46 protein-coding genes, 1 pseudogene and 1 riboswitch (2 of these 48 running past the window's edge) are annotated in these 57,671 nt (G+C 71.4%); of the genes and pseudogenes, 25 read left to right on the forward strand and 22 right to left on the reverse strand.

The genetic code is table 11. From position 1 onward, the window contains the following. The 3 genes in view from Drose_RS02140 to Drose_RS02150 are tightly spaced (at most 40 nt apart) and all read left to right on the forward strand, a layout consistent with a single transcriptional unit that may run on beyond the window. A protein-coding gene (locus Drose_RS02140; RefSeq protein WP_313899991.1) for a nucleotide sugar dehydrogenase crosses the window boundary here: on the forward strand, positions 1-262 show its 3' end. It extends 1,001 nt beyond the left edge of the window; the window shows 262 of its 1,263 coding nt (coding positions 1,002-1,263); its start codon lies beyond the left edge, outside the window; the stop codon is at positions 260-262. A gap of 40 nt (positions 263-302) precedes the next feature. Next, the gene (locus Drose_RS02145) at positions 303-722 is read left to right on the forward strand and encodes a hypothetical protein (protein ID WP_260726495.1); all 420 of its coding nucleotides are present in this window, start codon (positions 303-305) and stop codon (positions 720-722) included. Next, the gene (locus Drose_RS02150; protein ID WP_260726496.1) at positions 719-2,584 is read left to right on the forward strand and encodes a hypothetical protein; all 1,866 of its coding nucleotides are present in this window, start codon (positions 719-721) and stop codon (positions 2,582-2,584) included. The genes Drose_RS02145 and Drose_RS02150 overlap by 4 nt, the downstream gene beginning before the upstream one ends. 130 nt (positions 2,585-2,714) lie before the next feature. On the opposite strand, the gene Drose_RS02155 is transcribed toward Drose_RS02150, so the two are convergent. From Drose_RS02155 to Drose_RS02165, 3 genes are all read right to left on the reverse strand, one after another. Next, positions 2,715-4,172 carry a hypothetical protein gene (locus Drose_RS02155; protein ID WP_260726497.1) on the reverse strand — a complete coding sequence of 486 codons (1,458 nt, stop codon included), beginning with the start codon at positions 4,170-4,172 and terminating at the stop codon, positions 2,715-2,717. Then, positions 4,169-5,059: a glycosyltransferase family 2 protein gene (locus Drose_RS02160; RefSeq protein ID WP_260726498.1), complete on the reverse strand. Its 891-nt coding sequence runs from the start codon at positions 5,057-5,059 to the stop codon at positions 4,169-4,171. Before Drose_RS02160 ends, Drose_RS02155 begins: the two co-directional genes overlap by 4 nt. A 165-nt stretch (positions 5,060-5,224) precedes the next feature. Then, the gene (locus Drose_RS02165) at positions 5,225-7,219 is read right to left on the reverse strand and encodes a hypothetical protein (protein ID WP_260726499.1); all 1,995 of its coding nucleotides are present in this window, start codon (positions 7,217-7,219) and stop codon (positions 5,225-5,227) included. Between the two features lie 156 nt (positions 7,220-7,375). Here Drose_RS02165 and Drose_RS02170 point away from each other — a divergent pair, with 156 nt between their 5' ends. Further along, positions 7,376-8,536 (forward strand): LCP family protein, encoded by a 1,161-nt coding sequence (locus tag Drose_RS02170; protein WP_260726500.1) that lies wholly within the window; start codon positions 7,376-7,378, stop codon positions 8,534-8,536. 63 nt (positions 8,537-8,599) lie between these two features. On the opposite strand, the gene Drose_RS02175 is transcribed toward Drose_RS02170, so the two are convergent. Then, the gene (locus Drose_RS02175; protein ID WP_260726501.1) at positions 8,600-9,457 is read right to left on the reverse strand and encodes a SigB/SigF/SigG family RNA polymerase sigma factor; all 858 of its coding nucleotides are present in this window, start codon (positions 9,455-9,457) and stop codon (positions 8,600-8,602) included. 539 nt (positions 9,458-9,996) lie between these two features. Between Drose_RS02175 and Drose_RS02180 the strand changes: the two genes are divergently transcribed. Beyond that, positions 9,997-10,200 carry a cold-shock protein gene (locus tag Drose_RS02180; protein ID WP_190251213.1) on the forward strand — a complete coding sequence of 68 codons (204 nt, stop codon included), beginning with the start codon at positions 9,997-9,999 and terminating at the stop codon, positions 10,198-10,200. A gap of 102 nt (positions 10,201-10,302) precedes the next feature. On the opposite strand, the gene Drose_RS02185 is transcribed toward Drose_RS02180, so the two are convergent. From Drose_RS02185 to Drose_RS02200, 4 genes are all read right to left on the reverse strand, one after another. Next, positions 10,303-10,581 carry a hypothetical protein gene (locus tag Drose_RS02185; protein WP_260726502.1) on the reverse strand — a complete coding sequence of 93 codons (279 nt, stop codon included), beginning with the start codon at positions 10,579-10,581 and terminating at the stop codon, positions 10,303-10,305. A gap of 66 nt (positions 10,582-10,647) precedes the next feature. Then, positions 10,648-10,980: an STAS domain-containing protein gene (locus tag Drose_RS02190; protein ID WP_260726503.1), complete on the reverse strand. Its 333-nt coding sequence runs from the start codon at positions 10,978-10,980 to the stop codon at positions 10,648-10,650. Positions 10,981-11,041: 61 nt separating this feature from the next. Continuing rightward, the gene (locus Drose_RS02195) at positions 11,042-11,410 is read right to left on the reverse strand and encodes an ATP-binding protein (protein WP_260726504.1); all 369 of its coding nucleotides are present in this window, start codon (positions 11,408-11,410) and stop codon (positions 11,042-11,044) included. 37 nt (positions 11,411-11,447) lie between these two features. Further along, positions 11,448-11,711: a hypothetical protein gene (locus Drose_RS02200; protein WP_260726505.1), complete on the reverse strand. Its 264-nt coding sequence runs from the start codon at positions 11,709-11,711 to the stop codon at positions 11,448-11,450. Between the two features lie 391 nt (positions 11,712-12,102). Here Drose_RS02200 and rho point away from each other — a divergent pair. Beyond that, positions 12,103-13,266 (forward strand): annotated as a pseudogene (gene rho / locus Drose_RS02205) (transcription termination factor Rho); the annotation flags it as partial. Here the strand turns inward: rho and Drose_RS02210 are convergent. After that, positions 13,257-14,138, reverse strand: a complete 882-nt coding sequence (locus tag Drose_RS02210) for a DUF2207 domain-containing protein (RefSeq protein WP_260726506.1) — start codon at positions 14,136-14,138, stop codon at positions 13,257-13,259. The pseudogene rho and the gene Drose_RS02210 sit on opposite strands and share 10 nt — an antisense overlap. A gap of 245 nt (positions 14,139-14,383) precedes the next feature. On the opposite strand from Drose_RS02210, the gene Drose_RS02215 reads away from it, so the two are divergent. After that, the gene (locus Drose_RS02215) at positions 14,384-15,004 is read left to right on the forward strand and encodes a class I SAM-dependent methyltransferase (RefSeq protein WP_390891307.1); all 621 of its coding nucleotides are present in this window, start codon (positions 14,384-14,386) and stop codon (positions 15,002-15,004) included. Between the two features lie 105 nt (positions 15,005-15,109). Here Drose_RS02215 and Drose_RS02220 read toward each other — a convergent pair whose 3' ends face one another. Next, the gene (locus Drose_RS02220; RefSeq protein WP_260726508.1) at positions 15,110-17,455 is read right to left on the reverse strand and encodes a Tex family protein; all 2,346 of its coding nucleotides are present in this window, start codon (positions 17,453-17,455) and stop codon (positions 15,110-15,112) included. Between the two features lie 106 nt (positions 17,456-17,561). Here Drose_RS02220 and Drose_RS02225 point away from each other — a divergent pair, with 106 nt between their 5' ends. Together Drose_RS02225 and Drose_RS02230 are read left to right on the forward strand one after the other, a co-directional pair. Next, positions 17,562-18,491, forward strand: a complete 930-nt coding sequence (locus Drose_RS02225) for a hypothetical protein (RefSeq protein WP_260726509.1) — start codon at positions 17,562-17,564, stop codon at positions 18,489-18,491. Next, entirely contained in the window at positions 18,488-20,188 is a 1,701-nt protein-coding gene (locus Drose_RS02230; RefSeq protein WP_260726510.1) for a M16 family metallopeptidase, read from the forward strand. Before Drose_RS02225 ends, Drose_RS02230 begins: the two co-directional genes overlap by 4 nt. Before the next feature lie 22 nt (positions 20,189-20,210). Here Drose_RS02230 and Drose_RS02235 read toward each other — a convergent pair whose 3' ends face one another. Further along, the gene (locus Drose_RS02235) at positions 20,211-21,422 is read right to left on the reverse strand and encodes an MFS transporter (protein WP_260726511.1); all 1,212 of its coding nucleotides are present in this window, start codon (positions 21,420-21,422) and stop codon (positions 20,211-20,213) included. An 84-nt stretch (positions 21,423-21,506) separates the two neighbouring features. On the opposite strand from Drose_RS02235, the gene Drose_RS02240 reads away from it, so the two are divergent. After that, positions 21,507-22,445: a TIGR03557 family F420-dependent LLM class oxidoreductase gene (locus Drose_RS02240; RefSeq protein WP_260726512.1), complete on the forward strand. Its 939-nt coding sequence runs from the start codon at positions 21,507-21,509 to the stop codon at positions 22,443-22,445. Between the two features lie 105 nt (positions 22,446-22,550). On the opposite strand, the gene Drose_RS02245 is transcribed toward Drose_RS02240, so the two are convergent. Continuing rightward, entirely contained in the window at positions 22,551-26,426 is a 3,876-nt protein-coding gene (locus tag Drose_RS02245; RefSeq protein WP_260726513.1) for a wHTH domain-containing protein, read from the reverse strand. A 185-nt stretch (positions 26,427-26,611) separates the two neighbouring features. Here Drose_RS02245 and Drose_RS02250 point away from each other — a divergent pair, with 185 nt between their 5' ends. Then, a complete protein-coding gene (locus tag Drose_RS02250; RefSeq protein ID WP_260726514.1) occupies positions 26,612-28,099 on the forward strand; it encodes an RICIN domain-containing protein in 1,488 nt (495 codons plus the stop codon). A gap of 193 nt (positions 28,100-28,292) precedes the next feature. Here Drose_RS02250 and Drose_RS02255 read toward each other — a convergent pair whose 3' ends face one another. Next, positions 28,293-29,315, reverse strand: a complete 1,023-nt coding sequence (locus Drose_RS02255; protein ID WP_260726515.1) for a DMT family transporter — start codon at positions 29,313-29,315, stop codon at positions 28,293-28,295. Positions 29,316-29,719: 404 nt separating this feature from the next. On the opposite strand from Drose_RS02255, the gene Drose_RS02260 reads away from it, so the two are divergent. Then, entirely contained in the window at positions 29,720-30,637 is a 918-nt protein-coding gene (locus Drose_RS02260; protein WP_260726516.1) for a hypothetical protein, read from the forward strand. Between the two features lie 2 nt (positions 30,638-30,639). On the opposite strand, the gene Drose_RS02265 is transcribed toward Drose_RS02260, so the two are convergent. Beyond that, the gene (locus Drose_RS02265) at positions 30,640-30,876 is read right to left on the reverse strand and encodes a hypothetical protein (protein ID WP_260726517.1); all 237 of its coding nucleotides are present in this window, start codon (positions 30,874-30,876) and stop codon (positions 30,640-30,642) included. Between the two features lie 83 nt (positions 30,877-30,959). Beyond that, complete coding sequence (locus tag Drose_RS02270; RefSeq protein ID WP_260726518.1) at positions 30,960-31,913, reverse strand: lactonase family protein; 954 nt, start codon at positions 31,911-31,913, stop codon at positions 30,960-30,962. 161 nt (positions 31,914-32,074) lie between these two features. On the opposite strand from Drose_RS02270, the gene Drose_RS02275 reads away from it, so the two are divergent. After that, the gene (locus Drose_RS02275; protein ID WP_425545084.1) at positions 32,075-33,091 is read left to right on the forward strand and encodes a fatty acid desaturase family protein; all 1,017 of its coding nucleotides are present in this window, start codon (positions 32,075-32,077) and stop codon (positions 33,089-33,091) included. Positions 33,092-33,203: 112 nt separating this feature from the next. Here Drose_RS02275 and Drose_RS02280 read toward each other — a convergent pair whose 3' ends face one another. Next, positions 33,204-34,193, reverse strand: a complete 990-nt coding sequence (locus Drose_RS02280; RefSeq protein ID WP_260726520.1) for a hypothetical protein — start codon at positions 34,191-34,193, stop codon at positions 33,204-33,206. Between the two features lie 93 nt (positions 34,194-34,286). On the opposite strand from Drose_RS02280, the gene Drose_RS02285 reads away from it, so the two are divergent. From Drose_RS02285 to Drose_RS02295, 3 genes are all read left to right on the forward strand, one after another. Then, complete coding sequence (locus Drose_RS02285; RefSeq protein WP_260726521.1) at positions 34,287-36,119, forward strand: NAD-binding protein; 1,833 nt, start codon at positions 34,287-34,289, stop codon at positions 36,117-36,119. A gap of 119 nt (positions 36,120-36,238) precedes the next feature. Then, entirely contained in the window at positions 36,239-37,480 is a 1,242-nt protein-coding gene (locus Drose_RS02290; protein WP_260726522.1) for a trypsin-like serine peptidase, read from the forward strand. A 66-nt stretch (positions 37,481-37,546) separates the two neighbouring features. Then, positions 37,547-38,263, forward strand: a complete 717-nt coding sequence (locus tag Drose_RS02295; RefSeq protein WP_260726523.1) for a phosphatase PAP2 family protein — start codon at positions 37,547-37,549, stop codon at positions 38,261-38,263. A gap of 103 nt (positions 38,264-38,366) precedes the next feature. Here Drose_RS02295 and nagA read toward each other — a convergent pair whose 3' ends face one another. Further along, the gene (gene nagA, locus Drose_RS02300) at positions 38,367-39,479 is read right to left on the reverse strand and encodes an N-acetylglucosamine-6-phosphate deacetylase (protein WP_260726524.1); all 1,113 of its coding nucleotides are present in this window, start codon (positions 39,477-39,479) and stop codon (positions 38,367-38,369) included. Continuing rightward, positions 39,476-40,417 (reverse strand): ROK family protein, encoded by a 942-nt coding sequence (locus Drose_RS02305; RefSeq protein ID WP_260726525.1) that lies wholly within the window; start codon positions 40,415-40,417, stop codon positions 39,476-39,478. The genes nagA and Drose_RS02305 overlap by 4 nt, the downstream gene beginning before the upstream one ends. Positions 40,418-40,604: 187 nt before the next feature. Between Drose_RS02305 and Drose_RS02310 the strand changes: the two genes are divergently transcribed. Together Drose_RS02310 and Drose_RS38960 are read left to right on the forward strand one after the other, a co-directional pair. Then, complete coding sequence (locus Drose_RS02310; protein WP_260726526.1) at positions 40,605-41,390, forward strand: DeoR/GlpR family DNA-binding transcription regulator; 786 nt, start codon at positions 40,605-40,607, stop codon at positions 41,388-41,390. Positions 41,391-41,532: 142 nt separating this feature from the next. Then, entirely contained in the window at positions 41,533-41,859 is a 327-nt protein-coding gene (locus tag Drose_RS38960) for a DUF3263 domain-containing protein (RefSeq protein WP_390891308.1), read from the forward strand. Between the two features lie 13 nt (positions 41,860-41,872). Here the strand turns inward: Drose_RS38960 and Drose_RS02320 are convergent, their stop codons facing one another. Further along, positions 41,873-44,116, reverse strand: a complete 2,244-nt coding sequence (locus Drose_RS02320; protein ID WP_260726527.1) for an AAA family ATPase — start codon at positions 44,114-44,116, stop codon at positions 41,873-41,875. A gap of 76 nt (positions 44,117-44,192) precedes the next feature. On the opposite strand from Drose_RS02320, the gene Drose_RS02325 reads away from it, so the two are divergent. Further along, entirely contained in the window at positions 44,193-46,892 is a 2,700-nt protein-coding gene (locus Drose_RS02325; protein ID WP_260726528.1) for an alpha/beta fold hydrolase, read from the forward strand. Continuing rightward, the gene (locus Drose_RS02330) at positions 46,892-47,764 is read left to right on the forward strand and encodes an ABC transporter permease (protein ID WP_260726529.1); all 873 of its coding nucleotides are present in this window, start codon (positions 46,892-46,894) and stop codon (positions 47,762-47,764) included. Before Drose_RS02325 ends, Drose_RS02330 begins: the two co-directional genes overlap by 1 nt. Before the next feature lie 36 nt (positions 47,765-47,800). On the opposite strand, the gene Drose_RS02335 is transcribed toward Drose_RS02330, so the two are convergent. Next, entirely contained in the window at positions 47,801-48,742 is a 942-nt protein-coding gene (locus Drose_RS02335) for a glucosyl-3-phosphoglycerate synthase (RefSeq protein WP_260726530.1), read from the reverse strand. Positions 48,743-48,836: 94 nt separating this feature from the next. Continuing rightward, positions 48,837-48,969, forward strand: a riboswitch (SAM riboswitch). Between the two features lie 12 nt (positions 48,970-48,981). Here Drose_RS02335 and thrC point away from each other — a divergent pair. Then, positions 48,982-50,250: a threonine synthase gene (thrC, locus tag Drose_RS02340; RefSeq protein ID WP_260726531.1), complete on the forward strand. Its 1,269-nt coding sequence runs from the start codon at positions 48,982-48,984 to the stop codon at positions 50,248-50,250. Positions 50,251-50,608: 358 nt separating this feature from the next. After that, positions 50,609-51,616, forward strand: coding sequence for a GNAT family N-acetyltransferase (locus Drose_RS02345; protein ID WP_260726532.1), 1,008 nt, complete (start codon positions 50,609-50,611; stop codon positions 51,614-51,616). Here Drose_RS02345 and Drose_RS02350 read toward each other — a convergent pair. Next, the gene (locus Drose_RS02350; protein ID WP_260726533.1) at positions 51,605-52,114 is read right to left on the reverse strand and encodes a winged helix-turn-helix domain-containing protein; all 510 of its coding nucleotides are present in this window, start codon (positions 52,112-52,114) and stop codon (positions 51,605-51,607) included. The two genes, Drose_RS02345 and Drose_RS02350, sit on opposite strands and share 12 nt — an antisense overlap. Positions 52,115-52,299: 185 nt before the next feature. On the opposite strand from Drose_RS02350, the gene paaN reads away from it, so the two are divergent. From paaN to groL, 3 genes are all read left to right on the forward strand, one after another. Then, positions 52,300-53,970 (forward strand): phenylacetic acid degradation protein PaaN, encoded by a 1,671-nt coding sequence (paaN, locus tag Drose_RS02355; protein WP_260726534.1) that lies wholly within the window; start codon positions 52,300-52,302, stop codon positions 53,968-53,970. A gap of 360 nt (positions 53,971-54,330) precedes the next feature. Beyond that, complete coding sequence (locus tag Drose_RS02360; protein WP_260726535.1) at positions 54,331-54,534, forward strand: cold-shock protein; 204 nt, start codon at positions 54,331-54,333, stop codon at positions 54,532-54,534. A 510-nt stretch (positions 54,535-55,044) separates the two neighbouring features. Continuing rightward, positions 55,045-56,667: a chaperonin GroEL gene (gene groL, locus Drose_RS02365; RefSeq protein WP_260726536.1), complete on the forward strand. Its 1,623-nt coding sequence runs from the start codon at positions 55,045-55,047 to the stop codon at positions 56,665-56,667. A gap of 202 nt (positions 56,668-56,869) precedes the next feature. Here groL and Drose_RS02370 read toward each other — a convergent pair whose 3' ends face one another. Continuing rightward, positions 56,870-57,671, reverse strand: the 3' portion of a protein-coding gene (locus Drose_RS02370; protein WP_260726537.1) for a dipeptidase. Its footprint extends 284 nt past the window's final position; 802 of the gene's 1,086 nt are visible here — the last part of the coding sequence; its start codon lies off the right edge, out of view — the gene reads right to left on this strand; its stop codon occupies positions 56,870-56,872.

Below are 57,671 nucleotides of genomic sequence, written 5' to 3' on the forward strand. Positions count from 1 at the left end.
GCCGGCCCGCGCCGTCGCCGAGCTGCTCACCGACCTCGGCGCCGACGTCCGCGCGGTCGAGCCGCACGCCGCGCCGCGGGACATCGGCACGCTGGGCGGCGTGACCCTGGTCGACCTGACCGCCGCAGAGGTGATGGCCGCCGACGCGGTGGTCGTGCTCACCGATCACGACGACTTCGACTACGCCTTGATCGAGGAGCACGCCCAGTACGTCTTCGACACCCGCAACCGCTGCCGCGGCCGGGCCGTCGAGCGCCTGTAGCGGTTTGTAGCTTTTCGCCCTGGGCCTTACCGTTGCCCAGGTGCGGAACTGGTTTCCCATCGGCCTCACGGTCCTGCTCGTCGCGGGCATCGCCGGGCTGCTGACGGTCGCCGTGCGTGGGGCGCTGCACGACCGCGACCAGGTCCGGGGCACCGTGACCGTGACCGGTTGCACCTTCGAGGCATACGGCCGCCACGGCGACACCTACCTGTGCCGGGGTCGCTTCTCCGGCCCCTTCGACGTCCCCGAGGTCATGTTCCCCAACCTGGGGGAGCTCACCGCCGGCACGACCGTCGCGGCGGCGGTCTCCGGGCCCGGAGACACCACCGCCGACCTGGTCAGCGAGGGTTATTGGCGGTTGGTGGTCACGATCGGCGGTTCGATCGCCCTTCTGGTCATCCTCGTGCTGGTATGGCGAACCCGTCGGCACTCAGCCCGGTCGGGTAGCTTGGCGCGGTGATCGTCGCACCGGCCCGCTCCGCGTTGATCCGCGCCGGCATCGTGATCGGCGGGGTGGCGGTGCTGCTGGCCGAGCTTCTGTCGGCGCTCGGCGCGCTGCACCGCCTCTGGATCGTGCTGGCCTGGCTGCTCGTCGCGTCCGGCGGCGCGCTGCTCCTGCATCGTCGCCGCGCCGTCCCGCCGATCCCGCGGTCGTGGTCCTCGTGGGCCTCGTGGGCGCGGAAGTACTGGGAGTCGGCCCCGCTCGCCGAGCGGCTGGCGGCGGGCGCCCTCGGCGTGCTCTTCCTCGCCGACCTGCTGGTCGCCCTGGTCGCGCCGCCGAACAACTTCGACTCGCAGACCTACCACCTGCCGAAGATCGAGCACTGGGTGGCGCGGGGCGACGTCGGCTTCTACCCGACGGTCATCGACCGGCAGCTCGCCATGGCGCCCGGCGCCGAGTACCTCCTGCTGCACCTGCGGCTGCTCACCGGCGGGGACGGGCTCTACAACCTGGTCCAGTTCGCCGCGGCGGTGGGCGGCGCGCTGATCGCCTCCCGGATCACCGCTCAGCTCGGCGGCGACCGGCGCGCGCAGCTCCTGGCGGCCCTCGTCTTCGGCACCACACCGATGGTCCTGCTCGAGGCCACCAGCACGCAGACCGACCTCGTCGTCGCCCTCTGGGTCGGCAGCGTCGCCACGCTCGTTCTCGACGAGCTGCGCCGGCCGACCTCCTGGCTCTCGATGCTGATGCTCGGCACGGCCGCCGGACTGACTCTACTGACCAAGGCGACCGGCCTGCTCGCGGTCGGCCCTCTGCTGGTCGTCTGGTTCTTCGCCCAGCTCCGGCTGGGCCGGTGGCGCGCCGTCGGGCGACCGCTGCTCGGCACCCTGGTCATCGTCTTCTGCATGGCGGCGCTCGCCGGGCCGTACCTCGCACGCGTCCAGACCGCCTACGACCACCCGCTCGGCCCCGACCACCTGCGCGAGTCGATCTCGATGCAGCGCCACGACCCGGCATCAGTGCTGATCAACGCGCTGCGCATCACCGAGACCGCGCTCCAGACGCCGCTCGGGCCGGTCGGGTCGGGCGCCGTCAAGAGCCTCGCCTCGTTACTCGGGGTCGACCCGTCGGCGCGGGACATCACGTACTGGAACTCGACCTATCCGTACACGTCCTGGCCGCCCGACGAGGACCGGGTGTCCTTCCCGGTGCAGGGGGCGCTCGTGCTGATCGGCGCGCTGGCGCTGCTCATGCGCCGTTCTCCGGCAGTGGTACGGCTCTACGCCGCCCTCTTCTGGCTCGCCGTCCTCGCCTACGTCGTCATGGTGAAATGGCAGCCCTGGGGCAACCGGTTGATCATGTTCCTGCTCCTGCTGGGCACCCCCTTGGCCGCGCTGTGGGTGAACGGCGTCCTGCGCTGGTCCGCCGACCGTCGGCGGGCGGTGAGCTGGTTGACGGCGGCCGTCCTCGCGGCCGGCACCCTGGCCGGCGGCTTTGCGGTCGCCTACGGTTGGCCGCGCCGCCTGGTCGGCCACGGCTCGGTCTTCACGTCGAGCGAGCTGGACCAGCGGTTCATCCGCCGCCCGGAGTGGCAGGCGGACTATGTTTGGGCGGCTGACGCGGTGAAGGCGGCGGGCGCCCGGCGGGTGGGCCTGCTACAGGGCTACAACACGTGGGAATATCCGTGGTGGGTCCTGCTTTCCGGCCGGACGATCGTGTCTTTGCAGTCGCTGCAACCGGACCTGCCGGCGGCCGCGCTGGACGACGTCGACGCCGTGCTGTGCGTGTCCCCGCCGAAGCCGTGCGAGATCTACATCCCGCCGACCTGGTTCCCGAAGCGCCAGGGCGAGGTCGTCTACGCCCTGCGCCCCTCCCCGTGACACCCCGGTCCGGCGCCCCCACCCTTGTCGATCTTGCAGTAGTGGTGCCGAGACACTCCCCGAATGCCCGGTTCGGCAGGCACCACAACTGCAAGATCGATGCGCGACAGCGAGGGAGGGGTGTCGAAGGTCAGGAGACGGCGGGCTCGACGGGGGCCGGGGTCTCGGTCACGGCCGGGGGCTCGGACCGCAGCACCGCGCGGGCCTCGCCGGCCAGCAGCAGCAGCCAGATCGCGCCGTTGGTGCCGCCGATCAGCCAGTCCTCCGTCGCGATCGTCGGGACTATCGCGGCGGCGCCGACCGTGAACCATGCCGCCGGCATCGTGCCGTCCGGGCGGCGGCGGGCCGCGTGCCACAGCAACAGTGCCAGGCCCACGCCGAACGCCGCGGCGCCGAGAACGCCGCCCCGGCGGAACGCGCCGACCGCCGCGTTGTCGGTGTTGAGCTGGCGGCGCGGGCCCTCCGGCGGGGCGCCGTCGTCGAGGCGCTTGACCACGGCGCGGGAGGTGCGGGCGTCGCCGAACGCCTTCTCGGCCCAGCCGGCGGCGCGCCAGTCCACCCAGACCTGCCGCCACGTGTCGGTGCGGCCGCTGGTGACGTCGCCGCCACCGTCGTTGAACCGGTCGCGGAAGATGAACTGGCTGCCGCCACCGACCGTGAACACGATCGCCAGCACGACGAACGGGGTGGCCATCGCGATCCACGCGGTGCGGCCGCGAGCGTCGATGTCGGTGTGCCGGCGCCAGAGCGTGACCGCGGCGAAGACCACGGCGGCGGCCGTGGCGAAGACGAAGCCGGTCCGCGAGTCGCTGATCGACAGCACCAGCGCGACGACCGCGGCCACGCCGAAGCGCTGCCAGGCGGCGATCGCCCGGTCGAAGCCGATCCGGATGCCGGCGGCGACCACGAGGCCGGCCAAGGAGTTCGGGTGGTAGAACAGCCCGGGGCCGCCCCAGAAGCGGTTCCACATGACCTTCGCCGACGGGCTGTCCGGGACGGCGTGCCGCACGTCGAAGAGGCTGCCCGAGCCGACCAGCAGCAGGGCCGCGATGCCCAGCAGGATCGCGGCCGCCATGCCGATGCTCAGGTCCTTGCGCTGCCGGGAGGCGACGGCGACGACGGCCAGCACCGCCAGCGTGAAGACCGCGGCGTAGGCCACCCGCTGCCCGGCCACCTTCAAGTGGACCACCAGCAGGGCGCCGAGAACGCCGAAGAACCAGTAGGTCAGGCCCAGCCAGGCGGCGCCGAGGCGGGGCAGCGAGCGGCTGTTGGCCAGCCAGGGCCAGCCCCACACGGCGAAGACGACCACCTCGACGGCGAGCACCGCCCAGATGACGATCGGACGGTCGGTCGAGGTCCAGGTGAGCATGCCGGCGAGGACGAACAGTCCGCCGATCACGCCGCCGCGCAGCGACAGGCCCGGCAGGCTCAGCGCCAGTCCCGCGACCGCCAGGGCGATCAGCGCCGCGGCGAACGCGGCCGCGGACTGGCCGAAGGAGTCGGTGCGGCTGTACTCCAGGCCGGCGGCCCCGAACGCGACGAGCACGGCCGCGATCAGCAGCAGCGGCAGGTGGCGGGATCGGATCATTGCGCCTGGGCCTGCGTCTTGTTCCGCTGGCGGCTCAGGAAGAAGTCCCGGACGACCCGCCGGGGCCCGGCCGGCACGAGCCACACCTGTAGGAACGTCACATAGTCGGTGAAGCCGGGCTTGCCGTGCTTGCGGGCCTCGCGCAACAGGTCGAAGAAGACCCGCGGGCTGCGGCTGGCCGCCGCCATCGCGCCGACGACGCTCATCGCGAGCGCCGCGTATGCGCGGGGTGTCACCCGGGGACGAGTCTGGTGCAGCCATTCCAGCGACTGCTTCCACGGCGCGTCGAAGCTGATCCGCGGGCGGTTCTCGTCGGCGTACCAGATCACCAGCGGCTCTTCGGCGTAAATCAGGTCCACGCCCTCCTCCTGGAGGCTCCGCAGGGTCCAGTCGAGCTCCTGGAGGCGCCGCAGGCCGTCGGCGAAGGGCACCTTCCGCAGCAGGGCGGTCGGCGCCATGATCGTCGAGGTCTGGATGAACCCGTCGCCGTGGAAGAACCCGTGCCGCACGGCGAGATACTCACTGATCGGCTCGCCCGGTGCCGGGATGCGGCGCGGCATGATCAGCTCGGCCCGCGGGGTCCGCATGAAGAGGCGGCTGCCGACGATCGGCAGCGGTATCCCGGACGCCTTCGCACGGGCGAGCTGGGTGGCGAGCTTCTCCGGCAGCCATTCGTCGTCGTCGTCGAGGAACGCGACCCAATCGGCGTGGGCGGCGGCGACCCCATGGTTGCGGGCCGCCGGCGCGCCGCCGGACACCTCCAGCTCGATCGAGCGGACCCGCTCGTCACCGACCGCGCGGAGCGCCTCTGCCGTGGCCGGGTCAGGACCGTCGATGACGACGATGACCTCGATGTCCCTCAGGCTCTGGGCCAGTGCACTGCGCACCGCGCGCACCACCAGCTCGGGCCGGTTGCGGGTGGGAATGACGACGCTGACCTGTGGGTCACGCGCCGAAGGCGTCGACCGGAGCGGGGAAGGTTCGGGTCTTTGCACGATGACCAATCCGTCTCGGTTTCAGTGCTCTAGAGCCGGTGACGTGACACCGAGTACTTATGGGTTTGCTGGCGTAGCGTACACGACCTGCACTTTCGTCGGATATTTCGCAGCTAGCAGGCGCGCGGCCTCGATGTTCGACGGCGCGAGTGGATCACCGAACGCCACCGGCAACGGCTGCCCGGGTCGCACGTTGGGGCGGTTCGGGTGCTCTACGTCGACAACGAGCATGCTCGCCCGCCGGTCGTGGACGAAGAACCGCACAGTCACCGGACTGTTGACCACCAACCGCTCCATGTCGGCGTACGTGCCGCCCTTGCCGGCCGGGTACAGCAGGTCCCGCCAGCCGGGGAAGTGCCGGTACTGACCCTGCAGCGCCGCGGCACCGAGTGTCGCCGACCAGTTACGCCACGGGCTCCCCATGAGATCGACGTTCACCGCGTTGCCCCCGTCCGGGAACATGCGGGCCATCAATAGCGCGTCGCGGGCCGCCTCCGGTGAGCCGCGGTCCTTGCCCAGTGCGAGCTGCACACCCGGCGCCACCGGTGTCGTGTGCCATTTGCCGCCGGCGACCGCCATGGCGAGCGCGACGGGGAGCGCGATCACCGCCTGCGCCCGCACCGGCACGCGGGCCAGGCCGCCGAGAGCGCACAGGGCGACCACGATCAGCAGGTGGAGCAGCTTGTCGAAGTAGTAGACCGGCCGGCCGATGGTGGCGATCTGATACAGGCCGATGCCGGCCGCGCAGGCGGACGCGACACCGACGGCGAACAGCGCGGTCCGGCGGCTCGGCGCGCGCAGGCCGTTGCGGACGGTGAGCGTGAGCACCGCCAGTCCCACCAGGACCGCGGTGGCGGGGCGGTCGACGACTCTGGCCGTACCGTTGAGGAGGAGCTGCTCACCGCTGGAGGCGGCCATGGCGGTCAGCGGGCCGATCGCGGCCACCACCGCCGTGAGCACCGCCGCGACCCAGCCCCACCAGCGGCGCCACAGCCGGGCGCGCCGCATCCACCAGAGCGCGGCCACACCGGCGTAGGGCAGGAAGAGCGGGTAGCTGAACGACACTCCCACCAGCAGCAGCGCCACCGTGACGGTCTGCTCGCCGAGCCGCGTGAGCGGGCGGGCGACGATCGCGGTCAGGACCGCCGCGCAGGCGAGGCCGGCCAGCTCGTTCGGGTAGCCGCGGGCCAGTACCGTCACCGGGTCGCCCAGGACCAGCCAGGCGGCGACGAGCAGTAGCACCGGCAGTGTGCGGGCCGGGCTCGCGCCGGGGCCGGCGATGCGCCGCGCCGCCCAGAGCACCGCCAGCGCGAGCAGCAGAAACGTGCCGATGAGCAGCCAGACGAAGACGTCGGCGGCGGTGCCGGGCGCGCCGCTGCCGCCCGACGAGCGCACGAAGCGGTCCAGCACCGCGTAGGCGAAGTGCAGCCCCTGCGGGTAGTTGGCTATGCCTCGCCATTCTCCGTCCGGTACGAACGGAAGCAGCGCATCCGGACGCATGAACAGATAGCCGCCGGTGCGGCCGATCACGTCGTACATCAGGTAGTGGCGTGCGATGTCCTCGCCGGCCAGGGGTAGTCCCAGGCGTCCGCCGAGGTCCCTGACCACATACGGCACCAGGGAGATCAGCGACACCCCGGCGGCGGCCAGCGCGAGGAGCCAGTCGACGCGGAGCCCGTGCTTCGGCCCGGCCCTCCGCGGGGTCCTGTTCAGGCGGCCGGTCGCGGCGGCGACCAGCACCAGGACGGTCAGCGACACACCGGCGATCAGCGTCGGGTGCAGGTGACCGGGCCACAGCGTGATGGCCAGGCCGAAGAGGCAGGCCGCGCCGAAGAGCTGCGCACACGCCAGCACCAGCCGGTCGAGCAGGCCGACGCTGCCCCGCTGGATCGCCGCCGTCCCGGCCAGCACCACGAGCGGTAGCAGCACGTCGAGCTCGATCGGGTGGGTCGCCAACGGCAGGAGCCAGGCCAGTGCGAGCCCTGCCGCGATCTTCGGCACTGATCGCCCAGTCGCCGCGCCTTCGCTGGTCTCCTTCGGGATCACCGTCACCACAAGTACTCTCCGTATCGACCGGGGCACTCGGCATCGTGGTGCTCCACCGGGACGTGACGATATCGCGTCGTCCAGGTACCGTGCAGAAGACTTCCGGGGGCCGACCTTCATGACTGAAGGTGACTGCCGAAAGACTACTGAGGAGTGGAGGCGTTGGCGAAGGGCGGCGTGGCGCAGCGGAAAGGCCGTGGCCGGCGGGACCCTCTGTGGGCTCGCATTCTTGTCGCGGTCGGCGCGCTGCTCATGATCAGCGCCGGCACCACGTTCGTGCTGAAGGACGTCGTGTTCGGCTACGCGACACGCAGTGTCAAGAAAGAAGACCTGCTGCCTGCCGGGCAAGGCAAGCACGCGAGCGTCAGCGGCGCCAAGAATCTCCTGCTCATCGGCATCGACCCGCGCCCGAACCAGAACCCGAACGACGCCATCCGGTCGGACTCGATTCTCATTCTGCACATTCCGGCATCGCACGACATGGCGTTCCTGATCTCGATTCCCCGTGACACGTGGGTCTCGGTCCCGAAGTACAACAACGGGAAGCACGCGTTCAACGGTGGCAAGGACAAGATCAACGGAGCTTTCGCCGAGGGCGGCCTCGGGCTGACCGGCAAGGATCAGCGCAAGCACGGCACGACGCTGCTGGCCGAGACCATCAAGCAGAACTGGGGCATCACCTTCGACGCGGCCGCCATCGTCGACTTCGTCGGGTTCCAGGAAGTGGTGAACGTCGTCGGCGGCGTCGACATGTACGTCGACCAGCGCACCGTCTCGGTCCACAACGGCACCGACGCGCATGGAAACCACAAGGTGCCGTTCGACCAGCGGGACAACGGCCGCGGGGGCACCGACCTGATCCCGATCAGGGGCGTGACCCCGAAGGTCTACGAGGTCGGCTACCAGCACCTGGCGGCCTGGGAGGCGCTCGACTACGTTCGCCAGCGGGAGACGCTGCCCAACAGTGACTACGACCGGCAGCGTCACCAGCAGCAGTTCATCAAGGCGCTGCTGAAGAAGATCGCCAGCAAGGAGGTGCTCGGCAATCCGAGCATGCTCAACAACGTGCTGGACGTCGTCGGCCGGGCCGTGACGATCGACACGGGCAGCATCGGCCTCGATGACTGGATCTTCGCGATGCGCAACATCGACGGCGACCGGATGCTCACGCTGAAGACCAACAACGGCGGCTTCCACCAGTCGACGGAAAACCCGGGCGCCGAGGCGCTGGACGAGATGACGCTCGACCTGCTGGCCGCCGTGCGAGCGAAAAACGTCCCCGCGTTCGTCTCGAACAACCCGTCCCTCGTCAGCGCCAGCTAGCGTCGCGTGCGAGCCGAGGCGACCAAGGCCGACTCGGCTCGCACGCGACGGACACCAAAGGGGTCAGTCGGTCACGGCGGTCAGCTCCGAGCGCAGGGTGCGCAGGGCGCCGGCCAGGAGGCGGGAGACGTGCATCTGTGAGATGCCGAGCTCGGCCGCGATCTGGGACTGGGTCAGGTTGCCGTGGAAGCGCATCGCGATGATCTTCTGCTCGCGCTCGGGGAGCTTGGCCAGCAGCGGCCGCAGCGCCTCGCGGTTCTCGACGTTGCGCATGTCGGGGTCCTCGCCGCCGAGCAGGTCGCCGAGGCCGGCCGCGCCGGCGTCACCGGCGTCGCCGACCGGCGCGTCGAGCGACAGCGCCCGGTACGCCTGGCCGCAGTCCAGGCCCTCGATGATCTCCTCTTCGCTCACGTTCAGGCGGGTGGCGAGGTCGGTGACGGTCGGGGAGCGGCCGAGGTCCTGGGCGAGGTCGCCGGAGACCTTGCTGATCTCCAGGCGCAGTTCCTGGAGGCGGCGGGGGACGCGGACGTCCCAGCCCTTGTCGCGGAAGTGTCGTTTGAGCTCGCCGACGATCATCGGGATCGCGTAGCTGGTGAACGCGGCGCCGCGCGTCGGGTCGTAGCCGTCGACGGACTTGATCAGGCCGAGGTTGGCGACCTGGACGAGGTCGTCGAACTGTTCGCCGCGGTTGCGGAAGCGCCGGGCGAGGTATTCGGCCAGCGGGATGTACAGCTCGATCAGCCGGGCCCGGACGCGGTCGCGGTCGGGCCCGCCGGGAAGGTCGGCCATCAAGGACAGCAGCGCCTTGGCCTGCGCGTCGGTGGCGCGCGTGGGGTTCGAGGCCGTGCCGTTCTCGGCGGCGCCGGTGGGCGCGGCGGAGGCGAGAGCGCGGTCGATGGCGTGGTCGACGGAGATGGTCACAGGAACAGACCCCTTCTGGTGCGGGTGACCGGACGCGGTGACGGCGCAGACGTCCGCTGCGCGGGGATGGGAAGACGTCACCGGCCAGCTCTCGGGAGCCGCTGGAGGGCCCACTGGGCTGGCGCCGGTCGGGAATCGCTCTCGGCGCCCGTTTCTTGAGCGCCGGCGCAAGACCTGCGAGGCTCACCGGGGCGATCCGCCGCTGCTGGACGGGACCCCAGGTCCGTGGGCCGCTGATTTAGGCCGTTCGGACGAGGTGAACGGAGCCGAGCGTACTAGACATCTCGCCAGAACGCGAGGCGAGCGCTCCCATTGGGTTTGAAGCCGGTCGTTATATCACTGACTGTTCAGTACGGCAATACGCTGAGTGTTCACAAGGCTTGCTTATGCATTTCAGTTTGGTAGTCGATCAGGTCCGTATCCCGATACCGGGGCTGCGTTTTCGCAGTGCGCAGGCTACCGTCTCCACCGTGGCGTGCGCCTGTTTCAACATTGACTCGTGAGGTGCGGGTCGGGGCGTCGTCGCTAAGGAGTTACACGTGGCATCAGGCACGGTGAAGTGGTTCAACTCGGAGAAGGGCTACGGCTTCATCTCTCAGGACAACGGCGGCCCCGACGTGTTCGCGCACTACTCGGCGATCCAGGCCACCGGCTACCGTGAGCTGACCGAGGGTCAGAAGGTCGAGTTCGAGATCACGCAGGGCCAGAAGGGGCCGCAGGCCGACAATATCCGCGCGGTCTGACACACCCCTGAGTCGTAGGCCGAGACCCGCTTCACGGCCGAAGGAGTAGCAAGCCCCCGCACGAGGCGTCTCGCGCGGGGGCTTTGCAGTGTTCGGGCAGGCTCAGGTGAGGGCAGCCCGCGATTCGACGAAAACCTCCGGGGTGCACGACTCGGCGTACGCATGACGGATCATGCGCAGCGCCCAGCCCATACGGGTGGTCGCCGTCTCCGGATGATCGCCGAACTCGGTGGCCATGCGGGCCGTGCAGCCCTGCACGCCGATCATGCGGAGCGTACAGGTGACAGCCGCGCGGACGTCCGCGTCAGCCGGGTTCTGGGACATCTGCAACGTGGAGGCGAAGAGCGCTTCGGCGCGAACCGCTGCAAACGTTGACTCCATCGTGTACCTCCTGCTTGCAACTCCCTGCTTGGGGCACGGTGGCGCCGGATCCGGGCGCCGAAGTGATCACTGCTCGACTGCCAGTTGCCGGTCGGGCAGCCCGAACACCTCCAGCAATCCGGTCAGTTGGAGGAGCCGGTGTACCGCAGGGCTGGTCCCGGTGATGCGCAGTCCTCCCTCGACGTCGGAGTTCGCGGCGACGAGCACCTGGATGCCCGTCGAATCCATGAAGGGGACCCCGGACAAGTCGAGATCCACCCGTGGGGGTGCGTACCGGCGGATGGCGTCGCGCAGGACCTTGATCAGCTCGGGGGCGCTGGTCACGTCCAACTCGCCGGTGGCGGTCACGGTGAGCGTGCCGTCCGCGGCGGGCGTGGCGAGTGCGGCGAAGGCGGTCATGGCCGCTCCCCACGCCGGGATGTCGCGGCGGTTCGGGCGCCGCGGTGCCGATTCGCGCTCTTCATAGCTTCTTCGTCACCTTTACGAGCAGGTCGTCGTGGTCGACGTCCACCGAGTCCGCCAACGTTTTGACGATCCGGAGGGAATGCCCGGAGGAGGTCAAGGCGTTGACTACATCGGAGGCTTGGTCGCCGGGGTTCGTGACCTCAATCACACACTGTGTTTCATTCACTGTGGCCCGCACCTGAAACGCGACGCCGACGCGTACGTGAGCGATCACGTTGGCCCACGTCTCGCTGATGATCAGGCCGATGTCCGCTCTGGGCTGTTCGGCGACGCCGAGACCCGCGAGGGCACCATCCAGCACATGCCGGAGCGTGCTCATACGATCGAGGTCACGCGGCAGGTCGACGGTCAGGCGAAGGTCCACACCTGATCTGTTACCGCAGCGGCCGAACGGGAAACACTCAGCCGGCGTATGCGAACTCACGGGAGGCGAGATCCTGGTAGGCGGAGCGCACCATGCCGAGCGCCCAGGCCATGCGGTTGGCGGCCGTCTCCGGGTGCTCACCGAACTCGCCGGCGACCCGGGCGGCACAGCCGTTCACACCGAAACGGCGCAGCGTCGCGGTCACCGCGGCGCGCACCTCCAACGGCGAAGGCTCCTGCGAGCCCTGGAGCGGGGAGGCGAACAGCGCCTCGGCCCGGATTACGTCGAACGTGGTGCCCATGTCAACCCCCCGGTTGGTGTGCTCCTTGACACCCACAAGAAAACCGGTGGCGCGGTGCGGCCCGGGACTCCGGACGGTTGCCGGACGGTAGCGCCCGACCGCCGCGCCGCGCGCGACACGGAGGTGGTAGGACTTGCCCCCGACCTCGGCACGGGTTACCGTCGAGCCAGTCCCGCGGATGTCGGCAATCTCGCCGCCCGGGGACGGCCTTCGTCACCGCGTGTCACGCTCTCGCACGAAGCCAGCGGCCACCGCACATGCAGCGCCCACTGTCCGCCCGGTCACACGCGGATCCGATCCACAGTTTCTTCCGGCCGCACAGTCCCTTAGGAGGACGCCCATGGCCCCAACCGACGTGTTGGAACGCAATACCCCCAAACAAACCCCACCCGGCAAGACCCGCCGGACGCGGTCGGCACAACGCAGCCGCGACCGCAGCCGCCCGGGCAACCAGCCTCAGCCGCCCACCTCGGGCGAGGCGCGTGACGTCGCCGGCATCGTCGACGTCGTCCGCGACAAGTTGGTGCTCCGGGTCGAGAGCTACCTTCCCGGGCCAGACGACGTCTCGATCCCGGCCGCCATGGTCCGCAAGTATGGGCTGCGGCACGGCGACGCCGTCACCGGCAGTGCCAACGGCGCCACGCTCACCAGGCTCGACACCGTCCACGGCGGTGACCCGGAGTGGGCCCGCAACCGGCCGGAGTTCAGCAAGCTGACCGCGCTGTTCCCGCAGGAGCGCCTGCGCCTGGAAACCGGGCCGCGGCAGCTCACCACCCGCCTCATCGACCTGGTCATGCCGATCGGCAAGGGCCAGCGGGCACTCATCGTGTCGCCGCCGAAGGCGGGCAAGACCATGGTGCTCCAGGCGGTCGCCAACGCCATCGCCACCAACAACCCGGAATGCCACCTCATGGTGCTGCTCGTCGACGAGCGACCCGAGGAGGTCACCGAGATGCAGCGGTCGGTGCAGGGTGAGGTCATCGCCTCGACCTTCGACCGGCCGGCCAACGAGCACACCGGCGTCGCGGAGCTCGCCGTCGAGCGGGCCAAGCGCCTTGTGGAGTTGGGCCACGACGTGGTCCTGCTGCTCGACTCGATCACCCGGCTCGGCCGGGCGTACAACAACTCGGCGCCCGCCTCCGGCCGCATCCTGACCGGCGGTATCGACGCCAACGCGCTCTACCCGCCCAAGCGCCTGCTCGGCGCGGCACGCAACATCGAGAACGGCGGCTCGCTGACGATCATCGCCTCCGCGCTCGTGGAGACCGGCTCGACCGGTGACACCGTGATCTTCGAGGAGTTCAAGGGCACCGGCAACGCCGAGCTCAAGCTCGACCGCAAGCTCGCCGACAAGCGGGTCTTCCCCGCCATCGACATCGACGGCTCCAGCACCCGCCGTGACGACGTCATCCTCCACCCGGACGAGCTGCTGGCAGTACAGCGCCTGCGGAAGGCCCTCAACGGTCAGGCGTCGACCGAGCAACTCCTCGACCGGCTGGCCAAGACCCAGTCGAACGCGGAATTTCTCACCCTGCTGCTGCGCGGTCAGGCCTGACGGCCCCGGAGGCGGGCCTGCGGCGTGAGACGGACCAGCGCTTCGTCCGTCGACAGCACACCGAGCGCCGACGCGAACGCCATGTCGCGACCCCACGACGCGACGTCGGCCGGCGCCAGGTCGGCCACACCGTCGACCGCCACCAGGTGTGCGCGATAGGCCAGCCAGCCCTCCGTCGCGGCCAGCCCCGCCGGTGTCGTCTGGTCGCTCCAGCCGAAGTCGACCACGAGGTACAGCAGGATGAAGACCCCGATGGCGGCGAGCGTGGCGCCGCTGATCTGGTCGGCCAGGTTGGCGCCGAGCTCCGCGGCCACCCAGAACCAGGTGACCCACATGAGCACGGCCGGCACGACGGCACCCAGCAGCAAGGAGCGCGAGGTCTTCCGCGACAGCCGGCGCACGGACAGGCCGCGGTTGCGGGCCTCCTCGATGACGGTGCGGTAGAAGGCACCGCGCCACCGGCGAGCCTCCGACCAGCTACCGAACGCCAGGCTGCGCAACGACGCCTCGCCGTTGGTGGACAGCCGGTGCACACGGTCGAGGATCTGCTGCTCATACAGCGTGAGGCTGCGCCCGTCCCCCTTGCGCAGCCGCACGGCCGTCTCGGCGGGGTCCTCACCCGGCTGGCGCAGCTCGAGGAACCCCCGGGCGGCCAGGTCGAGCAGCGTGCTGTCGATGGCGTCCTCGTCGGCGCGCCAGCGGTTCACCATCAGGCTGACCACCGCCGGCGGCTCGTCGCCCGGCGGCTCGGCGCGGGTCGCGCCCGGCTCGGGCAGCCGGGAACGGGAGCGCCACAGGGCGACAACCGCGAACACGACCCACACGACCAGCGTCAAGGGCACGCTGAACTGGAGCAACGGAGGCCAGTCCACGGGGCGGTCCTTCCCAGGGGGCTTCGGAAAGTTCGGCAACCACCCTACTGGCCCGAGCTCAGAAACCGGCGACCGCCACTTTGTCCGTCAGGTGCCCATCTTGCACCATTCCGTGGGCTTGACGCAGGTGCTCGGTGTCGATCGGTCCCAGCCGGGTCGTCGTCGTGGGCTCCGCGTGAAGGTCGCGCGGCCGGAGCGCGGCGGAGGTCGCGTGGCCGGTCGGGAGCGGAGCGGAGGGGCCGGACATGGTGGGTTCAGTGCGGAGGTCGCGTGGCCGGAGCGGAGGTCACGTGACCGTGCCGTTGCTGCCGGAGCTCACCCTGGAGCTTGCGGCCGAGGATGTGGGCCTGTTCGACGCGACCGGTGGGTACCGCAGCGACACCCCGCCGCCGTTCTGGACCTTCGCCTGGCCGGGCGGGGTGGCGCTGGCGCGGTTCCTGCTCGACCATCCGGCGCACGTCGCCGGCCGCTCGGTCGCCGACCTGGGCGCCGGCTCGGGGCTCGTGGCGATCGCGGCGGCGCGGGCCGGTGCGGCGTCGGTGACCGCCGTGGACACCGATCCGGCCGCCCTGGCGGCGGTGTGGCGCAACGCCGCGCTGAACGGCGTGACGGTCGTGACGTCGCCGACCCCCGTGCCGGCCGACGTGCTGCTGGCCGGCGACGTGTTCTACAGCGGCGAGGTGGCCCGCCGCCTGCTGCCGCTGCTGCGCGCCCACAGCGGGACGGTGCTGGTCGGCGATCCCGGCCGCGGCTACTTCCCGGAGCGCCTGTTCGAGGAGTTGGCCGCCTACACCGTGCCGGTGCGCCGCACCCTGGAGGACACCGAGACGATGCGGGTCCGGATCTGGCGCCTCAAGCCGCGTTGATCATGCAGTTGTGGTGCCTGACAAACCCGGACATCCTGGGAGTGTCGCGGCACCACAACTGCATGATCAACGCGGAGAAAGAGGGGGAGGGGGAGGGGGAGGGGGTTACTTCAGGCCGTCCAGGCCCTTGTCCAGGCCGGCCCGGCGTAGCGCGTCGGCCAGTGCGCCGCCCTGGAACGAGTCCCGCTGCGGGCGGCCGCCCCGGCCGCCGCCCCGCGAGCTGCTCTGGGCGCGGGGCGAGCCGCCCTTGCCGCGGGGGCCGGGCTCGCGCTGGGCCGGGGTCGCCTCGTCCTCCAGGCGCAGGGTCAGCGAGATGCGCTTGCGCGGGATGTCGACGTCGAGGACCTTCACCCGCACGATGTCACCCGGCTTCACGACCTCGCGCGGGTCCTTGACGAACGTGCGGGACAGCGCCGAGACGTGGACCAGGCCGTCCTGGTGGACGCCGACGTCGACGAACGCGCCAAAGGCGGCCACGTTGGTCACCACGCCCTCCAGGAGCATGCCCGGCTGGAGGTCGGAGATCTTCTCGACGCCGTCGGCGAAGGCCGCGGTCTTGAACGCCGGGCGCGGGTCGCGGCCCGGCTTCTCCAGCTCCTTGAGGATGTCGGTCACCGTCGGCAGGCCGAACGTGTCGTCGACGAAGTCGGCCGGCTTCAGCTTGGCCAGCACCCGGTTGTTGCCGATCAGCGACTTCACGTCGCTGTCGGTCGCGGCCAGGATGCGGCGGACGACCGGATAGGACTCGGGGTGGACCGAGGACGCGTCGAGCGGGTCGTCGCCGTCGGGGATGCGCAGGAAGCCCGCGCACTGCTCGAACGCTTTCGGGCCGAGCCGCGCCACGTCCTTGAGTGCCTTGCGGTTGCGGAACGGGCCGTGCGCGTCGCGGTGCGCCACGATCGCGTCGGCGAGGCTGCCGCCGATGCCCGACACCCGGGTCAACAGCGGCGCGGAGGCGGTGTTGACGTCGACGCCGACGCCGTTGACACAGTCCTCGACGACGGCGTCGAGCGAGCGGCTGAGCTTCGACTCCGACAGGTCGTGCTGGTACTGCCCGACACCGATGGACTTCGGGTCGATCTTGACCAGCTCGGCGAGCGGGTCCTGGAGGCGGCGGGCGATCGACACCGCGCCCCGCAGCGACACGTCGAGGCCCGGCAGTTCCTGCGAGGCGTAGGCGGAGGCGGAGTACACCGACGCGCCGGCCTCCGACACCATCACCTTGGTCACCTTGAGCTGCGGGAACTGCTTGAGCAGGTCGCCGGCGAGCTTGTCGGTCTCGCGGGAGGCGGTGCCGTTGCCGATGGCGATCAGCTCGACGTCGTGCTTCTGGCACAGGGCGGCGAGGATCGCGACCGACTCGTTCCACTTGTTCTGCGGCACGTGCGGATAGATCGTGTGCGTGTCGACGACCTTGCCGGTGGCGTCGACGACCGCGACCTTGACCCCGGTGCGGAAGCCCGGGTCCAGCCCCATCGTGGCGCGGGTGCCGGCCGGCGCGGCCAGCAGCAGGTCACGCAGGTTGGCGGCGAACACCCGTACCGCCTCCTCCTCGGCCGCCTGCCAGAGCCGCATCCGCAGGTCGATGCCCAGGTGGACCAGGATGCGGGTGCGCCAGGCCCAGCGGACGGTGTCGTTCAGCCACTTGTCGGCGGGGCGCCCCTCGTCGCGGATGCCGTAGCGGGCGGCGATCGTCGGCTCGAAGAGCGAGACGTCCTCGTCGGCGGCCAGTGGGTCGAGCACCAGGTCGAGCATCTCCTCCTTCTCCCCGCGGAACATCGCGAGGATCCGGTGCGAGGGCAGCTTGGTGAACGGTTCACTGAAGTCGAAGTAGTCGGAGAACTTGGCGCCGTCGGCCTCCTTGCCGTTACGGACCTTCGACACCAGGCGGCCCTGCGCCCACATCTTCTCCCGCAGTTCGCCGATCAGGTCCGCGTCCTCGGCGAAGCGCTCGACCAGGATCGCCCGGGCGCCGTCGAGCGCGGCGGCGGCGTCGGCCACTCCCTTGTCCGGATCGACGAACACGGCCGCGGCGGCCTGCGGGTCGGCGCCCGGGTCGGCGAGCAGCCCGTCGGCGAGCGGCTCCAGCCCCGCCTCCCGGGCGATCTGCGCCTTGGTGCGCCGCTTGGGCTTGTACGGCAGGTAGATGTCCTCCAGCCGGGCCTTCGAGTCGGCCGCCATGATCTGTGCCTCGAGCGCCTCGTCGAGCTTGCCCTGGCCACGGATCGACTCGAGGATCGCGGCCCGGCGCTCTTCCATCTCCCGCAGGTACCGCAGCCGCTCCTCCAGCGTGCGGAGCTGGGCGTCGTCGAGCATTTCGGTCGCCTCTTTGCGGTACCGCGCGATGAAGGGCACCGTCGCGCCGCCGTCGAGCAGGTCGACCGCCGCGGCCACCTGCCGCTCCTTGACGCCGAGCTCTTCTGCGATCCGCTGGTGAATGGAGGTCGTCACGAGAAGGCATTCTGCCCCACCAGGTGCCGTACACCTCACGTGCCACAGGTCAGCTACCGAAAACGGGGACACCGAGCCGATGCCGTTTCGCCTATGCTCTCGCGTCGTGATCGACTTCGACCCCGCTGCGCCCTTCCCGGAACTGCGGCAGTTGTGGCAGGCGGTCCAGGAGCGGAACTGGCCGGCAGTGGCGGCGTTCTTCGATGGCCTGACTGATCCCGACGACCAGACCTACGCCACCACGCTCATCGCCGAAATCGCCGGAAGCGAGCATTTTTTGTGGTCGGTCGTCGAATCCGGCGGCGGCACGCTGGCGCGGACCCTGCTCGCCGCGCGGCTCATCGTGGCCGGCTGGGAGATCCGCACCGCGGCCCGGGCCCAGCACGTCAGCCGTGAGCAGTTCGCCGCCTTCCACGACCACCTGCGCCGGGCCGAGCGGATCCTGATCGACGTCACCGCGCTCGAGCCGGCGAACGTGCCGGCCTGGGTCGCCAGGCTGAAGACCAACCGGGGCCTCCAGTTGGGCCTGGCAGAGGCGCGCCGCCGCTACGACCGGCTCAGCCGTCACGTGCCACACGTCTACGCCGCACAGGGCTCGCTCGTGCAGCAGTTCTGTCAGAAGTGGGGCGGGTCGGACGAGCAGGCACACCGGTTCGGCGTGGAGTGCATGCGCGGCGGCCCGGAGGGGTCGCTCGCGTCGCTGGCGCTCGTCGAGGCGCACATCGAAATCGGCATGGACTGGGACGACGACCGGAAGCTCGTCGCTCACCTGCGGCAGGCCGACGTGCGCGCGGAGCTGCACGAGGCGGCCGATCGGTCGGTCCGGCACCCGGCGTTTCGCCGCGGCGGCTATCACGCGATCACCGCGCACAACCTGTTCGCGCTGGTGTTCAGCAAGATGGGCGACTTCCGGGCGGCCGCCGACCACTTTCAGTTCGTCGGCGACCACGGCACCGGCTTCTGGGGCTACTTCGGCGACGAAAAGGTCGTGTTCTCGGCCATGCGGTCCAAGACGTTGAAGGCGGTACGGGCGTGACCCTGCGGCAACTGGAGGTCGACGGCGTCCCGGCGCTGCTCGTCCCGCACGACGGCCCGATGATCGCGGGGCTGACGTTCCGGGTCGGCCAGGTCGACGAGACGCTGTCATCCCGCGGCATCACCCACCTGCTCGAACACCTGGTCCTGCACGGCCGTGGGCTCACCGACTACCACTACAACGGTTCCACCGGCGCGATCGCCACCAGCTTCACGACGCAGGGCGGCGAGGACGACATCGTCGCCTTCCTCGACGGCGTCTGTGCGGCACTGCATGACCCGCCGCTCGACCGGCTGGAGACCGAACGGTCGATCTTGCGGGCGGAGGCGAACGGCCGCAGTTCCGGCGTCAACGAGATGCTACCCCTGTGGCGCTACGGCGCACGCGACTACGGCCTGGTCAGCTACGGCGAGCTGGGCCTGCCCCGGCTCACGCCCGACGACGTGCGCCGGTGGGCCGAGACCTGGTTCACCCGGCAGAACGCCGTGCTGTGGGTGGCCGGCAACCGGCTTCCCGAAGGGCTGCGGCTGCCGTTGCGCAACGGCGTGCGCCGGCCGGTGCCCGCACCGTCCTCAGCGCTGCCGGCCACGCCCGCGTACTTCCTGGGCGACGAGGGGGCGGTCGTCTTCGACGGCATCATGCGCCGCAGCGTGACCGGCGGTGTGCTGGCCGGGATCGTGGAGCGCGAGCTGTTCCGCAGCCTACGCCAGGAGGACGGCAACTCGTACACGGCCAGCGCCTTCTACGACTCGCGTGGCGACGGGTTCGCCACGGTGACGGCGTTCGCCGATGTCGCGCCGGGCAAGCCGGACGCCGTGCTCGGCGGCTTCATCGACGTGCTGGCCAGGCTCAAGGTCGGCCGCATCGAGCAGGCGGATCTCGACGCCGTACGGGCCAAGGGGGAGGACGCGCTCGACGGCGTGACCGTCGCGGTCGGCATGCTGCCCGGCCACGCGCTCAACCTGCTCACCGGCCAGCCGGTGCTCAGCGCCGAGGAGATCCGGACCGAGCTGCGCGCGGTGACCCTCGCGGACGTGCACGCCGCGTTCCTGGAGGTGTACGGCACCGGCCTGCTCCAGGTGCCGGACGGGCACAGCGCCGACTGGGCCGGATACGTCGCCGCGCCGACCACGTCGGAGCGGGCCGTGGACGGCCGCAGGTTCGGCGATCTCGTCGTCGGCCCCGAAGGGGTCAGCCTGCGACACGGGGAGCGGTCGGCGACCGTGGTGTTCAAGGAGTGCGCGATCTGCCTCGCGTTCCCGGACGGCGGCCGCCAGCTCATCGGTCACGACAGCATCACCGTCCGCATCGAGCCGACGCTGCAATCCGTGCCGCCGGACGCCCTCCGGCAGATCGACGCGGCCCTGGCGCCGGTCACGGTGTGGCTGCCAGCCCGCGATCCGTCGGCGATTCCGCAGGCGGCCTCGCCGGCCGGCGCGTCGTCGGGCCAGGACAAGCCCACCACCGGCCGGGTCGTCGGGGCCACGGTCGCCTTCGTCCTGGCCGTGGTGGTGCTCTGCTGCGGCGGCGTGTGGACGTGGGTCGTCGCCGACAACAGCGACCCCGCGAACGACGTCGCGTTCGACGCCGTCAGCGGCACCATCAACGCCGTCCTCTACGCCGCCGGTCTGGTACTGCTCGGAGTCGGCGCCTGGTTGTTGCGAGGCCGTAGCCGAAAGGAGGTTTCCAGAACCTGATCATCGACCTCAGATGTCGCTCCTATCGCAACATGTTCGACGACGTCGCCTGAAGGCGGGGGAGCACCCGGCTGCGCAGGCGCACGACCAGCGCCACCCCGCCGACCGCCGCCGTCGCCAGGCCGCACACGACGACGGTCGCCGAAGCCCCGACGGCCTGCACGAGCGGCGCGCCGAGCAGCGTGCCCAGCGGGGTGGAGACCACCAGCACCGCACCGCGCGCGGCGAGCACCGGCGGCAGCCGCTCGGGCGGCACCGTGCGCTGGAACAGCGACATGCTCGTCGTGGGGTACGGCGCCCAGGCGAGGCCGGCGAGGGCGAGTGTCAGCATGTCCGCCCACGGCGGCAGCCCCAGCCCCAGCGGCGTGAGCAGCAGCCCGAAGCAGATCACCGCGCCGATCGTGGTCGGCCACAGCGGCAGCCGGCGCCGGTGCCCGGTCACGACCGCCCCGACGACCGCGCCGACACCGAACGATGTGTACAGCAGGCCGACCTCCTGCGCCGATCCGGCCAGCAGTGGTACCGCCACCGGGATCGGCCCGAAGAGCAGGAAGAACCAGAAGGACAGCACCAGCAGGCCGAGCAGTTGCCGGTCGCCCCGGATCACGGCGAAGCCCCCGCGGTCGATCGGCACGCTCGCCGGACGCGCCGCTGGCATCCGCAGGAACGCCACCGCCAGCACGGCGAACGTGATCGCGTCGAAGGCCAGGACCGCCGGCGCGTGGGCGAGCATGACCAGCAGGCCGGCCAACGCCGGCCCGGCCACGGTGGACGCCTCTTTGATCGCGGTGAGCAGCGCGGTCGCCGGCAGGTGCAGCTCACTCGGCAGCACCTGCGCCACGACCGTGTACCTCCCCGCTGTGCCCCACGTGCTGAGCAGCGCCGACAGCGCCAGCAGGGCCACGTATCCGCCGATCGACAGCATCCCGAACGCGGCGAGGACGGGGACCGCGCCGAGGAACGCGGCCCGCAGCAGCCCGTCGAGCGCGACCAGGTCGGCGCCGCGCCGTCCGTGCAGCAGCGGCGCGAGGACGACCGCGCCGACGGCGCCGGGCAGCGTGTAGGCGGCGATCGCGAGGCCCACCCACAGGGCGCGTGCGTGCGGCGGTGCGAGCTGCAACGCGAGCCACCCGACGGCGACCGCGCTCATGCCGTCGCCGAGCGCGGAGAGCGCCAGGCCGGGCAGCACCCGTCCGAAGACCGGGTGCCGAATCACCGTCCAATAGGGGGACATCGATTGATTCTCCCCTATGTGCTGGGCCTTCTCCAAGGACGCCTTACTCGGCGTAACCGGCGCCGCACGGGGTATCCGCAGGGCATGGTGAACTTCGGCTACACACTCATGTGCGAACAGAGCGGGCCCACCGAACTCGTCGACGACGCCGTCCGTGCGGAGGAGGCCGGTTACGACTTCGCGGCGATCTCCGATCACTTCTCTCCGTGGCTGGCCGAGCAGGGGCACTCACCGTTCGCCTGGTCGGTGCTCGGCGCCGCCGCCTACGCGACGCAGCATCTCGAACTGATGACGATGGTCACCTGCCCCACGCGGCGGTACCACCCGGCCGTCGTCGCGCAGCAGGCCGCGACGATCGGGGTCATGTCGCAGGGCCGGTTCACGCTCGGTGTCGGCGCGGGGGAGAACCTCAACGAGCACGTCGCGGGCGCCTGGCCGCACCGCACCCAGCGGCACGAGATGCTCGCCGAAGCGCTGGAGATCATCAACCCGCTGCTCGACGGCGAGACGGTCCGCCACTCCGGCACGTACTACGAGGTGCCCGAGGCGAAGCTCTGGGACCGGCCTGAGGAGGGGGTTCCGGTGGTCATGGCGGTGTCGGGTCACGACTCGCTCGAGGTGGCCGCGTCCCTGTCCGACGGCGTCGTGGCCGTCCAGCCGGACCGGTCGCTGCGCATCCCGGACAAGCCGTTCTACGGCCAGGTCGCGATGTGCTACGGCCCGGACGAGTCGGAGTGCCGCAAGCGCGCGCTCGACCAGTTCCGCTGGTTCGGCCTCCAGTGGCCGGTCATGGCGGAGCTGCCGGACCCGCGAGCCTTCGACGCCGCGTCGTCCTTCGTCACCGAGGACGACGTGGCGTCGGCGATCTCCTGCGGCCCGGACCTCGACCGGCACCTGCAAGCGATCCGCTCCTACGTCGACGCGGGATGCACCCACATCGCGCTGGTCCAGATCGGCGGCGACTTCCAGCACGACTTCCTGGACTGGTCCGAGTCAACGCTCCTCCCGGCCCTGCGCTCCTGACCCCGCACCCTCCTTCCGCGTTGATCTTGCAGTTGTGGTGCCTGACAAACCCGGGCATCGCGGGAGTGTCGCGGCACCACAACTGCAAGATCAACGCGAAAAGGGCTATACGCCGCCGGGGCGGAGGCGGGGGAGGCGGGAGTCGACGTCCGGCACCGAGTAGCCCAGCGCGCGCAGGCGGGCGCTGACGTCCTCGATCGGCTTGCGGGTCTTCTGGGCCGCGGCCAGCAGGTGGTTGAGCGGCACCGGTTGCGCCGCGTCCAGCCAGGGGCGCGAACCGTCCAGATCGGTGCTCGCCAGCAGCAGGTCGTTGGGCTTCACCGCGTCGACCGCGATGCTGCTCAGGTCGACGTCGACGTGGTAGCCGAGGGTTTCCAGCCGGGCCGCGATCTCATGCACCGGGCGGCGGACCCGCCGCGCCGCCTGGAGCAGGTGCGGCAGCGGCACCTGCTCGTCGAGGTCCAGCCACGGCTGCGAGCCGTCGAGGTCGCGGCTGGTGATCAGCAGATCGTCCGGCTCCACCTGGTCCAGCGACGGGCCGGCGCCGTGCAGGCTCACCGCATAGCCGAGGAACGTCAGCCGGGCCGCGATGTCGTGCACGCTGCGCCGGGTCCGTTGCGCCGCGCGCAGGATGCGGATCGTCGGCACCGGCTTCATCGGGTCGAGCCACGGGTCGGAGCCGTCGAGGTCCTCGCTGGTGATGGTGAGGTCGTCCGGCTCGAGATGGTCGATGAGGATGGCGTCGGGGTCGACGTCCACGCGGTAGCCGCAGGCCGCCAGCCGCGCCGCCACGTCGCCGACCTCCCGGCCGGTCGACTCGGCCGCGCGTAGCAGGTGGATCAGCGGCACCGGCCGGGACGAGTCGAGCCACGGCTGTGAGCCGTCGAGGTCGCGGCTGGCCAACTGGAGGTCCTCCGGCTCCAGCTTCACGACCTCGATCGCGTCGAGGTCGCCGCCGAGCGTGAACCCGAACGAGCGCAGCCGCGCCGCCACCTCCTGCACCGGACGTGCGACCCGCTCGGCCGCGCGCAGCACGTGCACCGGCGCGACCTCCTCGGACGGGTCCAGCCAGGGCGAGGCGCCGTCGAGGTCCCGCGAGATGAGCACGAGGTCGTCCGGCTCGGTGACCAGCGACTCCCAGCCGGCCTCCAGCGCGTATCCGAGCAGCGCCAGCCGCGCCGCGCTCTCCTGCGCCGGCAGGTTCACCTTGTGCGCCGCGCGGATGAGGTGCAGCCGCGTCACCGGCTCCCGCGGGTCGAGCCACGGGTGCGAGCCGTCGAGGTCGCGGCTGGCGATGGTGAGGTCCTTCGGCCCGAACTGCTCGATCGGCAGCACCTCGACGTCGACGTCCACGTCGAAGCCGAGCTGCCGCAGCCGCGTCACGACCTGGTCGACCGGCCGGCCCGACCGGTGCGCCGCGCGCAGCAGGTGCACGAGGTGTACGGGCTGATCCGGCTGCAACCACGGACGCGTGCCGTCGACGTCACGGCTGGTGAAGATCAGGTCGTCGGGGTCGACGCCCACGGACTCCGCGCCCACCGACGGCTCGAACCCGAGCGCGTCGAGCCGGGCGGCGACCTCGGACGCGCTGCGGCCGGTCTTGCGCGCGGCCCGTACCAGATGCACCAGCGGCACGATGTCGACCGGATCCAGCCAGGGGCCGGTCCCGTCGACGTCCACGCTGAGCAGCAGCGCGTCGGACGGGCGGGCCCGCAGCGCCCGCCTCCAGTCGGCGCCGGGCTTGAGCACCTTGCGGTAGCGCCCGCCGGCCGCCAGCGCCGTCAGGCGCCACTCGACCAGCTCGTCCGGGCCGCCGACCGGGCCGTCGTTGGCCACGAAGCACCCGGTCACCGCGGCGTCGACGGTCTCGCCGTCCATGTCCCACCGGCCGTGGCCGTGCTCGATCGCCTGCTCGAAGACGAGATCGGCGACCAGGGGCCGCGCCGGGGCGAGCCGGCACAGCCAGTCGTACCCGAGCAGCGTCGTCCCCGGCGCCGTCAACGCCGGGACCGCCTCCCACAACAGGCGGTCGACGTCATCCTCGCGGTACGCGAGGATCTTCGTCCGGTCGACGGAGAGCCGCGGAGCGAGGTCACGGTTGAGGTTGACCACGGCGCCGAAGATCTCCTTGCCGGCGTAGAGCCCGTCGGCGAGCAGCGCGCCGTTGCCCTTGCACCACCAGACCCGCGCGCCCTCGGCCGCCACGACCCCGGTGCCGACACCCTCCTCGTCGTCCTCGTCGTCGACCGCGTTCGCCGCCTCCGACAGCTCCCCGGGTGCCCAGTGCTGGCTCTGCACGCCGTCGGTCGCCTCGGTCGAGAACTCCGCCACCCACAACAGTTTGCGCAGTTCCTCGACCGAGGAGACGGTCACGCCCTCCCGCAGGTGCAGGCGGACCGTCGTGCCCGACTCGGTGCCGGGGCCGAGATCCTGGATGCGGAACAGGCTGCCCGGGCCCGCGATGGACACCCGCAGCCGGTCGCCGGCCTGGCCGTCGCGGCCCATCCGGCACGTCTCCACGGTCAGCTCGTCGGCCAGCATGAAGTAGCTCAGCACGCCGATGCCGAAGCGGCTGTTCGGGAACAACTGGACCGGCGGGTCGAGCCGGGCCCACTCGGCCTGCTCCTCCAGGAACTCCGGCAGGTCGGCGAGGCGCACGCCGGCCTGCGAGAAGACCTCACTGAGCTCGCGCACGCCCATGCCGATGCCGTTGTCGACGCAGTCGAGATACGGCCGGCCGTCAGCGTCCACCCCCTGCTCGAACCGGATCCTGCCGTCCCAGGGGAGCTTCCGGTCGTGGGCGCGGGTGAGGTACTCGGTCCGCGCCTCCCGGTAGCGGCAGGCGTCCAGCGCGTTCTGGTACAGCTCGCGGATCGCGAGCGCCGGGTCGCCGTAAAGCTGCTCGCCCATGAGCAGCTCCCGGACCCGGTCCTCGGCGAGCCGGAAGCGCACCCCGGCGGACTGGTACGCCGGGGCTCCGTCGACCTCGGCCGGGCCGACGTCGTCGGTCGCCGCGCGGTTGGGCAGGTGGCGCAGTGGCAGCAGCGACTCGTCACGGGCCGCGGCGCGCTGGGCCTCGGCGAGGAGCTGGTTGAGCGTGTCGATGTGTGTGCGCAGGGCCACCTCGATGGACGGATGCGGGCAGGCGGCGCCCAGGACCAGTGTCGCGCCCCGCGGCTCCCACCGGCCGCCGTGCACCGTGTCCAGCACCTGACGCGCGGTGACCGGATCGCCGATCCCGAGGTGCTCGCCGACGACCTCGGGAAGCACCGTCACCTCGACGGCGAGCCCGCGGGCGATGGTCAGCAGGAACGCCACCAGCCGCTCCCGGACGCCGTCGTGCTCGCTCACCAGGGCCTCGGGCCGGTCGTGGCGGTTGAGGAAGGCCGGATCGGCGCGGATCGCGCGGATGAACTCGGCCGTGCGTGCCTCGTTGTCACGGCCGGTCAACGCCTCGATGGTCGCCGCCCGGTAGGCCGCCGGCCGCCGGCCGATCCACCGGTGCAGCAGCCACCAGCCCAACTCGGCGGCCGTCTCCCGCCTGCCGGCCCGGGTCGCGACGAGCGCCCGGCGATACGGCTGGGCGTAGGTCTGCGCGAACCGCTCGAACGCCGCGCGGTCGCTCGTCGCGTCCTGTGACGGCTCCAGATCATCCGGCTGGACGCCGCGCTCGGCGGCCGCGATGCCGGCCCAGAGGGCGTCATGCAGCAGCGGCACGGTCACCAGCAGTTGTGCCTCCGCACCCGAGAACCGCACGTCGTCCGGCAACGCGTCGATCAGGTGCTCGACCTGGTGCGACATCCGTGCGGCGAAACCAGCGTCCTGCCATGGGTCGTCGCCCAGTCGCGCACTCGAAGCGTGTTTTGTCGCGGCGAGCCGTCCGGCGAGCGCTACCGCTCGGTCACGGTGCGCGTCCGTTTCCTCGACGCGCCTCCACACCGTGTGCTGCCCCGCGATCGTTGCCCAGTCCTCTGGCACCATGCGGAAAACTTACCGGCCGATGGCAACCGGATGCCCGCGATGACGCTGTAGGCGTGTTCGTGGCTCGTCCGGCCTTTGCGCCGGCCGATTGTGACGGGCATCGGACGGATGGCCGGTAGAGCTTCGTCGCTCACGCAAGCTACGGTGCACCGGGCGGAACTGGGCATCGGAAGGAGCAAGGCGGCATGACCGTCGCTGGAGACGGCAACGACGCGGGCGATCCGGACAAGCGAAAGCCTTCCGCGCGCCGTGACCGTCACCGTGTGTCGCCGGCCGCTTCCGGTTCGGCGGACATGACCGTCCTGCCGGAGCCCTTCAACCCGGCGAAGCCGACGTTCCCGACCGTGCCGCACCAGCGCCGCCGCAACGGGCCGACCGCGATGGCGACCGCCACGGTGCCGGCGGTCATGGAGCGGGACGCTGCGATGCCGGCCGATCCCGAGGGCGACCCGGATCCTGCGACCGTGGACACGCCGGCCGGGCAGGACCGGACGAGTGCCGCCGGCAACCTCGACATGGAGCCGACGGTGGGGGAGTTCGACGCCGCGTCGACGCAGGGGCTGGAGTTCGTCGTCAGCCTTCCGGGCGCACCGGCCGTCGAGGAGGAGCCGGCGGATCCGCCGACGCCTCCCGCGTCGTCCGACTCCGACGCTGCCGCACCTTCCGATTCGTCCGCTTCTTCGGCGCCGGCGGTGTCCGCTGAGGAGCCGGTAGCGCCGGTAGCGCCGGCGGCGTCCGCCGAGGAGCCGGCAGTGCCGGCAGTGCCGGCAGTGCCGGCAGTGCCGGCAGTGCCGGCCGGGCCGGCGGTCGGGGCGGCGCCGGTGCCCGCGATCACGGTGGAGCCGGACGACTCGCCGACGGTGGCCGACTACGTCCCGCCCGCCTTCGCGATCGTCACCGACGAGCCGCACGACGAAGACGGCTCCGACTACCGCGGCAGCCGGCGCAAGCTCGCCGCCTGGCGCCGCTTCCCGGTGGGCGCCGTCGTGGTCGCGGTGGTCATCCTGCTGATCACCGGCGCCGTGGTGGCCCAGCTCGTCCGCGGCGACAGCCCGGTGTCCCCGTCGAGCGAACGCATGCCGCAGAAGGTCCCCGAGGTCAACGGCCTGCCCGGTGCGCCGACCACCGCCACCGAGTCGCCGTCCCCATCGGCCTCGGCCTCGGCCGCGCCGAGCCAGTCGGCCAGCCCGTCGGCGAGCCGTTCACGCGCCACGACCTCGCCGAGCACGGCGGCGCCGGCGTCTTCGGCCGCCTCGCCGTCCCCGGGGCGGACGACCGGCGCACCACCGCCACCGGTGCCGACGAAGAGCGGCCAGGTCCGGGGTGTCGCGTCCCGCCTGTGCATGGAGTATCGCGCCGGTGAGCGCGATGTCGTGCTGGACACCTGCAACGGCCGAAACGACCAGCGCTGGACCGCCTACAGCGACGGCACGGTGCGGGCCGACGGCAAGTGCCTGGACGTGGTGAACGCGGGCACCGGCAACGGCAACCCGGTCCAGCGGTACGCCTGCAACGGCACCCCGGCCCAGCAGTGGGCGTTGCGCGACGACGGAAGCTGGTGGAACCCGCTCTCCGGCCGCTGCCTGAGTGCCAGGCCTGACGCGGACCCGGGCACCGGGCTGGTCATCTACACCTGCTTCGGCGTCGGCGAGCAGCGGTGGCAGATGGGCTGACCGGCCGGGAGGTCGGCCGGTCCGTCGCCCGATCCAGCTCAACCCGGCCGGGGAGGGGCGCGGCTTCTACTCGTCCGGGCGGTGCTCACGCCGGGCACGTGGACGGTGGCGGTCCCGGCGCCGTCGGCCGGCGTGGCCCGGGCCGAGTCCGTGGTGGAGGCGCGCGCCGCGCGGGCGCCTCCACGACCCGCGGTCATCGCCGCCGTGCGCCCTCCCGCCCCGAATCCTCGAACCTGTGGGCCTGCGGACCGGTCGCGGCCGCCGCGTTCGCGGTGACCGCGGTGGTCCGGCCGCGCCGGTCATCCGGACCGTCGGGGCCGTCGGGGCCCCTCTCGGCGGTGGCCAGCGCGGCCACCGCCGAGAGCAGGAGCAGCGCCCCGGTCGCGGACAGCGGGGTGAGCGGCTCGTGCAGCACCAGCACGCCGAGGGCGACCGCGGCGAGCGGCTCGACGAGGGCGACCACCGACGCGGTGGTCGCCCGCACGGCGGTCAGGCCGGTGAAGAACATCGCGTACGCCAGCGCGGTCGGCACGGCACCCAGGAACGCGAGCAGGCCGACCGTCCCGGCGAGCCCTTCCCGGGCCGGGACGGGCCCCTCCAGCAGCGCGAGCGGCAGGAGTGCGACGATGCCGACCGCGAACCCGCCGAGTGCGGAGTCGAACGCGTCGTCCTTCGTCGCCCGGTTGAGCAGCGTGACGGCGGCGTAGCCGGCCGCCGACAGCAGCGCGACCGCGATCCCGAGCAGCGGATGCCGGCCCGTGCCGCCGCCCTGGGTCACGAGCAGCACCAGGCCAACGAGTGAGACGCCGATCGTGGCGAGACCGGCCCGGCCGAGCCGCTCGCCGAGGAACAGCCGGGCGCCGATCGTGATCAGGATCGGCCCCGAGCCGAGGGTCACGACGGTGGCGACGGCGACCCCGGCGAGGTCGATCGCGACGTAGTAGGTGGTCTGGTACAGGGCCATGCCGAGCCCGTTGACGACCATCCACCGGCGGCCGGCCCGCCAGCCGCGCTCACCCTCGGGCTTGCGCAGGGGACGGAGGGCGGCCAGCAGGGCGAGGCCGCCGAGGTACCGCCAGAAGGTCACCGCGATCGGGCCCAGGTCGCTGTGCCGGTAGAGGATCGCGGCGACGAACCCCCCGACGCCCCATGAGGCGGCCGCGAACGCGATGAAGAACAGGCCCCGCCCGACGGGCAGGGCACGAGACTGTGCCATGTGAACGGATCTCCCGAGTGTTCGGTCGTGTTGAAGGACGCGAGCAACGCGGGCAGCCGTCACCGCCCCGGCGGGTCAGCCGGGGTGCGGCAGAGAGTGTCGCCTGCCCGCTAGCGAACGGGCGGCGACAACACGACGCGAAGGCACATGGCGGTCACGGTAGCGATCCTCCCGCCGGGGGACATCCGAATTACCAGCCCTGATCACGATGTGATGACAAACCGCCGGCTTCGGTGTGTCGACGGTGGCGTACGGCCCGCGTGGCGACTCCGTTGACCTGCGGTTATCGGAGAGGCGGTGACGGCCTGTGGCCGATCCTTCGTGGAATTGTCACCCGTCTATGGGATGCTCGGTTGGTCAAGGGCACTTACGCTGAAGCGACACGCACAGCCGGAGGTCGCGCCGTGGCTCTTTCCGCACCCGCAACCCTGGGGTCCCCGCAGGCGGAGCTGCCGTGGACGCTCGACGGAGGGCGGGGCATCCTCGGCCTCGACCCGGTCAAGGGTGCGGTGGTGCTGTGGCTCGCGCTGATGGTCTTCATCCTGCTGTTCATCATGATCGCGGCCGTGCTCTCCCGCTGGAACCTGCACCGGCTCAACCGCGCCGACCGCCGCGCCGCCGTCGAGGAGGCCCAGGCGAGCCTCAGCCCGGCGGAGCGGGCCCGGCTGCGCATCGAGGCCGGCGAGCTGATCCGCCAGGCCGCCGCGACGGCTGCCGCCGCCAAGCGCGCGCAGATCGTCGCCACCGAGGCCAAGGCCCGCTGCGCCGCCGCGCAGGAGGCCCGGGTGGCGGCGTGGGCCGTCTTCGACGTGGCCCAGAAGGCCTACCAGGACGCGCTGACCGCGGCGAACTCGCAGGCGATCGCGGCCGCGATCACCGACTCCGACGACGCGACCAAGCGCGAACTGTCCCGCGCCGCTCTCGACGCCTTCAAGCGCGGTGACATCACCGTCGACGCGCTGGAGCAGGTCTTCAAGGGCGTGAGCGGCGCCGACCCGCTACAGGAGCTCCAGGCGCGCGAGGTCGAGCTGTGCCGCTCGGCCGAGAGTCGGGCCCGGCGGCTGTACGATGCCGCGGCCGCGGCCGAGCGCACGGCGCAGAAGGCGGCGGACGTGGCGGCGGTGGCCGCGCAGGCGCTGGCCGAGGAGGCCGCCGAGGTGGCCGAGGAGGCGGCGGAGCTGCGCGACACGCTCGACGCGGCCCGGAGGGCGGGCATCACGGCCGCGACGATCGACAAGCAGGGCCGGGTCCCGCGCCAGCGCACCAAGCCGACCAACACCAAGGCGGCGCGGACGGAGCGGCCGGCGCTCACCGAGGCGTGACGTCAGCTTGCTTCGCGGACGTCGTCCGGCGGCGTGAAGTGCATCGCGTCCAGGGCCGCCCGCAGGCGGGGGAGGTCGGTCTCGGGCAACTGGAACGACGCCCGGCAGATCTTGTCGACCCACAGCGACACGACCACCGTGCCGCGGCTCGGGTGACAGGTCACCCGCATGGTGCGGTCGTTGCCCCGCATGTCTTCGAACACGTCGCCCGAGTTGGGCAGCGCTACCAGCTCACCCATGCGCCTATGCTGCGGCACTGAACGCTCGTTCGACAAGGCGTTCGCCCCGGCTCCCCCGCGCCCTCCCCCGCGGGTGGGAGCGGTCAGGAGGTCCGGACCACGGCGCTGGGGGATGGGTGTTCCACCACGGTCCGGGCCGGGTGCGGGACGCCGGAGGTCTGATCCAGATCGAGCAGCGTCACCGTGTCCGAGTGCTGGTTCGCCACACACAAGGCGCCACCCAGCAGGGTCATGTGCCGCGGCCAGGTGCCGCCGGTCGACACCTCGTCGATCGGGAGCAGCCCGTCGTCCTCGACCGAAAACGTCGTGATCGTGTCGTTGCCCCGGTTCGCCACGTACAGCCGCCGGCCGTCCGGGGACAGCACCAGCTCGCTGGGGAAGTTGTCGCCGACCGGCTGCACGAGGACCGACGGGCGGACGTCCAGCAGCTCGAAGCCGGAGGTGTACGTCGAAACGGTCGAGTGCAGCTCGTTGGCCACGAACACCCGGCCGGTGGGGTGGAACACCAGGTGCCGCGGGCCGCTGCCCAGCGGCTGGACCGTCGTGGTCCGCACGTGCTCCAGCGCGCCCGCCGGGGTGAGCCGGTAGTGGACCAGCGCGTCCATGCCCAGGTCGACGACGTGGACCATGTGATCGCGGACCGTCACCTGATGGGCGTGCGCGGACTCCTGGCGCTCGGGATGCACGCTGCCGCCGGCGTGCTGCGTCAGGTCGGTACGCCGGTCCAGGCCGCCGTCGGGCCGCAGCGAGAACACCGCCACGCTGCCGCCGCCGTAGTTGGCCGCCAGGACGAAGCCGGATGTCACCGCGAGGTGGCACGGGCTCGCGCCGCCGGTGGGCAACGTGTTGATCAGCTCGCCTTCGGGCGTGAACGCGGACACTCCACCCTCGTCCCGCTCGTTCACCGCGTACAGCACCCCGGACGGACCCACGGACAGGAAGCTGGGCGCGGGCGTCCGGATCGGCGCGGCCACGGGTGTGAAGTCGTCGTCGTACATCGAGATCTGGTCTGCGTAAGAGCCGATGAGCACTGGCACCCGTCAGAGCCTAGGCCGCCGCCCGCGGGCGCGCAGCGCGGGCGCCCGCACCGTCGCGGCGGCGACCCCGACCGCCTCGTGGGTCTCCCGTAGGGGTGGGGTTTGCCCTACCGCGAAGAGCAGTGCTGGCCGGTTCGATCGCCGGCCGTGAAATCGCGACGCTGAACCGTATGACAATCCTGGCAGACGCCGAGAAGGCCACCGACTTCGCCGTCCTGTCCCAGCGGATCCGCGCCGCCGGTCTGCTCCGGAGACGCCCGGGCTACTACGCCGTCCGGCTCACCCTGGTGACCGCCCTCTACGTCGGCGGCTGGATCGCCTTCGCCACGGTCGGCGCATCCTGGTGGGTGCTCGCCGTGGGTGCCGTCCTCGCGGTCGCCTACGCCCAGGTCGCGCTGGTCGCCCACGACCTCGCGCACAAGCAGGTCTTCAAGACCCGCCGCTGGTCCGAGGCGCTGGGCATGCTGGCCGGCAACGCCGGCATCGGCATGAGCTACGGCTGGTGGATGAACAAGCACACCCGCCACCACGCCAACCCCAACCACGAGGACCACGACCCCGACGTCGAGCCCGACATCCTCGTCTGGTCCACCCGCCAGGCGGAGAAGGCGACCGGGCTCGCCCGGCTGATCGGCGGGCACCAGGCGGAGCTGTTCTTCCCGCTGCTCCTGCTCGAAGGCTTCAACCTGCACGTGGCCAGCGCCCGCGCCATTCCCGGAGTCAAGCGCCGCGTCCTCGAGGGAGTCCTGCTGTACGGCCACTTCGCCGCCTACCTCGCCGCGGTCTTCCTGCTGCTGCCGCCCGGCATGGCCCTCGCGTTCATCGCCGTGCATCAGGGGCTCTTCGGCCTGTACCTCGGCTGCACGTTCGCGCCCAACCACAAGGGCATGCCGGTGCTGACCGCCGAGGACGAGCTCGACTACCTGCGCAAGCAGGTGCTCACCGCACGCAACGTGCGTGGCGGGGTCTGGGTCGACGCGCTGCTCGGCGGCCTGAACTACCAGATCGAGCATCACCTGTTCCCGAACATGCCGACGCCGAACCTGCGCAAGGCCCAGCCGATCGTCGAGGGGTACTGCAAGGAGGCCGGCGTGCCGTACCTCTCCGCGGGCTTCGTCGACTCCTACGCCCAGGCACTGCGGCATCTGCACGCGGCGGGAGCGCCCTTGCGGGGGTAGCCGCGTGGGCGTGCCCGCCGGCGCCGTACGAGAACCGCCTCGACGCCCCGGTCCGGGCCGGCGAAACGACCGGTCACGCCCGAGCCGGAGCGGGACGCCGAGGCGGGTGCGGTCAGCCGCCGAGGAGGTTGCCGACCAGCGGGAGGCCGTTGCCGCCGAGCAGGGGGAGGTTGCCGACGACGGGGAGGGCCTCGGTCTGGGCGTGGCGGGGGATGTACGTCGCCGAGTGCTTCGGCGCGTACGCCTTCTCGGTGACGAGCGGCAACTGGCCCGCGACCTGGGGGAGCGCCCCGGTGGTCGGCACCAGCCGGTTGGCCGCCGCGGTCGTGCTGATGCCCGGGGTCGGGCCGATGCCGCCGACCACCGGCACGCCGGTCACCGAGTCGTTCTTCAGCACGTCGCTGCCGCCCAGCGGCACCTGGCCGATCAGCGGGAGCGCGTCCGCCTCGGTCGCCCGGCCGGTCCCGCCGAGCGGGATGCCGAAGTCGTCGACCGGCTTCAGCGTGCCGCGGATCGGCAGGCCGTTGCCGAGCAGCGGCAGGCCACCGACGAGCGGCAGCGCCTCGGCGGCGCGGGCGGAGCGGGTGCCGGGCAGCGCGGTGCGCGTATTGGCGATCGAGGTGCCGCGCAGCGAGTCCGCGCCGGGCAGGCCCAGCGCGTCCAGGTCACCGAGGCCGCCGGCGAGCGGCAGGCCGGCGAGCGAGTCCTCCGCCGGGACGGCACCCGGAAGGGGGACGGCGTCGGTCGGCAGCGCCGGCAGCGTCGGCATGCGGCTCGACGTCGTGCGGGGCAGGCCCAAGGCGTCGGTCGGCAGCAGCGTGCTCAGCGGGAGGTCGCGCAGCACGTTCGGCACCTGCCGGCCGACCTGGGTGGTGGTGCCTGTCGCGCTGCCCTGCTTGCCGGCCTCGGCGGTGGTCGCCGTGCTCGTGTCGATGACCGAGCTCTCCGCGTGCAGTGCCAGGCTGCCCGAGGGCGCGAGCAGATCGTCCAGCTTGCCGGGAGCCAGTGCGGTGTCATCGGCGTGTGCGGCACCGGCACCGAGCAGCAGCATGCCGCCGGCTACACCGACGGTGCCCACCGCCCGGCGAAACCACGTGTTCATCCTCGAATACCCATCTGGTCGACAAATCGGATCGAGAGGTTCAACGAAGGTCGCGGGCCATCGGGTACTGGTGATCTTCGCTAGGATCGGCCGGTGGCGTCCGAGTCCTGGCTGATGAGGCGTCTGCGCGGCGGCCTTCCCCGGGTCCAGGCGATCACCCGTCCGTGGTCGATCGAGCAGCCCGACGACGCGCACCGACCCCCGTTGCGCGCCCCGGCGAAGCGCGTCGTGGTCTGCGGTGACGACCCGCTCGCGCACCGGCTGATCGAGGATCTCATCGAGCAGTACGGGGTGCAGGTCACCGCCATCATGCCGAGCGTCCGGCGCCGGCACGGCCCGGAGATCGCGCGGCTGCTGGCCGATCACGGCGGCCGGGTCGTCGAGGCCGAGCGGCCCGACACCGACGCGTTCGTGCGTGCCGACCTCGCCGGCGCCGACGCGCTGGCACTGGTCAAGCAGGACGACATCGGCAACCTCGACGCGGCGCTCCAGGCACAGGAGCTCGTCCCCGGCCTGCGGCTCGTCATCCGGATGTTCAACCTCCGGCTGGGCGGCAGCGTCCGGCGGAACTTCGCCGACGTGCGGGTGCTCTCCGACGCGCAGATGGCGGCGCCCACGTTCGTCTCCGAGGCGCTGGGCGAGGTCGCGCCGGTGCACGTGCGGGTGGCGCGGCGCACGCTGTTCGTGGCCCGCCGCGGCGAGGTGCGCACCGAGGACGTCGTCTGCGGGCTGGCCCGGACGGCCGGCGACGGCGAGCCGGAGTTGCTTCCGGAAGAACCGGACACCGCGGATCTGGTGCTGGCCGTGGCGACCGGCGAGCGGGCCGCCACGGTGATCCCGCGGGACGAGCGGGCCGAGGAGGCCCGGCGCGGACGCGAGCGGCTGCGCCGCTGGTGGCGCCGGCAGCGGCACAAGCCGTTCGGCACGCTGCGCAGCCTGGTGAGCCGGAAGCTGTGGGTGACGGGCCTGGTCCTGCTCGCGCTGCTGGTGGCCGGCACCGCGATCATCGCCCACCACCGGCACATCGGCTGGTGGAACGCCGCCTACGTCACGCTGCTGTCCGAGCTGGTCGGCGCCAGCCCCGATCTTCAGGCGAAATGGCCGGAGAAGGTCGTCACGACGCTGCTCAGCCTGGTCAGCATCGCGCTGATCCCGGTGATCACGGCCGCCGTCGTGGAGGCGATCGTCAACGCGCGGCTGGCGATCGCGCTGGGGCGGCTGCGGGAGCCGCTGTCCGACCACGTGGTTGTCGTCGGGCTGGGCAACGTCGGCACCCGGGTCATGCACTCGTTCGTCGATCTCGGCGTGCCGGTGGTCGTCATCGACCGCGACGAGAACGCCCGTGGTGCCCAGGCGGCCCGCTCGCGCGATGTGCCGTTCATCGTGGGTGACGCCAGCAGCCCGGAGACGCTGCGGGCCGCCTCGGTCGACACGTGCCGCGCCCTGGTGGTGGTGTCGACGGACGACCAGGCCAATCTCGAGGCCGCCATCGAGGGGCGCGAGCTCAAGCCCGACCTGCGGGTCATCCTGCGATTGTTCGACGGCGGGTTCGCCGACCGGGTGCAGCGGGCGTTCGGCATCACCGCCTCCCGCAGCGTCTCGTACCTCGCCGCGCCCGCGTTCGCCGCCGCGCTGCTGGAGCGCGAGGTCATCGGCACCATCCCGGTCGACCGGCGGGTGCTGTTGCTCGCCGAGGTGCCGGTGTGCGGCGAATCGGAGCTCGACGGCCGGCCGGTCGCCGCCGCACAGGACGTCGGTGACGTCCGGATCCTCGCGGTGACGACCGGCGACGGCCGGCAGACCGTCTGGACGCCCCCGCCGACGTACGTGCTGTGCGCCGACGACCTGCTCACCGTCGTCACCACACGGCTCGGCCTGGGCAACCTGTTGGCCCAGACCGGCGGGACGATCGACGCCGCCCGGTGATCGGCCGGCTGATTTTGCGCTCCCTCCACCCCCGATCGCTCGTTGTACGGGCGGATCGCCCGATTTACCCCTAACAGTCCGGGCGCTCCCTTCTGCGGAACGTTTGGGAGGACGCGCACATGCGGCGTAGGGCGTTGCTGGTGGCAGGGGTCTGCACCCTGCTCGGACTCACCGGGGCTGGAGTCGCGGCGGCGACCTCGTTCGCCCCCGCACGACCGCGGATCGCGTCCGTCGCCGCTCCGCAGATGCCGGCGCAGCACCGGGCCGGCGTCACCGAGCCCGGCGCGGAGCCGGCCGGCGTGCTCGAAGCGGTCACCGGCGGCCTGATCGAGTGGACCGCGAGCCGGACGTTCACCTACCCCGGGGCGGACTACGTGAAGGTCCACTTCGGCGAGTTGCGGCTCAACCGGGGCGACAAGGTGCGGGTCACGGACGCGAGCGGGGCGGAGCACTACACGTACACCTCGGAAGAACTGCGACTCGCGGACAACTGGTCGATGTCGGTCTCCGGCGATCGGGCCGTGGTCAGCGTCGAGCGGGCCGGCGACGACGTGCTCGGGCTCAAGTCGAAGCTGGCCGGCCTGGGCGTGACCGTCGACCGGATCGCGCGTGGCCAGACGCCGGACGAGCGCGCGGCGGCGCTGGCGGCGAAACGGGCCGCCGAGGCGCGGCAGCCGCACGAGGAGAGCATCTGCGGGCGCAGCAACGAGACGGAGAACGCGGCCTGCTACAAGTCGTCGGACCCGGTCGCGTACGCGAACTCGAAGCCGGTGGCGAGGATCCTCATCAACGGCGTCGAGCTGTGCACCGCGTTCCGGATCGGCACCCAGAACCGGATGATGACCAACCACCACTGCCTGACGACCACGCGCGAGGCGCGCAACACCGAGGTCTGGTTCAACTACGAGTGTGCGCAGTGCGAGGGCGGCCCGACGCTGCGCCCGACCAAGGTCATGGGCGACCAGGTCATCGCGACCGACGAACTGCTCGACTACACGCTGTTCAGCGTCCGCGACTTCGAGGCCGTCCAGCGCTTCGGCTACCTGCAGATCGACGACCGGGCACCGGTGCGCGGCGAGGAACTCTACATCCCGCAGCACCCGCGTGGCGCGCCGACCGTGATCACCATGCAGGACCCGACCGAGCGCAGCGGGAACTGCGCGGTGTCCGACCCGTCGTACGACGGCTACGCCGCGAACACGGACATGTCGTACTACTGCGACACCGACGGCGGCTCCTCCGGCTCGCCGGTCATCTCACGCCGGACGAACAAGGTCATCGCGCTGCACCACTTCGGCGGCTGCCCGAACTCGGGCGTCCGGATGGACCGCATCGCCGCACACCTGCGCGGCGAGCTGTAGAGGTTTCGGGGAGAGGTCCGGGTCGCGGCCCGGACCTTTTCGCGTCTTCGGGTACCGTCGTTCGGCGTGCGCTTCGTGTTACGCCCGGTCCGCCCGTCCGGCTGGTGGTTCGACGGGATTCTGCTGTCCGGCTTCGTCGCGCTGACGCTCGCCCTGGTCTGGCGCTCGCCGCTGCTCGACGTGGACCTTGCGATCCGCGACTTCGTCGACGCGCATCGCCCGGGCTGGGCCGACACCGTCCTGCGGGGGTTCAACAAGCTCGGCCAGGGCGGCCTGCTGCTCACGCCGCTGGCGGTCGTCGTGGCGTTCCTCATGACCCGCCGCCGTCACACCGTCCGGCCGTTCCTGCCGGTGATCGGCGCGTTCGCGCTGACCTACGTGACGATCGGCCCGCTGAAGGTGTGGACGGACCGGCTGGCCGCGAGCAACCCGGACGATCCGCACCCGGAGTTGCTGTTCCACGCCGCGGACGGCATGTCCTACCCGTCGGGCCACGTGGTGAACGCCATAGTCTGGTACGGCGTGCTGGCGACTCTCCTGACAGGTGTCCTCCGCCCGGGTGCGGTCCTGGCGATCCGCTCCGCCGCGCCGCTGATCCTGCTGTTCACGACGACATACCTGAGCTTCCACTGGCTGACCGACGGCCTGGCGGCGATCCTGCTCGGCCTGCTCCTGGACCGCCTCCTGCAGCGCACCCCATGGGACGCCGTTCCCCTGGGCGACCGGCTGGACCGCGCCGGCTGGGCAGCCCCGTACTTCGACCCGCCCTTCTCGGCGCGTTGATCATGCAGTTGTGGTGCCGCGACGCTCCCACGATGTCCGGGTTTGTCAGGCACCACAACTGCATGATCAACGCGGATGGGGGTGGGGGGTGGGGGGGTGGGGGCTATGACTGCCAGGCGCCGGCGCGCATGACTCGCTGGACCCGGAGGGTCTCGTCCAGCAGGACCAGGTCGGCGCGTAGGCCCTCGCGCAGGGCGCCCACCTCGTCCGACAGACCGATCGCGGTCGCCGGCGTGGTCGAGGCCATGCGAGATGCGTTCGGCAGGGAGACGCCGGCGCCCACCGCGCGGCGGAACGCCTTGTCCATCGTCAGCGTGCTGCCCGCGATCGACCCGTCCCGCGCCAGCCGGGCCACGCCGTCCGCCACGTCGACGCTCTGGCCGCCCAGGTCGTACGAGCCGTCGGGCATGCCGGCCGCGGCCATCGCGTCGGTGATGAGCGCGGCGCGGGCCGGGCCGGTCACCGACGTGGCGAAGGCCAGGGTGCCGTCGTGCAGGTGGACGCCGTCGGCGACGAACTCGCACGTCACCGTCGCCGCGCCGAGGAGCGCGTAGACCGGGCCGGGCTGGCGGTGGTGCGGCGGGCGCATGCCGTTGAAGACGTGGGTGCCGACCGTGGCGCCGGCCTCGACGCCGGCCAGGGTCTCCTCCCAGGTCGCGTCGGTGTGGCCGAGCGCGGCGACAACACCGCGCTCGACGAGCAGGCGGATCGCGTCGAGGGCACTGGGCAGCTCGGGGGCGATCGTCACGAGCCGCACAGCGCCGTCGCCGGCGTCGATCAGCGCGTTGAGCTCGTCCAGCGACGGGTGGCGCAGGTGGGCCGGGTTCTGGGCGCCGCAGCGGGCCTGGGAGAGGAACGGCCCCTCGAAGTGCACGCCGGCCAGCACACCCTCGGCGACCAGCGGCGCGAAGGCCTTGGTGGCGCTCATCATCAGCTCGGGCGGCGAGGTGACCAGGCTGGCGAGCATGGTCGTGGTGCCGTGCCCGAGGTGGTACGCCGCCGCCTTCCGCGCGTCGCCCGCGTCGCCGGTGGTGAACGTCGCACCGCCGCCGCCGTGCACGTGGATGTCCACGAAGCCGGGGACGACCGTGTGTCCGGTGTGCACGGCCGTCGGCTCCGCGCCCACCTCCGCGACGCGATCGCCGGAGACGCGGACGAAACCGTCCTCGATGACGCGGTCGCCCGCGACCACCCGGACACCGGACACCACCGTCATCGCGTGCTCCCATTCGTTGCCGGATTGTCGAGCGCGAGCAGCGCCGCGCCGAGGCATCCGGCCTCGTCGCCGAGCGCGGCCCGGGTGATCGCGGGCACGCGGTGGAACGTGACCCGCGAGTGGACGGCCTCCCGCAGCGGGGCCAGCAGCGCTTCGCCGGCCTCGGCGAGGCCGCCGCCGAGCACGATGACCGCCGGGTCGAACAGCGCGATGCCGGTCATCAGCCCGTCGGCGAGCGCGTCGATCGTCTCGCGCCACACGGCGGCCGCGACCGGCTCGCCCTCGGCGGCGAGGCGGGCGACCTCCTCCGCGGTGGCCTGGCGGCCGGCCTGTTCGGAGTACCGTCGCCCGACCGCCGACGCCGAGGCGATCGACTCCAGGCAGCCCCGCTGGCCGCAGCCGCACAGCGGGCCGCCGGGCCGGACGACGATGTGGCCGATCTCGCCGGCCGCGCCGTGCGAGCCCGTGTAGACCTGCCCGTTCACCACGTTGGCGGCGGCGATGCCGGTGCCGATCGGGATGAAGAGCACGTAGTCGTGACCGCGTCCGGCGCCCAGCCTGGCCTCGGCGAGCCCACCGGCCCGCACGTCGTGGCCGAGCGCGGCGGGCAGCCCGAGGCGCTGCTCCAGGAGATGCTTCAGCGGTACGTCACGAAAGCCGACGTTCGCCGCCCAGACCGCGACGCCGTTGGTCTCGTCGATGATTCCGGGCACGACCAGCCCGGCGCCGACCGGCTCGAGGCCCTCGGCGCGGGCGGTGGCGGCGAGCCCGTCGGCGATGTCGAGGATGGTCGCCGCGACCGCCTCCGGTCCCCGCTCGCGGCCGGTCGGGTGTCGCTCGGCGTGCTGGACGGTGTGCAGTGCGTCGCCGTCCGCGCCGACCAGGGCACATTTGATCCCGGTTCCGCCGACGTCGAGGGCGATCACGGTCTGTGTCATGGGGCTGTTGGTCCTCGACTGATCGTTTTGGCGACAAACCCGGTTGGTTCGCGCATCATTGCGCACCGGCGGGTCGGCTGGCAACCATACCCCTGCGGGCTAGTCCGATCAGTTGTCTTTGCGTTTACCGGTTGTTTCGCGCATTATTGTGCACACATCTCGCACCGTGCGCGCAAAGGAGGGTCGCATGGACCGATATGCGCGCTGGAACGCGCTCCTCGAGATCCTCACCGACAGCGGCCGGATCAGCGTGGAGGAGGCGGCCGAGCGGCTCGACGTCTCGCAGGCGACCATCCGCCGCGACTTCGATCAGTTGGCCCAGCAGCAGATGATCACCCGGACGCGCGGCGGTGCCGTCGCCAACGGCGTGTCGTACGATCTGCCGCTGCGGTACAAGACCGCGAAGCACGCCCCGGAGAAGCAGCGCATCGGCGCCGCGGCCGCCGCGCTGGTGTCCCCGGGCATGGTCGTCGCCCTGAACGGTGGCACGACGACCACCGAGGTCGCCCGCGCGCTCGCGGTGCGCCCCGAGCTGACCGGTGGCGTGGACGACGCACAGCTCACCGTCGTGACCAACGCGCTGAACATCGCCAACGAGCTGCTGGTCCGCTCGCGGATGAAGATCGTGGTGACCGGCGGGGTGGTCCGGCCGCAGTCGTTCGAGCTGGTCGGCCCGCTGGGCGGCAACATCCTGCGCGACGTCACGCTGGACATCGCATTACTGGGCGTCGACGCGCTCGACGTGACCCTCGGCGCCGCGGCTCACCACGAGGGCGAGGCCGCGATGAACAGCCTGATGGTCGCCCGCGCCCGCCGCGTGGTCATCATCACCGACAGTTCCAAGCTCGGCGGTCACGCGTTCGCCCGGATCTGCCCGGTCGACCGTATCGACACGCTGGTCACCGACTCCAACGCCACCGAGCAGACGTTGGCCGCGTTCGCCGAGGCCGGCGTGAAGATCGTCACCGCCTGACCCGCCCCCCTCGCTGCGTTGATCTTGCAGTTGTGGTGCCTGACAAACCCGGACATCGTGGGAGTGTCGCGGCACCACAACTGCAAGATCAACGCAGCGGGGGGATAGGGTGGAGGGGTTTCCCCCGACCCCTGGAGCAGCGATGAAGCGCGAGGACGTCGCGGCCCAGCAGTCGACCCCGGACGGCGACCTGGTCGACCCGGCGGCCGAGGCCGACGACGATCTCGCGGCCGCGGAGGAGCCGGCGGAGCTCGACGAGCGCGGCCGGCGGATCCTCGCGTTCGAGAAGCAGTGGTGGCGCCGGGCCGGCGCGAAGGAGCAGGCCATCCGCGACACGTTCGGCCTGTCGGCGACTCGCTACTACCAGTTGCTCAACACCCTGCTCGACAACCCGCTGGCCCTGGCGCACGACCCGGTGGTCGTCCAGCGCCTGCGCCGCCTGCGGGCGTCGCGACCCCACGGCCGCTGAAGGTGGCTGCCGGTCAGCGGGTCTTCTGCTGCTCGGCATAGCTGGCGAGCCACGCCACCTGGGTCGGGTCGAGCGACGGCCGGACGCGCTCGCGGGCCAGTTCGACGTGCGCGGCGGTCACCTCCGTCGCGTCGAGCGACTCGCGCATGGCGGCCAGGGCCGACTCGCGAACCAGGGCCGCGCAGTCCGCGGCCGAGAAGCGGTCCAGCGACTCCGCCAGGGCGGGCAGATCCACGTCGCCGGCCAGTGGAACGGACTTCGCCGCGGCGCGGAGGATCTCGGCCCGGGCGTCGGCGTCCGGCGGGGGCACGAACACCAGGCGCTCCAGCCGACCGGGCCGCAGCAGCGCCGGGTCGACCAGGTCCGGGCGGTTCGTCGCTCCGATCACCACGACATTGCGCAGGGCCTCGACGCCGTCGAGCTCGGTGAGCAGCGCGGCGACGACACGGTCCGTCGTGCCGCCGTCGGTCGCCTGGCCGCGGGTCGGCGCCAGGGCGTCGACCTCGTCCAGGAAGACCAGTGTCGGCGCGGCCTCCCGCGCCCGGCGGAACAGCTCCCGCACCGCCCGCTCGGACTCGCCGACCCACTTCGACAGCAGCTCCGCACCCTTGACGGACAGCACGTTGGCCTTGCCCGTGCCGGCGATCGCCTTGACCAGGAACGTCTTGCCGCAGCCCGGCGGGCCGTAGAGCAGCACGCCGCGCGGCGGCTCGACGCCCAGCCGGGAGAACGCGTCGGGATACGACAACGGCCACAGCACCGACTCGGTCAGCGTCTGCTTGACCTCGACCATGTCGCCGACGTCGTCGAGCGTGACCTTCGCCAGCTCCAGCGACGACTCCGCCATCGACGTCGGCCGGACCACCTCGAGCGCGGCGTCGAAGTCGGCCATCACCACGCGCGCGTCCTCGGCCTCGCGGCGGTGGCGCAGCGCAGCCCGTACACCCGCCTCACGCACCAGCGCGGCCAGGTCGGCGGCGACGAAGCCGGGCGTGCGGGCGGCCACGTCGTCGAGGCGCACGTCGTCGTCGAGGGGCACGCCCCGGGTCAGCACCCCGAGCTGCTCGCGGCGCAGGGCGGCGTCCGGCAGCGGCAGCGCGATCTCGTGGGCCAGCAGGTCGGGGGAACGCACCGCCGGGTCGACCGCCTCGGGGCGGCTGGTCGTGCAGACCACCGCCTCGCCCTCGCGGATCAGCTCGCCGAGGAGCTGCCGGAAGACCGTCGAGAGCGGGCCCGGCTGGTCGCGCGGCGCCAGGGCGTCGACGTCGGAGACCAGCAGCACCGCGGGGCCGGGCGCGCGCATCTCGTCGGCGGCCTTGCGCAGGCGGGCGGCCGCGTCGTTGTTGGTCAGTGCCGCGATCTCCGGCGCCCACAGGGGCACGACCTGCGCCTTCACGCTGCCGGCCACCGCGTGCACCAGCGCCGACTTTCCCGAGCCGGCCGGGCCGGTGATGAGCACGCCGAGCGACATCGTCGTGCCGAGCTTGGACAGCACCTCGCCGTGGTGGAAGCCGAGATCGAGCAGCTCGATGAGCTGCTCCGCCTGGGCGCGCAGACCCGGCAGGTCGTCGAGCGTCGGCGCGGTCGCGGCCGGCGCGGCCGATGCGGGTGCGGTGGTCGCCGGGGCGAGGACCGTGCCGGGCGCGTGCGTCGCCTGGCCGTGCTGCCAGCCCACCGTCGTGTCCATCGTGACCAGCGCGCCCGGGTCCGGGTCGGCGGCGACGACGGTCAGCAGGGCGCTCGTCCACGCGTATCCGACCGTGTTCGACAGGCTCTTGCGAGCCGCCTCGACGAGCCCCTTGTCGACCATCACGGTGGCCGCCGCCGGCGCCGTCGGCAGGGTGCCCAGCGAGACGTCCTGCGGCAGCAGCGACACGTTGTCGCCGACCGTGACCACCTTGCCCAGCAGCGCGAGGCGCAGCATCTCGGGCGACACGACCGCGACGATCTCGGACGGGCCGGCGAGCGTCACGCTCTGCGCGGCGCGCAGCGGCGCGGCGGCGACCGTGACCTGCCCGCCGTCGCGGATGCCGAGGTTGCCCAGCACCAGGTCGTCGGCGTAGACCAGCGCGCGGCTCGCACCCGCCCCGGCGACCGCGACGATCCCGGCGGACGCGCGTCGCCCGGTCAGCGAGATCGGATCGCCCGGGCGCAGCCCCAGCGCGGTGAGCACCTCGGGGTGCAGCCGCACCACGCCCCGGCGGGCGTCGAGCGCGGCTGGGCGGAGGCTGGCAGTGAGGGTCAAGGTCGCCGACACGCAACGAGAGTAACCGTTGCTGTGAAGGGGCTGAGTGTTTCGGCATGGTGCGACATGCGGTGCGTACGTTCTAGCCATGCGACTTCGCGTCACGCGCCGCCGGCTCGTCGCCGGTTCCGTCGTCGTCCTGCTCGTGGCGGGCCTCGTCGGCTGGGCGGCGGTGCCCGACCCGGCCCGCTACCGCACCATCGAGCAGCGGCTCACCGTGCGCACCGGCCCGGACGACGCCACTGAAGTCACCCTGGACACCACCCTGTTCCTGCCGAAGTCCGCCACGGCGAGCCGCCCAGTGCCGGCCGTCCTCCTGGCACACGGCTTCGGCGGCACCAAGCAGAGCGTCCGGTCCGACGCCCAGGACTTCGCCGATCTCGGTTACGCGGTGCTGACCTGGACCGCCCAGGGTTTCGGCCGCTCGACCGGTGAGATCCACCTCGACAGCCCGGACTGGGAGGTGAAGGACGCCCAGCGGCTCGTCGACTGGCTGGCCGCGCGGCCCGACATCCAGAAGACCGGCGACGACCCGAAGGTCGCGGCGGTCGGCGGCTCCTACGGCGGTGCGCTCGCGCTGCTGCTCGCCGCCCAGGACCCGCGCATCGACGCGATCGTGCCCATGATCACCTGGCACGACCTGTCGAGCGCCTTCCTGCCGAACGGCGTCTTCAAGAAGCAGTGGGCCGGCCTGTTCTTCGGCAACGGCAGCACCGACCCGCTGAACCCGGCCCAGCAGCAGCCCGGCGGCGATCCGCAGTGCGGCCGGTTCGCCAAGGACATCTGCCAGGCGTACCTCAAGATCGCGACGACCGGCGCGGCCGGCCCCGACGAGATCTCGCTGCTGCGCAGGTCCAGCCCGGCCCCGGTGCTCGACCGGATCAAGGCGCCGACGCTGCTGATCCAGGGCCAGGTCGACACCCTGTTCCCGCTCAGCGAGGGCGACGCCAACGCGCGAGGGATCGCCGCCACCGGCACCCCGGTCCGGGTCGCCTGGTTCACCGGCGGCCACGACGGCGGCACGGGACCGCAGTCCGAGGTCGACCGGGTGCGGTACCTCACCGCCCAGTGGCTCGACCACTACGTGAAGGGCAACGGCACGGCGCCGGCCGGCAGCTTCACCTACTCGCGGGTGTCGGGCCTCAACGCGCGGGGCCGCGGCGTGGTCACCACGGCGTCGTCGGTCGACGCCTACCCCGGCCTCGACGGCGCGGGCCGGACGTTCGACCTGGTGGGCCCGGCGCAGCGCATCGCGAACCCGCCGGACGGCAACCCGGCGGCCATCTCGTCCCTGCCGATCGCCAACATCGCCAGCCTCCTCGACTCGGGCGTCTCGGCCGAGATCCCCGGCCAGCACGCCGACTTCGTCTCGGCGCCGCTCACCGAGGTGTTCGACGCCGCCGGCGCGCCGACGGTCCGCATCCGCGCCGCGTCGCCGACCGGCGAGGCCGTCCTCTTCGTCAAGCTCTACGACGTGCCGGCGAAGGGTGCGCCCGCCATCCCCGACGGCCTCATCGCGCCGGTCCGCCTGACCGGCCTGCCGACCGACATCACCGACGCCCAGCCGGTCACGGTGACCCTGCCGGCGGTCGTGCACCGGTTCGAGGCCGGCAGCCGGATCCGCGTCACCGTCGCGACGGCCGACACCGCCTACTGGTCGCCGCCGGACCCGACCGTCTACCAGGTCGCCGTCGACGGCGCGATCAGCCTGCCCGCCATCGCCGGCACGCCGATCGCCAATCCCGAGGTCATCTGGCGGTACGTGCTGGCCGGCCTCATCGCCGCCGTCGCCGTCGGCCTGGCGGTCGTCCTGCTGCTCGCCCGTCGCCGGGCGAAGCGGATCGACCGCAGCGTCGATGCCGAGCACGTCGACACGCCGCTGGTCGTGCGCGGCCTGCGCAAGGAGTACAAGGACTTCGTCGCGGTGTCCAAGGTGGACTTCACGGTCCACAGGGGACAGGTCGTCGGGCTGCTCGGGCCGAACGGCGCCGGCAAGACCACCTCGCTGCGGGTGCTGATGGGGCTGACCCGCCCGACCGCGGGCGAGATCCTGGTGTTCGGCCACCGGCTGCTCCCCGGAGCTCCGGTGCTGTCCCGGGTCGGCGCGCTGGTCGAGGGGCCCGGCTTCCTCCCGCACCTCACCGGGCTGCAGAACCTGGAGCTGTACTGGCGGGCGACCGGCCGGCCCAGCGCGGACGCCCACTTCGAGGAGGCCTACGAGATCGCCGGACTCGGGACGGCCGTCAACCGGCGCGTCAAGACGTACAGCCACGGCATGCGGCAGCGCCTGGCGATCGCGCAGGCGATGCTCGGCCTGCCCGAGCTGCTGGTGCTCGACGAGCCCACGGACGGGCTCGACCCGCCGCAGATCGCCGAGATGCGCAAGGTGCTGCGCCGCTACGCGACCGGCGGGCGGGCGGTGCTGGTCTCCAGCCATCTGCTCGCCGAGGTCGAGCAGACCTGCACCGACGTCGTCGTCATGCACAAGGGCGAGGTCGTCGCGGCGGGGCCGGTCGACGACATCGTCGGCGACTCGCCGACGGTCCAGCTCGATGTGTCCGATGTGGACGCGGCGGAGAAGGTGCTGGAGGAGCTGGGCGTGCGGTCGGTGGCCTGGTCCGGCGGGCGCGGCCTGGTCGTCGACGTCAACGGCACACCGCGCGCCGAGGTGGTGGCCGCACTGGTCAAGGCGGGGGTCGGCATCGACCGGGTGGTCCCGCGCCGGCGGTTGGAGGACGCGTTCCTGTCGCTCGTCGGCGGGGACACCAAGGCGAGCGGAGAACGGTGATGACCTCGACCGACATCGTCGGCGGCGCGACCGGCTACCGGCCGGGCGCCACCCTCTCGCTGTGGACGGAGATCCGGCGCCAGGCGTCCCGCCGCCGCACCCAGCTCGCGCTCGGGTTCATGGTGCTGCTGCCGCTGATCATCCTGACGGCGTTCCAGTTGGACAACGGCGGCGACGACAACGAGGGCGGTGGCGGCGAGTTCTCCCGCCTGTCGGACCTGGCGACCTCCGGCGGGGCCAACTTCACCCTGTTCACGCTGCTGGTCTCGGCCGGCTTCCTGCTGGTGGTCGTGGTGGCCCTGTTCTGCGGCGACACGGTGGCCAGCGAGGCGAGCTGGGGCAGCCTGCGATACCTCCTGGCGATGCCGGTCCCGCGCGCCCGCCTGCTCGGCGTCAAGGTCACCGTCGCGCTCCTCTACAGCCTGCTCGCGATCCTGGTGCTGGTCGGCACGGCGCTGCTGGCGGGCACGCTGCGCTACGGCTGGGCCCCGCTGACCGCCCCGATCGGCGGCGAGATCTCCGGCGGTGCCAGCATCGTGCGGCTGCTGGAGATCGTCGGCTACCTCTGCGTGTCACTGCTGGTGGTCGCGTCGCTGGCGTTTCTGCTGTCAGTGTTGACGGACGCCCCGCTCGGCGCCGTCGGCGGCGCGGTGCTGCTCCAGATCCTGTCGAACATCCTCGACCAGATCACCGCGCTCGGAAACCTGCGCACCGCGTTGCCGACGCACTACAGCGATGCCTGGCTGGGCCTGCTGTCGACCCCGACGCAGACGGACGACCTGGTGAAGGGTTCGATCGCGGCGTTGGCCTACGCGACGGTGTTCTTCTCCCTGGCCTGGTGGCGCTTCCTCCACAAGGACGTGGTCAGCTAGCGCCTGTTGCGGCGCTGCGGCCGGGCTGTGGAAGCTTCACCGCCGAGTCCTCGTCACGGTGGTCCGGCCGTAGCCGTCGACGGTGACCATCGGGGGGCGGTCGGGGAGTGAGACCTCGGTCACATGAGGTACCACCGCCGAATCATGGCGCTCGAACTGCGTCAGTGTCGGCCAGAGGGAGTGGCTCGGGGTGAGCCTGTTGTTGATCGTGTGGACGATCGTCGCCGCCATCCGGCCCAATGCCGCCGTGTCCTGGTGGCCGTGGGTGCGCTGGCCCAGGTCGACCTGGGCCAGCGCGTCGAGCCCGGCCGCGCGGTAGGTGTCGATGAGCAGGCCGGTCTCCACGCCGTATCCGTAGGCGAACGGCAGCGTCTCCAGCAGGGAGCGGCGCGCCGCGTATTCGCCGGCGAGGGGCTGCACGACCCCGGCGAGCTCGGGGAAGAACGCGTTGAGCAGCGGCCGGGCGGCCAGCTCGGTGACCCGGCCGCCGCCCGCGGCGGAGACGTCGAGCAACGGCCGGTCGTAGAACGCCTTGACCATGAGCGTCGCCGGGTCGGTGAGCAGCGGGCCGAGCAGGCCGGTGACGAAGTGCGGGCGAAAGTCGGTGAGGTCGGCGTCGACGTACACCAGGATGTCGCCCGTGGCGACCGCGAGCGCCTTCCACAGCACCTCGCCCTTGCCGGGCCGGGATCCGACGGACGGCAGGATGTCGTCGCGGTGGTGGACGGTGGCGCCGGCCGCGGCGGCCACCTCGGCGGTCCGGTCGACCGAGCCGGAGTCGACCACGATCACCTCGTCGACGAGCGGGCCGAGAGTCCGCACACCGGTGACGATCTCGCCGACGGTCGGCTCCTCGTCGAGGGCCGGCAGGACGACGGAGATCCGGGTGCCGTCCTTCGCGGCGGCGAGTGCGTCGGGGCTCCAGTCCCGCCAGGTGGACGTGCGTGCGGCGAACCAGGCGGCGGCGGACGGGTGCATGAGTGAAAAGGTAGTCAGGTCCAAGTCGTGAGATGACTCATACGGCGGCGGGCGTGGTGGCCCTTACACTGAAACTCGCACGACACAACTGCATACCTCATCCAGAGGGGCAGAGGGACACGGCCCGATGAAGCCCCGGCAACCCCTGCGACGACTCGATGACGAGCGCGCGGTAGGTGCCAAATCCGTCCCGGTGCGCAAGGCCATGCACTTGGGAAAGATGAGAGGACGGCCTCGCGATGACCTCGACGCTCAGCGTCTTCACCGACTCACCCGCCCGCCACCTCGTCTGCCGTGGCTGTGGAGCCACGTTCGAGCTCGCCGCGCAGCACGCCTGTTACGAGTGTTTCGGCCCCCTCGAGGTGGGTTACGACGCCGAGGCGCTCGCCAAGGTCACGCGCGAGCAGATCGAGGCCGGACCCAAGAACATCTGGCGCTATGCGGCGCTGCTGCCGGTCGGCACCGACCCGGCGACCCGCGTGACGCTCGACCCGGGCTTCACCCCGCTGGTCAAGGCCGACGTGCTCGGCGCCGAGCTGGGCTTCACGGCGCCGCTGTGGGTCAAGGACGACTCGGCCAACCCGACGCACTCGTTCAAGGACCGGGTCGTCTCCGTCGCGTTGACCGCGGCCAAGGCGCTCGGCTTCACCCGCTTCTCCTGCGCGTCCACGGGCAACCTGGCCAACTCGGTCGCGGCGCACGCGGCCCGCGCCGGCGTTCCGTCGACCGTGTTCATCCCGGCCGACCTCGAGCCGGGCAAAGTACTCATGACCGCCGTGTACGGCGGTGACGTGGTCGCGATCGAAGGCTCCTACGACGAGGTCAACCGGCTCTGCTCGGAGCTCACCGAGACCGACGAGTTCGAGAGCACGGCGTTCGTCAACGTCAACGTCCGGCCGTTCTACGCCGAGGGCTCCAAGACGCTGGGCTACGAGGTGGCCGAGCAGCTCGGCTGGCGGATCCCGGCCCAGGTCGTCATCCCGATGGCCAGCGGCGAGCTGCTGACCAAGGTCGACAAGGCGTTCACCGAGCTGGTCGAGATCGGCCTGGTCCCGCCGACCGAGTGGAAGGTCTTCGGCGCCCAGTCGGCGGGCTGCAACCCGATCGCGACGGCCCTGCACAAGGGCACCGACGAGATCGTCCCGGTCAAGCCGACGGGCATCGCCAAGTCGCTCAACATCGGCGACCCGGCGGCGGGCCTCTACGCGCTGGAGTCGGTGCGGCGCACCGGCGGCTGGATGGAGTACGTCGACGACGACGAGATCCGCGCCGGCATCCAGTTGCTGGCCCGCACGACGGGCGTGTTCGCCGAGACCGCCGGCGGGGTCACCACCGCGGTGCTGAAGAAGCTCGTGGAGACCGGCAAGCTCGACCCGGCCGCTGAGACGGTCGTGTTCAACACCGGCGACGGACTCAAGACCCTCGACGCCGTCGCCGACCGCGTGGGTTTCACGCACCGGGTCAAGCCGTCGCTGAAGTCGGCCCGCGAGGCCGGTCTGCTGGGATGATTTTCGGCCCCTCCTTCAGGGGTGGTGTGATTACGCCGGGTCACAGCGGGGAGAGCGCTTCCACGCTTGGACGAGGGCGCTCTCGTCCGATTGGGGGAGGAGTTCACGACGCAGCGTGATCACCCTCGCGCCGTACGTCGTGGCACCCCTCCCCGGGGGACTTGACGTCACTTGGCGTGCGAGCCAGGATGCTCGGTGCGGGAGGACGTGTCGCCGCGAGGCTCGGGCCCTTCAGGTTCAAGCCCGCGACCACAACACCGGAGGTGTTGGCGAGCGTCCTCTCGACCATTTCCGGCGCAGGTCCCCGTCGGCCGAAAAATTGTTGCCGTTCATCGGCCGGTCGGCCACCCTGGGCCGCATGACGCAGGAGTATTCCTCGATCAAGATCGTCGAACTGCGCGCCGATGACCCGGCGGCGGTCGACGCGGCGTATCGCATCGTCAACGAGGTCCCGATCGCTCACGTTCCCGACCTGCCACCGTATTGCCGGTATGAGCACGACATGCGCCTGCGCGTGCCGATGCCGGACAGCGAGCGGCACACGTTCCTCGCGTACCGCGACGGGGAGGTGGCCGGCTCGGTCCAGGCCGACCTGCCGTGCCGCGACAATCTCGACAAGGCGCACTTCGACATCCTCGTGCTGCCCGAGGCGTGCCGGCAGGGCGTCGGGCGGGCGCTGTTCGAGCACGCCGCGGCCTTCGCGCGCGGCAAGGGCCGCACCTCCGCGCTGGGCTTCAGCCCGTTCGGCGCGGAGGGCTTCGCGCGGTCGATCGGGTTCGAGCCGAAGCTGACCGACGCCCGCCGCCGGCTCGACCTGTCGACCGTCGACGAGGCCGAGTTCGACCGGCTGCTCGCCGAGGGCCTGCCGAAGGCCACCGGGTACTCCCTCGTGCGCTGGTGCAACGTCCCGCCGGAGGAACTGATCGAGGACGTGGCGGCGCTGGACAGTTCGTTCCTCGACGAGACGCCGATGGGTGACCTCGACTATGAGGCGGAGAAGGTCGACGCCGATCAGTTCCGGGTGAAGTCCGAGACGCGGGCGCGGTACGGCAGCCGCACCTACCACACCGGCATCCTCCACGACGCGAGCGGCCGGCTCGTCACCTGGAGCGCCCTGCGAGTGGCGAAGACGATCGACTGGCACGCTTGGCAACTGATCACGCTCGTACATCCGAAGCATCGCGGTCATCGGCTCGGCGTGATCTCGAAGATCGAGAATCTGCGATACATGCGCGCGAACGAACCGTCGGTGCGGATCATCGACACGTTCAACGCCGAGGTCAACTCGCACATGATCGCCATCAACGAGGCGATGGGCTTCCGCTTCCGCGAGCGGTGGGCAAACTGGCAGGGCTCAATCGCGTGAGGGGTCCTCGTAGAGCGCGAGGAAGATCGAATACGGCCGGCCGGGGCCACCGCGGCCCCGCGCCGCGTATTCGTCCATCAGCTCGGTGAACCGGTCCCGCAACTCCTGCCACTCCTCCTCGCTGAGGCGCAGCCCCAGCCGGGCGAAGTTGGCCGACCGGTCGCCGAGCAGCGCCAACTCCTCCTGAAACGCCTGGAGGATCGCCTGGCTCGGTTCCTTCGCCTCGCCGACGCTGAGCTCCCACGACTTGCCCGTCGACAGGTAGGGCACCTCGCGTGACCCGCGCGGCCCGCGGCGCGCATCCTGCGGCACGAGGAACCCCGTCGAGACCAGCGTGCGCACGTGGTGCAGCGTGGTCGCCGGGTTGAGGTCGAGCCGCTCCGCGATCTCCTTGTTGGTCAGCGCCCGGTCCAGGCACATCCGGATGATGCGGATCCTCGTCGAAGAGGCGAGTGCCTTCGCCTCCGCCTCGGTCGCCGGCCGCCGGTCTGTGCCCACGGCGTCATCTTACCGATTGACTTTTCCCAATCAGCTCGTGACAGTGGGCTGCTGTCACCACTCCGCGGGCACGGAGGTGGTGGCGAAATAGCCGGTCTCGCGGTTGTGGGTGATGCTGCCGTTTCCAGTCACGGAAGCTCGACGCAACCGCGAGGCCGGCGCTCCGGCGGTGGCAGGATGGCGGCATGAAGAACTCACACCCCATGTTCACCAGCCACGCCGACACGCTGGAGCGGGCGCTGACCGCGATCGCCGAGCGTTCGTACTGGTCGGCCTACCCGGAGTCGCCGAGCCCCCGTGTCTACGGCGAGCACGCCGCCGCCGAGGGCGAGGCCGCCTTCCGCGCGTATCTCGGCAACGACTTTCCCCTCAAGGACCAGCCGGCCATCACCGACTGGGTCGCGACCGAGCGTTCGCCGTTCGGGATCGGCCTCGACGTGCGCTATCCGCACCTCGACCTGTCCTTCCTGGACGCCATGGCCGCCGCCATGCCCTCGTGGCGGGCCGCCGGGCCGCAGACCCGTGCCGGGGTCTGCCTGGAGATCCTCACCCGGCTGCACGCCGCCTCCTTCGAACTCGCCAACGCCGTGCACGCCACCACCGGCCAGGCGTTCGTCATGGCCTTCCAGGCCGGCGCGGCGCACGCCTTCGACCGGGCGCTGGAGGCCATCGCCTACGCGTACCGGGAGATGACCCGCACCCCGGCCACCGCCGACTGGGAGAAGCCCGCCGGCAAGGGCCAGACGCTGCACATGACCAAGACCTTCCACATCGTGCCGCGCGGCATCGCCCTGGTCGTCGGCTGCAACACCTTCCCGACCTGGAACTCGTATCCGGGCTTCTTCGCCTCGCTCGCCACCGGCAACCCGGTTGTCGTCAAGCCGCACCCGCGCGCCGTGCTGCCGCTCGCCATCACCGTGAAGATCGCCCGCGAGGTGCTGGCCGACGCCGGCTTCGACCCCAACCTCGTGGTCCTCGCTCCCGAGGCGCCCGGTGAGGGGCTCGCCAAGACGCTCGCGCTGCGGCCCGAGGTCCGCATCATCGACTTCACCGGATCGACCGAGTTCGGCGACTGGCTGGAGGCCAACGCCCGGCAGGCCGCCGTCTACACCGAGAAGGCCGGCGTGAACACCGTCGTGGTCGACTCGACGGACGACTTCGCGGGGATGTGCCGCAACATCGGCTTCTCACTGGTGCTGTACTCCGGGCAGATGTGCACCACGCCGCAGAACATCCTCGTCCCCGTCGGCGGCATCGCGACGGACGAGGGCCACAAGAGCTTCGACGAGGTCGCCGGGGGCATCGCGGCCGCCGTGGGGAAACTGACCGCCGACCCGGCACGCGGCGTCGAACTCACCGGCGCCATCGTCAACGACGGCGTGCTGCGGCGGCTCGAGAAAGCGACCACGGTCGGCGAGCCGGTGCTCGAATCATCAGACGTTTCCCATCCGTTGTACGAGGGTGCGACCGTGCGGACGCCGCTCATCCGGAAACTGGGCGCGGACGACGCCGAGACGTATGGCAGCGAGTGGTTCGGGCCCATTTCGTTCGTTGTAGCCGTCGATTCCACTGCGAGCAGTTTGCGGATCTTCGCGGACACCGTCGACCGGAAGGGCGCATTGACCGCTTCGGTCTATTCCACTTCCCCGGATGTGCTCGACGCGATGGAAGAGGCGGCGCTGCTTGCCGGTGTGCATTTGTCAGTCAACTTGACCGGCGGCGTCTTCGTGAACCAGTCGGCGGCCTTTTCCGACTTCCACGCCACCGGCGCCAATCCGGCGGCCAATGCCGCGCTCACCGACGGTGCGTACGTGGCGAACCGGTTCCGGGTGGTCCAGTCCCGCCGGCACGTCTAGCGCCTGTTTCGTAGCTGAGGCCGGGCGGCGGCGGGCCCAAACGCCCGCTGGCCGCCTCGCCTCGACCCCGGCTACGGAACGGCCGCCAGCCGCCAACATGTAGTCGCCGGGCGATGTTTGACTCTGCAAGGAAAGCTGCGGAGAAGGCATGCTCGGTGACCTTTTCTTTCTGCATGATTCGTGACCTTGCTGTCCGATTTGGGCCTGTCGGGGGCTGGTAGAACTCGTGTACCGTGCGTTTCGGTCGTCGTTCCTTCGCCGGTTCCACCCCCGGAGCCGGCGTCATCGGTCGAAGACCCGTCGGCTGGTCTCCACCGCCAGCCGAGTGACGCAGAAGGATCGAAGCAGAGGAAGTGCACCGTGGCACAGGGCACCGTCAAGTGGTTCAACGCCGAGAAGGGCTATGGCTTCATCGCGGTCGACGGCGGACAGGACGTTTTCGTCCACTTCTCCGCGATCGAGATGGACGGCTACAAGTCCCTCGAAGACGGACAGCGCGTCGAGTTCGAGATCGCGCAGGGTCAGAAGGGCCCGCAGGCGGAGAAGGTTCGACTTCTGGCCTGACAACGTCCCGCTTACCCCGCCGGGGCACCGTCCTCATCGAGGAGGAACGGTGCCCTGCGTCTTTTCGGTGACCCTTGTTCACGGCTGTGATCGCTGGTCGACCGCGGCGGCTCTCCGTGCCCTGGCCACTGCCCTGGCCGCCTCAACCGGCCAAGTCAACCGACCAAGTCAACCGGCCACGGTCAACCGGTCACGGTGCGGTGGGTGTCCGGCACCGCGGACCGCGGCCGACCCGGTGCGGGCCGGGCCACCTCGACCGTCACCCGGGCTTTGCTTGCACTCGCCCGGGCAGAGTGCTAAACAAGGTGTTGGCACTCGCAACAGGTGAGTGCCAATGGTCGGGGCGGTGCAGTCCTCCGGCGCGCAAGCGTCGAGAGGCTGGTCGTCGCGGGCTATTCCGGCCCGACCGCCGAGGATCCGCTGGGTTCTCGAAGGTGCGAAAGCAGGCGGTGAGCCGCCGGCCCCACGTGGGTCGAGGCGAATCGTGAGTGTCCAGGAGGACAACGCCGAATGGCCAAGATTATCGCGTTCGACGAGGAAGCGCGCCGCGGCCTCGAGCGGGGGATGAACACCCTTGCCGACGCTGTCAAGGTGACGCTGGGCCCGAAGGGCCGCAACGTCGTCCTCGAGAAGAAGTGGGGCGCGCCCACCATCACCAACGATGGTGTGAGCATCGCCAAGGAGATCGAGCTCGAGGACCCCTACGAGAAGATCGGCGCCGAGCTGGTCAAGGAGGTCGCCAAGAAGACTGACGACGTTGCCGGTGACGGCACGACGACGGCGACCGTCCTCGCCCAGGCGCTGGTGCGCGAAGGCCTGCGCAACGTCGCGGCCGGCGCCAACCCGATGGCCCTGAAGCGCGGCATCGAGGCGGCTGTCTCGTCCGTCGCCGACGAGCTCGCCAACCTCGCCAAGGACGTCGAGACCAAGGAGCAGATCGCCTCCACGGCCTCGATCTCCGCCGGTGACACCACGGTCGGCGAGATCATCGCCGAGGCGATGGACAAGGTCGGCAAGGAAGGCGTCATCACCGTCGAGGAGAGCAACACCTTCGGCCTCGAGCTCGAGCTCACCGAGGGCATGCGCTTCGACAAGGGCTACATCTCGCCGTACTTCGTGACCGACACGGACCGGATGGAGGCCGTCCTCGACGACCCCTACATCCTGATCGTCGAGTCGAAGATCGCTGCGGTGAAGGACCTCCTCCCGGTGCTGGAGAAGGTCATGCAGTCGGGCAAGCCGCTGGCCATCATCGCCGAGGACGTCGAGGCCGAGGCCCTGGCGACCCTGGTGGTCAACAAGATCCGCGGCACGTTCCGTTCGGTCGCCGTCAAGGCGCCCGGCTTCGGTGACCGCCGCAAGGCCATGCTGACCGACATCGCGATCCTGACCGGCGGCCAGGTCATCAGCGAGACCGTCGGCCTCAAGCTGGAGAACGCCGACCTGAGCCTGCTCGGCCGCGCTCGCAAGGTGGTCGTCACCAAGGACGAGACCACGATCGTCGACGGTGCCGGTGACGCCGACGCCATCAACGGCCGCGTCGCGCAGATCCGCGGCGAGATCGAGAAGAGCGACAGCGACTACGACCGCGAGAAGCTGCAGGAGCGCCTGGCCAAGCTGGCCGGCGGTGTTGCGGTCATCAAGGTCGGTGCCGCGACCGAGGTCGAGCTCAAGGAGCGCAAGCACCGCATCGAGGACGCCGTTCGCAACGCGAAGGCGGCCGTCGAGGAGGGCATCGTCCCCGGTGGCGGCGTCGCGCTGGTGCAGGCCGGCAAGACCGCGTTCGACAAGCTCGACCTGGTCGGCGACGAGGCGACCGGTGCGCAGATCGTCAAGGTCGCGCTCGACGCCCCGCTGCGCCAGATCGCCGTCAACGCGGGCCTCGAGGGTGGCGTCGTTGTCGAGCGGGTCCGCAACCTGGAGGCCGGTCACGGTCTCAACGCGGCGACCGGCGAATACGTCAACCTGCTGGCCGAGGGCATCATCGACCCGGCCAAGGTGACTCGCTCCGCGCTGCAGAACGCCGCCTCGATCGCGGCGCTCTTCCTCACCACCGAGGCTGTGGTGGCGGACAAGCCGGAGAAGGAGAAGGCCCCGGCGGGTGCGCCCGGCGGCGGCGACATGGACTTCTGAGTCCATCTTCGCAACAGAGCGGGCCAGGCACCGGCGCGGTGTCTGGCCCGTTTCTTTTGGTTCTTCATGGCTCGGGTCCGTGCAACGCACGACCGTCGCTCCCGCCAGGCAACGGCGGATGGCCCGCTGCGCGGGCCGGACGCCTGCCGTCGCCGTCGTGCCAAGGGCCCGCGGCCTGCGGCCGCGACAGGCGCGGCGCCGCTCAGCCGCAGGTGTCGCGCAGGATCCGCAGGGTGTTGTCCCAGCCGAGTTTCCGCAGGTCCGTCTCGGACCAGCCGCGGGAGCGCAGCTCCTCGAACAGTCGCGGATAGGCGGAGACGTCGGGCAGGCCGTCCGGCAGCACCTCGGTGCCGTCGAAGTCACCGCCCAGGCCGATGGCGTCGACCCCGGCGACCTCGCGGATGTGCTCGACGTGGTCGGCGACGTCGCGGACTCCGGAGGGCGGGCAGGGGTTGGCGGTGATCCAGGCGAGGTGTTCCCGGTGGAACTCGGGTGTGCCCCACTCGGCCTCGATCGAGTCCTCGACGCGGTACAGCTCGTCGCCCCACTGCCGGCACGGCTCGTTGAGGAAGAACGGCACGAACGCCACCATGACCACGCCGTTGCTGTCGCGGACCCGTTCGAGCACGTCGTCGGGGACGTTGCGCGGATGGTCGCAGAGCGCCCGGGCCGAGGAGTGCGAGAAGAACGCCGGCGCGGTCGAGGTGTCCAGAGCGGCGTGCATGGTGCTCGGCGCCACGTGGGAGAGGTCGACGAGCATGCCGAGGTGGTTGAGCTCGCGGACCACCTCGTGCCCGAACGGCGACAGCCCGCCGACGGCCGGCTCGTCGGTCGCACTGTCCGCCCATGCCGTGTTCCGGGTGTGGGTGAGCGTGAGGTACCGCACACCGAGCCGGTGCAGCGCCCGCAGTACCGCCAGCGAATTGTCCAGGCAGTGACCGCCCTCGGCGCCGAGCAGCGAGGCGATCCGGCCGGACGCGGCGATCCGCTCGACGTCGTCGGCG

Source organism: Dactylosporangium roseum (assembly GCF_025264685.1).
Classification (GTDB): Bacteria; Actinomycetota; Actinomycetes; order Mycobacteriales; family Micromonosporaceae; genus Dactylosporangium; species Dactylosporangium roseum.

Excerpts from the sequence above, each read along its gene's own strand:
- Drose_RS02240 (WP_260726512.1), top strand. The coding sequence starts at position 21,507 with ATGGTGAACTTCGGCTACACACTCATGTGCGAACAGAGCGGGCCCACC.
- Drose_RS02305 (WP_260726525.1), bottom strand. The coding sequence starts at position 40,417 with ATGACACAGACCGTGATCGCCCTCGACGTCGGCGGAACCGGGATCAAA.
- Drose_RS02245 (WP_260726513.1), bottom strand. The coding sequence starts at position 26,426 with ATGGTGCCAGAGGACTGGGCAACGATCGCGGGGCAGCACACGGTGTGG.
- nagA (WP_260726524.1), bottom strand. The coding sequence starts at position 39,479 with ATGACGGTGGTGTCCGGTGTCCGGGTGGTCGCGGGCGACCGCGTCATC.
- Drose_RS02215 (WP_390891307.1), top strand. The coding sequence starts at position 14,384 with ATGGTGGGTTCAGTGCGGAGGTCGCGTGGCCGGAGCGGAGGTCACGTG.
- Drose_RS02265 (WP_260726517.1), bottom strand. The coding sequence starts at position 30,876 with ATGGGTGAGCTGGTAGCGCTGCCCAACTCGGGCGACGTGTTCGAAGAC.
- Drose_RS02280 (WP_260726520.1), bottom strand. The coding sequence starts at position 34,193 with ATGAACACGTGGTTTCGCCGGGCGGTGGGCACCGTCGGTGTAGCCGGC.
- Drose_RS02255 (WP_260726515.1), bottom strand. The coding sequence starts at position 29,315 with ATGGCACAGTCTCGTGCCCTGCCCGTCGGGCGGGGCCTGTTCTTCATC.
- Drose_RS02345 (WP_260726532.1), top strand. The coding sequence starts at position 50,609 with ATGACGCAGGAGTATTCCTCGATCAAGATCGTCGAACTGCGCGCCGAT.
- Drose_RS02310 (WP_260726526.1), top strand. The coding sequence starts at position 40,605 with ATGGACCGATATGCGCGCTGGAACGCGCTCCTCGAGATCCTCACCGAC.
- Drose_RS02335 (WP_260726530.1), bottom strand. The coding sequence starts at position 48,742 with ATGCACCCGTCCGCCGCCGCCTGGTTCGCCGCACGCACGTCCACCTGG.
- Drose_RS02325 (WP_260726528.1), top strand. The coding sequence starts at position 44,193 with ATGCGACTTCGCGTCACGCGCCGCCGGCTCGTCGCCGGTTCCGTCGTC.
- Drose_RS02190 (WP_260726503.1), bottom strand. The coding sequence starts at position 10,980 with ATGACCGCCTTCGCCGCACTCGCCACGCCCGCCGCGGACGGCACGCTC.
- Drose_RS02250 (WP_260726514.1), top strand. The coding sequence starts at position 26,612 with ATGACCGTCGCTGGAGACGGCAACGACGCGGGCGATCCGGACAAGCGA.
- groL (WP_260726536.1), top strand. The coding sequence starts at position 55,045 with ATGGCCAAGATTATCGCGTTCGACGAGGAAGCGCGCCGCGGCCTCGAG.
- Drose_RS02155 (WP_260726497.1), bottom strand. The coding sequence starts at position 4,172 with ATGATCCGATCCCGCCACCTGCCGCTGCTGCTGATCGCGGCCGTGCTC.
- Drose_RS02200 (WP_260726505.1), bottom strand. The coding sequence starts at position 11,711 with ATGGGCACCACGTTCGACGTAATCCGGGCCGAGGCGCTGTTCGCCTCC.
- Drose_RS02235 (WP_260726511.1), bottom strand. The coding sequence starts at position 21,422 with ATGTCCCCCTATTGGACGGTGATTCGGCACCCGGTCTTCGGACGGGTG.
- Drose_RS38960 (WP_390891308.1), top strand. The coding sequence starts at position 41,533 with ATGAAGCGCGAGGACGTCGCGGCCCAGCAGTCGACCCCGGACGGCGAC.
- Drose_RS02290 (WP_260726522.1), top strand. The coding sequence starts at position 36,239 with ATGCGGCGTAGGGCGTTGCTGGTGGCAGGGGTCTGCACCCTGCTCGGA.
- paaN (WP_260726534.1), top strand. The coding sequence starts at position 52,300 with ATGAAGAACTCACACCCCATGTTCACCAGCCACGCCGACACGCTGGAG.
- Drose_RS02330 (WP_260726529.1), top strand. The coding sequence starts at position 46,892 with ATGACCTCGACCGACATCGTCGGCGGCGCGACCGGCTACCGGCCGGGC.
- thrC (WP_260726531.1), top strand. The coding sequence starts at position 48,982 with ATGACCTCGACGCTCAGCGTCTTCACCGACTCACCCGCCCGCCACCTC.
- Drose_RS02185 (WP_260726502.1), bottom strand. The coding sequence starts at position 10,581 with ATGGAGTCAACGTTTGCAGCGGTTCGCGCCGAAGCGCTCTTCGCCTCC.